Origin of the sequence: Maritalea myrionectae DSM 19524 (assembly GCF_000423365.1) — a bacterium.
GTDB classification, from domain to species: domain Bacteria; phylum Pseudomonadota; class Alphaproteobacteria; order Rhizobiales; family Devosiaceae; genus Maritalea; species Maritalea myrionectae.
This window is the reverse complement of the sequence record NZ_AUHV01000003.1, coordinates 111,246-168,916: the sequence shown is the minus strand read 5'-3', so window position 1 is coordinate 168,916 and position 57,671 is coordinate 111,246. Positions and strand designations below refer to the sequence as shown.

At 52.2% G+C, this 57,671-nt stretch carries 51 protein-coding genes (2 of these 51 cut by a window edge); 26 read left to right on the top strand and 25 right to left on the bottom strand.

Annotated elements, in window-relative coordinates:
• The 3 genes from cls to G549_RS0106755 all read right to left on the bottom strand — a co-directional run.
• Nucleotides 1-445 carry the 5' portion of a cardiolipin synthase gene (gene cls / locus G549_RS0106765; RefSeq protein ID WP_210162406.1) on the bottom strand. It extends 1,001 nt beyond the left edge of the window, so 445 of the gene's 1,446 nt are visible here — the first part of the coding sequence; it begins with the start codon at nucleotides 443-445; its stop codon lies off the left edge, out of view.
• Nucleotides 446-535: 90 nt separating this feature from the next.
• Nucleotides 536-787, bottom strand: a complete 252-nt coding sequence (gene nrtS, locus G549_RS0106760) for a nitrate/nitrite transporter NrtS (RefSeq protein ID WP_051213510.1) — start codon at nucleotides 785-787, stop codon at nucleotides 536-538.
• An 8-nt stretch (nucleotides 788-795) separates the two neighbouring features.
• Nucleotides 796-1,371: a hypothetical protein gene (locus tag G549_RS0106755; protein ID WP_027834390.1), complete on the bottom strand. Its 576-nt coding sequence runs from the start codon at nucleotides 1,369-1,371 to the stop codon at nucleotides 796-798.
• Nucleotides 1,372-1,639: 268 nt separating this feature from the next.
• Here G549_RS0106755 and acs point away from each other — a divergent pair, with 268 nt between their 5' ends.
• The 8 genes from acs (at nucleotide 1,640) to G549_RS0106715 (ending at nucleotide 13,087) form a co-directional block, all read left to right on the top strand.
• On the top strand, nucleotides 1,640-3,580 hold the full coding sequence (gene acs / locus G549_RS0106750) for an acetate--CoA ligase (protein WP_027834389.1): 1,941 nt from the start codon (nucleotides 1,640-1,642) through the stop codon (nucleotides 3,578-3,580).
• Between the two features lie 247 nt (nucleotides 3,581-3,827).
• Nucleotides 3,828-4,652, top strand: a complete 825-nt coding sequence (locus G549_RS0106745; protein ID WP_169449617.1) for a FecR family protein — start codon at nucleotides 3,828-3,830, stop codon at nucleotides 4,650-4,652.
• Between the two features lie 181 nt (nucleotides 4,653-4,833).
• Nucleotides 4,834-5,718: a FecR domain-containing protein gene (locus G549_RS0106740; RefSeq protein ID WP_027834387.1), complete on the top strand. Its 885-nt coding sequence runs from the start codon at nucleotides 4,834-4,836 to the stop codon at nucleotides 5,716-5,718.
• 179 nt (nucleotides 5,719-5,897) lie between these two features.
• Complete coding sequence (locus G549_RS0106735) at nucleotides 5,898-8,690, top strand: EAL domain-containing protein (protein WP_027834386.1); 2,793 nt, start codon at nucleotides 5,898-5,900, stop codon at nucleotides 8,688-8,690.
• A 116-nt stretch (nucleotides 8,691-8,806) separates the two neighbouring features.
• Entirely contained in the window at nucleotides 8,807-9,844 is a 1,038-nt protein-coding gene (locus G549_RS19335) for a glycoside hydrolase family 3 protein (protein WP_169449616.1), read from the top strand.
• Nucleotides 9,845-9,944: 100 nt separating this feature from the next.
• Nucleotides 9,945-10,748: a UDP-2,3-diacylglucosamine diphosphatase gene (locus G549_RS0106725; protein WP_027834385.1), complete on the top strand. Its 804-nt coding sequence runs from the start codon at nucleotides 9,945-9,947 to the stop codon at nucleotides 10,746-10,748.
• Nucleotides 10,745-11,770, top strand: coding sequence for a glycosyltransferase family 4 protein (locus G549_RS0106720; RefSeq protein WP_027834384.1), 1,026 nt, complete (start codon nucleotides 10,745-10,747; stop codon nucleotides 11,768-11,770). Before G549_RS0106725 ends, G549_RS0106720 begins: the two co-directional genes overlap by 4 nt.
• 105 nt (nucleotides 11,771-11,875) lie before the next feature.
• Nucleotides 11,876-13,087 carry an MFS transporter gene (locus G549_RS0106715; protein ID WP_027834383.1) on the top strand — a complete coding sequence of 404 codons (1,212 nt, stop codon included), beginning with the start codon at nucleotides 11,876-11,878 and terminating at the stop codon, nucleotides 13,085-13,087.
• Nucleotides 13,088-13,173: 86 nt separating this feature from the next.
• Here the strand turns inward: G549_RS0106715 and G549_RS0106710 are convergent, their stop codons facing one another.
• The gene (locus tag G549_RS0106710) at nucleotides 13,174-18,036 is read right to left on the bottom strand and encodes an apolipoprotein A-IV repeat region-like domain-containing protein (RefSeq protein WP_027834382.1); all 4,863 of its coding nucleotides are present in this window, start codon (nucleotides 18,034-18,036) and stop codon (nucleotides 13,174-13,176) included.
• A gap of 344 nt (nucleotides 18,037-18,380) precedes the next feature.
• On the opposite strand from G549_RS0106710, the gene G549_RS19330 reads away from it, so the two are divergent.
• From G549_RS19330 to G549_RS0106670, 8 genes are all read left to right on the top strand, one after another.
• Nucleotides 18,381-18,764 carry a hypothetical protein gene (locus G549_RS19330; protein WP_156905505.1) on the top strand — a complete coding sequence of 128 codons (384 nt, stop codon included), beginning with the start codon at nucleotides 18,381-18,383 and terminating at the stop codon, nucleotides 18,762-18,764.
• Nucleotides 18,765-18,848: 84 nt separating this feature from the next.
• Entirely contained in the window at nucleotides 18,849-19,169 is a 321-nt protein-coding gene (locus G549_RS0106700) for a 2Fe-2S iron-sulfur cluster-binding protein (RefSeq protein WP_027834381.1), read from the top strand.
• Nucleotides 19,170-19,388: 219 nt separating this feature from the next.
• Nucleotides 19,389-20,783 (top strand): siroheme synthase CysG, encoded by a 1,395-nt coding sequence (gene cysG / locus G549_RS0106695; RefSeq protein WP_027834380.1) that lies wholly within the window; start codon nucleotides 19,389-19,391, stop codon nucleotides 20,781-20,783.
• An 8-nt stretch (nucleotides 20,784-20,791) separates the two neighbouring features.
• Nucleotides 20,792-21,097: a DUF2849 domain-containing protein gene (locus G549_RS19325; protein ID WP_051213508.1), complete on the top strand. Its 306-nt coding sequence runs from the start codon at nucleotides 20,792-20,794 to the stop codon at nucleotides 21,095-21,097.
• Nucleotides 21,084-22,727: a nitrite/sulfite reductase gene (locus tag G549_RS0106685; protein ID WP_027834379.1), complete on the top strand. Its 1,644-nt coding sequence runs from the start codon at nucleotides 21,084-21,086 to the stop codon at nucleotides 22,725-22,727. The genes G549_RS19325 and G549_RS0106685 overlap by 14 nt, the downstream gene beginning before the upstream one ends.
• Entirely contained in the window at nucleotides 22,720-24,000 is a 1,281-nt protein-coding gene (locus G549_RS21650) for a phosphoadenylyl-sulfate reductase (RefSeq protein ID WP_084634051.1), read from the top strand. The genes G549_RS0106685 and G549_RS21650 overlap by 8 nt, the downstream gene beginning before the upstream one ends.
• Before the next feature lie 77 nt (nucleotides 24,001-24,077).
• Nucleotides 24,078-25,106, top strand: a complete 1,029-nt coding sequence (locus G549_RS0106675) for an NAD(P)/FAD-dependent oxidoreductase (protein ID WP_027834378.1) — start codon at nucleotides 24,078-24,080, stop codon at nucleotides 25,104-25,106.
• Nucleotides 25,106-25,438 (top strand): 2Fe-2S iron-sulfur cluster-binding protein, encoded by a 333-nt coding sequence (locus G549_RS0106670; RefSeq protein WP_027834377.1) that lies wholly within the window; start codon nucleotides 25,106-25,108, stop codon nucleotides 25,436-25,438. The genes G549_RS0106675 and G549_RS0106670 overlap by 1 nt, the downstream gene beginning before the upstream one ends.
• Before the next feature lie 1,668 nt (nucleotides 25,439-27,106).
• Here G549_RS0106670 and G549_RS0106640 read toward each other — a convergent pair.
• Nucleotides 27,107-27,394 (bottom strand): GIY-YIG nuclease family protein, encoded by a 288-nt coding sequence (locus G549_RS0106640; protein ID WP_027834375.1) that lies wholly within the window; start codon nucleotides 27,392-27,394, stop codon nucleotides 27,107-27,109.
• A 314-nt stretch (nucleotides 27,395-27,708) separates the two neighbouring features.
• Between G549_RS0106640 and G549_RS0106635 the strand changes: the two genes are divergently transcribed.
• Nucleotides 27,709-29,292, top strand: coding sequence for an RNA-directed DNA polymerase (locus G549_RS0106635; RefSeq protein WP_156905504.1), 1,584 nt, complete (start codon nucleotides 27,709-27,711; stop codon nucleotides 29,290-29,292).
• Nucleotides 29,293-29,298: 6 nt separating this feature from the next.
• Here G549_RS0106635 and G549_RS0106630 read toward each other — a convergent pair whose 3' ends face one another.
• Entirely contained in the window at nucleotides 29,299-30,504 is a 1,206-nt protein-coding gene (locus tag G549_RS0106630) for an MFS transporter (protein ID WP_027834373.1), read from the bottom strand.
• 118 nt (nucleotides 30,505-30,622) lie between these two features.
• Between G549_RS0106630 and G549_RS0106625 the strand changes: the two genes are divergently transcribed.
• Nucleotides 30,623-31,315 carry a DUF899 domain-containing protein gene (locus G549_RS0106625; protein WP_027834372.1) on the top strand — a complete coding sequence of 231 codons (693 nt, stop codon included), beginning with the start codon at nucleotides 30,623-30,625 and terminating at the stop codon, nucleotides 31,313-31,315.
• On the opposite strand, the gene G549_RS0106620 is transcribed toward G549_RS0106625, so the two are convergent.
• From G549_RS0106620 to G549_RS0106610, 3 genes are all read right to left on the bottom strand, one after another.
• Nucleotides 31,312-32,334 (bottom strand): YcjF family protein, encoded by a 1,023-nt coding sequence (locus tag G549_RS0106620; RefSeq protein WP_036221627.1) that lies wholly within the window; start codon nucleotides 32,332-32,334, stop codon nucleotides 31,312-31,314. The genes G549_RS0106625 and G549_RS0106620 overlap by 4 nt on opposite strands.
• Nucleotides 32,331-33,776: a YcjX family GTP-binding protein gene (locus tag G549_RS0106615; RefSeq protein ID WP_027834370.1), complete on the bottom strand. Its 1,446-nt coding sequence runs from the start codon at nucleotides 33,774-33,776 to the stop codon at nucleotides 32,331-32,333. Before G549_RS0106615 ends, G549_RS0106620 begins: the two co-directional genes overlap by 4 nt.
• Before the next feature lie 91 nt (nucleotides 33,777-33,867).
• Nucleotides 33,868-34,335, bottom strand: coding sequence for a hypothetical protein (locus tag G549_RS0106610; protein ID WP_156905503.1), 468 nt, complete (start codon nucleotides 34,333-34,335; stop codon nucleotides 33,868-33,870).
• Nucleotides 34,336-34,650: 315 nt separating this feature from the next.
• Between G549_RS0106610 and G549_RS0106605 the strand changes: the two genes are divergently transcribed.
• Complete coding sequence (locus tag G549_RS0106605; RefSeq protein WP_027834368.1) at nucleotides 34,651-35,199, top strand: DUF2087 domain-containing protein; 549 nt, start codon at nucleotides 34,651-34,653, stop codon at nucleotides 35,197-35,199.
• Between the two features lie 236 nt (nucleotides 35,200-35,435).
• On the opposite strand, the gene G549_RS0106600 is transcribed toward G549_RS0106605, so the two are convergent.
• From G549_RS0106600 to G549_RS0106580, 4 genes are all read right to left on the bottom strand, one after another.
• On the bottom strand, nucleotides 35,436-35,951 hold the full coding sequence (locus tag G549_RS0106600) for a PadR family transcriptional regulator (RefSeq protein ID WP_027834367.1): 516 nt from the start codon (nucleotides 35,949-35,951) through the stop codon (nucleotides 35,436-35,438).
• A 32-nt stretch (nucleotides 35,952-35,983) separates the two neighbouring features.
• A complete protein-coding gene (locus tag G549_RS0106595) occupies nucleotides 35,984-37,177 on the bottom strand; it encodes an alpha/beta hydrolase (protein WP_027834366.1) in 1,194 nt (397 codons plus the stop codon).
• A gap of 552 nt (nucleotides 37,178-37,729) precedes the next feature.
• A complete protein-coding gene (locus G549_RS0106585) occupies nucleotides 37,730-38,644 on the bottom strand; it encodes a homoserine O-succinyltransferase (protein ID WP_027834364.1) in 915 nt (304 codons plus the stop codon).
• 59 nt (nucleotides 38,645-38,703) lie between these two features.
• Entirely contained in the window at nucleotides 38,704-39,573 is an 870-nt protein-coding gene (locus tag G549_RS0106580) for an ATPase (RefSeq protein ID WP_027834363.1), read from the bottom strand.
• A 259-nt stretch (nucleotides 39,574-39,832) separates the two neighbouring features.
• On the opposite strand from G549_RS0106580, the gene G549_RS0106575 reads away from it, so the two are divergent.
• Genes G549_RS0106575 through G549_RS0106565 form a run of 3 tightly spaced genes read left to right on the top strand, consistent with a single transcriptional unit; the run spans nucleotide 39,833 to nucleotide 44,639 of the window.
• Nucleotides 39,833-41,206 carry a flagellar hook protein FlgE gene (locus G549_RS0106575; protein WP_027834362.1) on the top strand — a complete coding sequence of 458 codons (1,374 nt, stop codon included), beginning with the start codon at nucleotides 39,833-39,835 and terminating at the stop codon, nucleotides 41,204-41,206.
• Nucleotides 41,207-41,263: 57 nt separating this feature from the next.
• A complete protein-coding gene (gene flgK / locus G549_RS0106570) occupies nucleotides 41,264-43,117 on the top strand; it encodes a flagellar hook-associated protein FlgK (protein ID WP_084634047.1) in 1,854 nt (617 codons plus the stop codon).
• A gap of 22 nt (nucleotides 43,118-43,139) precedes the next feature.
• Nucleotides 43,140-44,639 (top strand): flagellin N-terminal helical domain-containing protein, encoded by a 1,500-nt coding sequence (locus tag G549_RS0106565; RefSeq protein WP_027834360.1) that lies wholly within the window; start codon nucleotides 43,140-43,142, stop codon nucleotides 44,637-44,639.
• Between the two features lie 114 nt (nucleotides 44,640-44,753).
• Here the strand turns inward: G549_RS0106565 and flaF are convergent, their stop codons facing one another.
• The 11 genes from flaF to G549_RS0106510 form a co-directional block, all read right to left on the bottom strand.
• The gene (gene flaF / locus G549_RS19315) at nucleotides 44,754-45,146 is read right to left on the bottom strand and encodes a flagellar biosynthesis regulator FlaF (protein WP_210162405.1); all 393 of its coding nucleotides are present in this window, start codon (nucleotides 45,144-45,146) and stop codon (nucleotides 44,754-44,756) included.
• Nucleotides 45,112-45,540: a flagellar biosynthesis repressor FlbT gene (gene flbT, locus G549_RS0106555; protein ID WP_027834359.1), complete on the bottom strand. Its 429-nt coding sequence runs from the start codon at nucleotides 45,538-45,540 to the stop codon at nucleotides 45,112-45,114. The genes flaF and flbT overlap by 35 nt, the downstream gene beginning before the upstream one ends.
• A gap of 41 nt (nucleotides 45,541-45,581) precedes the next feature.
• Entirely contained in the window at nucleotides 45,582-46,691 is a 1,110-nt protein-coding gene (locus G549_RS0106550) for a flagellin N-terminal helical domain-containing protein (protein ID WP_027834358.1), read from the bottom strand.
• Nucleotides 46,692-46,937: 246 nt separating this feature from the next.
• Nucleotides 46,938-48,044, bottom strand: coding sequence for a flagellin N-terminal helical domain-containing protein (locus G549_RS0106545; RefSeq protein WP_036221621.1), 1,107 nt, complete (start codon nucleotides 48,042-48,044; stop codon nucleotides 46,938-46,940).
• Nucleotides 48,045-48,236: 192 nt separating this feature from the next.
• On the bottom strand, nucleotides 48,237-49,397 hold the full coding sequence (locus G549_RS0106540) for a flagellin N-terminal helical domain-containing protein (RefSeq protein ID WP_027834356.1): 1,161 nt from the start codon (nucleotides 49,395-49,397) through the stop codon (nucleotides 48,237-48,239).
• A 176-nt stretch (nucleotides 49,398-49,573) separates the two neighbouring features.
• On the bottom strand, nucleotides 49,574-50,683 hold the full coding sequence (locus tag G549_RS0106535) for a flagellin N-terminal helical domain-containing protein (RefSeq protein ID WP_027834355.1): 1,110 nt from the start codon (nucleotides 50,681-50,683) through the stop codon (nucleotides 49,574-49,576).
• Between the two features lie 145 nt (nucleotides 50,684-50,828).
• Nucleotides 50,829-51,935 (bottom strand): flagellin N-terminal helical domain-containing protein, encoded by a 1,107-nt coding sequence (locus tag G549_RS0106530; RefSeq protein WP_027834354.1) that lies wholly within the window; start codon nucleotides 51,933-51,935, stop codon nucleotides 50,829-50,831.
• A gap of 209 nt (nucleotides 51,936-52,144) precedes the next feature.
• Entirely contained in the window at nucleotides 52,145-52,504 is a 360-nt protein-coding gene (locus G549_RS0106525; protein WP_027834353.1) for a hypothetical protein, read from the bottom strand.
• Nucleotides 52,505-52,610: 106 nt separating this feature from the next.
• Entirely contained in the window at nucleotides 52,611-53,099 is a 489-nt protein-coding gene (locus tag G549_RS0106520) for a hypothetical protein (protein WP_027834352.1), read from the bottom strand.
• Nucleotides 53,096-53,449, bottom strand: coding sequence for a rod-binding protein (locus G549_RS19310; protein ID WP_051213506.1), 354 nt, complete (start codon nucleotides 53,447-53,449; stop codon nucleotides 53,096-53,098). Before G549_RS19310 ends, G549_RS0106520 begins: the two co-directional genes overlap by 4 nt.
• The gene (locus tag G549_RS0106510; RefSeq protein WP_084634045.1) at nucleotides 53,449-54,564 is read right to left on the bottom strand and encodes a flagellar basal body P-ring protein FlgI; all 1,116 of its coding nucleotides are present in this window, start codon (nucleotides 54,562-54,564) and stop codon (nucleotides 53,449-53,451) included. Before G549_RS0106510 ends, G549_RS19310 begins: the two co-directional genes overlap by 1 nt.
• Before the next feature lie 255 nt (nucleotides 54,565-54,819).
• Here G549_RS0106510 and G549_RS0106505 point away from each other — a divergent pair, with 255 nt between their 5' ends.
• The 4 genes from G549_RS0106505 (at nucleotide 54,820) to G549_RS0106490 (ending at nucleotide 57,559) form a co-directional block, all read left to right on the top strand.
• Entirely contained in the window at nucleotides 54,820-55,230 is a 411-nt protein-coding gene (locus G549_RS0106505) for a flagellar assembly protein FliX (protein WP_027834350.1), read from the top strand.
• Between the two features lie 149 nt (nucleotides 55,231-55,379).
• Complete coding sequence (gene dksA / locus G549_RS0106500; RefSeq protein WP_051213505.1) at nucleotides 55,380-55,829, top strand: RNA polymerase-binding protein DksA; 450 nt, start codon at nucleotides 55,380-55,382, stop codon at nucleotides 55,827-55,829.
• A gap of 132 nt (nucleotides 55,830-55,961) precedes the next feature.
• Entirely contained in the window at nucleotides 55,962-56,972 is a 1,011-nt protein-coding gene (locus G549_RS0106495; RefSeq protein ID WP_027834348.1) for a hypothetical protein, read from the top strand.
• 299 nt (nucleotides 56,973-57,271) lie between these two features.
• Entirely contained in the window at nucleotides 57,272-57,559 is a 288-nt protein-coding gene (locus G549_RS0106490) for a sll1863 family stress response protein (RefSeq protein WP_027834347.1), read from the top strand.
• Nucleotides 57,560-57,611: 52 nt separating this feature from the next.
• Here the strand turns inward: G549_RS0106490 and G549_RS0106485 are convergent, their stop codons facing one another.
• Nucleotides 57,612-57,671 carry the 3' end of a VOC family protein gene (locus G549_RS0106485; RefSeq protein WP_027834346.1) on the bottom strand. It continues 387 nt past the right edge of the window, so 60 of the gene's 447 nt are visible here — the last part of the coding sequence; its start codon lies beyond the right edge, outside the window; it ends in the stop codon at nucleotides 57,612-57,614.

Genomic DNA, 57,671 nt, shown 5'->3' with positions numbered 1-57,671 from the left:
AAATATAATAGAGCAGATGCACATGGTCTTTGGCTTGATCAATGTCTTCAATGATCCGTCGCCGCGTTTCGTCGGCGTCGGCCATCAGTTCGGCGCTGTTGCCATCGGAAAGGGGAAAGTCATTGATGGTTTGGGCATATTCGAAGATGGCATGATAGCGTTGGGGCACCTTTTTATAGGGTGCCGGGTCGCCGCATAGCTTTTCATGCTCCAGTTCTTTCATCTGGGTTAGCAAACGGGCTTTGCTGGAGCGTAGCTTTTGCGAGATGTGCACTTCACCCAGCAGGGCGTACAGCACCGTGCCCGCCACCGGGAGTGTGATGACCACAATGAACCAGGCCAGCCGTGCGGAGCTGGAAATATGCTTGCGGGCGAGGATGCGCAAGGTGATGCCCGACACAATTGCAATATAGACCGCTGTCCCAAATGTGATGATGTTCAGCACTTATGCTCGATCCTTTGATGCGCTTTTACAAATTGCGTTGTACGCTAAATGCGCTGCAAATCTGGCATGTTAAAGGAGAGGGGGCAAGAATTACGTCTTATGGACGGGGTTTGATCTCTGTTCACGCTTTTCAAGCACGGCGCTGACCGACGCTGTGGTGCAAACCACAAAGGGCACGCAATAGGTGAGCGCAATTTTGATCAGGTCTGTCATGAGCAATTGCCCGATCATCAAGCGGTCATAATAATTGATCAACATTAGCAGGGTGCCCACAATCAGCGCCGTTTTTAGGCACCGTTTGCGAATGCCCGGCAGCATTGCTGTTTGCAGCCACACTTTCATATTGCCCCCTATTTGCCGAAAATTTTGAGGACTTTGCGTTTGAGACGCTCGAGGCGCCCAGGCACCCGGAAGGGGCGATAGCCGGGCACCGTTTTCTCCATCTGGATCTCAAAAATTTTGTAATCTTCGCCGAAAATATGATTGTTCAGTTGGGCCACCTCGGTCCAGCCATAGCGCGCCAGAATGATGTTGGCTTTTTCGTTGGTTGTGCGGGTAAAGGTCACCAATTTATGCCAATGCCCATTGTCGAACATTTGTAGAAAACTCTTGTTGGCCTTGATCGCGATGGTTGAGGCGCGGTGTTCGGGCAAAATGTAGGACCAGTACAGAAACACGACGCCATTGTCGGGGCCGGAGATCATGATGCCCACTTTTTCATCGCCTTTGCGCAGAACGAACAGATGTTGTGGGTCATATTCCCAAAGCGCGGTGATGAAGTGAATGTTCATGCGTTCACGTTCGGCCTCTTTGAACGCGTCACAATAGAACTCAGATTCGTCGATGGCGCGGTGCACCATGTATAAAACCCAATCGATTTCATCCTCACGTGCAGGTTGAAAATTTGGTGTTTTTGCGTCGGACATGTCCCAATTCCCCATTTGGTGTTGCGCCAGTTTGGGGTAATCTTCTTTAAAAGTGTTGAATATACGTGGTCGGTTGCACAATAATTCAGCGAAAACCGGTCTAAATCGGGGCTGGTGATATTGACCGATGGCCCCGCAACCATTAGCCCTTTTAGCACGGTGTTGTGGGGACAACTCACATATTCAATTTGGATGTGTGTTGACCGTATTCAACTGGAGGTCGGCAACGGTCTCTTTATGATTGGATTGATCGAGGAGGAACCGTCCAATGAGTTCGGACATTTACCAACCACCTAAAGATATTGTCTCACGCACATTGACCACAAAGGATCAGTACGACGCGCTTTATGCGCAGTCGGTCAATGATCCTGAGGGATTTTGGAAAGAGCAGGCCAAGCGCATCGATTGGATGAAAGAGCCGACCAAAATCAAAAACACGACTTTCGAATACCCAGATGTGTCAATCAAATGGTTTGAAGACGGCGAGTTGAACGTTTCAGTCAACTGCATTGACCGTCATTTGAAAGACCGCGCTGACGAAACCGCGATCATTTGGGAAGGCGACGAGCCTGATACAGATGAGCATATCACTTATGCCCAGTTGCACCGTCGCGTGTGTCGCTTTGCCAATGTGTTGAAGGAATTGGGTGTGAAAAAGGGTGACCGCGTCACCATTTATTTGCCCATGATCCCAGAAGCGGCCTACGCAATGTTGGCGTGTACGCGCATCGGCGCCGTTCACTCCGTTGTGTTTGGTGGCTTTTCCCCTGAAGCTTTGGCGGGCCGGATTAACGACTGTGACAGCGCTGTCGTTGTGACCGCTGACGAAGGTCGTCGCGGTGGCAAAACCGTGCCGTTGAAGGCCAATGTGGACGAGGCACTGAAACATGCCCATGGTGTTGAAAAAGTGCTGGTGGTGGAAAACACCGGCAACGACATCAAAATGAAGGGTGGCCGCGACGTTTGGTGGCACGAGGCTGCAACTGGCGTTGACGAGTTTTGTAAGCCAGAGCGGATGAATGCGGAAGATCCACTATTTATCCTTTACACTTCTGGCTCCACAGGCACGCCCAAAGGTGTGCTGCACACAACGGGCGGCTACCTTGTTTATACCTCACTGACCCATGAAGTGACGTTTGATTACAAGCAGGGCGACATTTATTGGTGCACTGCCGATGTGGGTTGGGTAACAGGCCACTCCTATATTCTTTATGGCCCATTGGCGAATGGGGCGACCACGCTGATGTTTGAAGGCGTGCCAAACTACCCGGATGCTTCGCGGTTCTGGCAGGTTTGTGACAAGCACAAAGTCAATATTTTCTACACTGCACCAACTGCCATTCGGGCTTTGATGGGCGCTGGTGATGAATATGTTGACGGGGCGGATCTTTCTTCCCTGCGCATTTTGGGTTCTGTGGGTGAGCCAATCAACCCAGAGGCTTGGGAGTGGTACAATAAGCATGTTGGCCGCGGCAAATGTGCGATTGTGGACACGTGGTGGCAGACCGAGACGGGCGGGTTTATGATCACGCCGTTGCCAGGTGCGACACCAACAAAACCCGGTTCAGCCACAATGCCATTTTACGGCGTACAGCCTGAGATTTTGGACCAAGAAGGCAATGTGCAAACGGACACCAAAGCTGAAGGCGTGTTGTGCATCAAGGACAGTTGGCCAGCCCAAATGCGCACTGTTTATGGCGACCATAAGCGGTTTGTATCGACCTATTTTGAGACCTATAAGGGCTACTATTTCTCGGGTGACGGCTGTCGTCGAGATGAAGATGGCTATTACTGGATCACGGGTCGGGTCGACGATGTGCTGAACGTTTCTGGCCACCGCATGGGCACGGCTGAGATTGAAAGCTCGCTGGTTGCACATGATAAGGTTTCAGAAGCGGCTGTTGTTGGCTATCCGCACGATGTGAAGGGGCAGGGCGTTTATTGCTATGTGACCTTGATGTCAGGCGAAGAACCAAGTGAAGAGCTGAAAAAGGAATTGCGCAATTGGGTACGCAAAGAAATTGGCCCGATCGCGTCGCCAGATTTGATCCAGTTTGCACCAGGATTGCCCAAGACACGTTCCGGCAAAATCATGCGTCGTATTCTACGTAAGGTTGCGGAAAACGATTTTGGCTCGTTGGGTGATACCTCAACTTTGGCCGATCCATCGGTGGTGGACGATTTGATCGAAAACCGGGCAAACCGATAACTCATTGTAGTTGATCGTATTTTAGGCGCTGCGCGGATTTTTTCACGCAGCGTTTTTTTATTCTTTTGGTTAAATAATTTACCTTTATTAACCTCGTTTGGTTTCAAAATTAATTGTTAACGTCCTGTTTGCACTACCATTCTTAGTATGAGGTAGGTTCAAAAACTGAGGCAGGATCATGGGCAGATTTGCCAAAATAATATTGTTTTTCGCAATCATCTTAACAAGCGTTTCGGCGCACGCAGCAATGGCGGAACAGTGGACAGCCAGCAAGTTGCGCGGAGCCGTATTCGTTTATAGTGGTGCGGAGTGGCAACAAATCTTTCGCGGATATGTGGTGGACAGCTCTTCCGCGATTCAAACGGCACCTAATGCACGCGCTGTTTTTACACGTGGCAAGGAGTCAATTGATGTGCGGGGCGATACACGTATTCGTATTAAGGATCGCGTGGGCGCACTTTCCACAATTGTTGAACAGGATTTCGGTGAAATCACCGTGGATGTTGAGCGCAAAAATGTGCAGCATTTCGCCGTGCAGGCACCGTTATTGACTGCGGTTGTGAAGGGCACAAAATTCACCGTTATCGCCAGCAGAGAGGGCGCCGCTGCACAAGTGCTGGTGCGTCGCGGGCGGGTTGAAGTGCAAGACACCGAACTCAAGGTCAAGATTGATGTCAAAGCGGGCCAAAAAGCGCAGCGCAGCGCCGGCATTAACGCAATTGTTGAAGTTAGCGGTCGCGGTAAAGTGGAGCCATTTATCTCCATGGCGAGCAATATACCATTGGCGAGCAGTGGCAGCGAACTGCGAGAGAAATTAGGCATTGAGGCCGGGGCAGGCGCAGCGAATGCGCAAGGTGACAATGCTGGCAGTGCGGCGCAAGTGGCTGGCGCACCCGAAAATGCCGGCAGTGGCGCCAGCAGCGCGAGTGATGCTGGGCAACCTAGCGATGCGGGCAAACCTAGTGACGCGAGTAAGCCAAGTGATGCGAGTAAGCCAAGTGATGCGGGTAAGCCGAGTGACGCGGGTAAGCCGAGTGACGCGGGTAAGCCGAGCGGTGCAGGTTCAAGATAGGACATTTACCAGCGCTAAAACGCATTGAGATCAGTTGGTGCCGCGGCGTTTGCCGCGGCATTTTTTTGATGAGCGGTATGTTTAGTATTGTTTAACTATCTCTCTAATCAACTTGAGCACTTAAGAACTTGTTTTGCCCGGCTGACGTAATGTTTTCAGACGAGATTTGGAGAGGTGAAGCATGATCAGAATTACGAAATTGATCCTTGTTTTCTTTGCGTTTGTGGTGCCGTTGGCGGTGTCCCATGGATTTGCAGAGGAGTGGGTGGCCAACAAGTTGCGTGGTGGCGTTTTTGTATTTGATGATGGTGATTGGCAGCAGATTTTCCGGGGCCATGTCGTGGACAGTTCAGCAGCCATTCAAACAGCACCAAATGCACGTGTTGTCTTCATGCGTGGCAAGGAGTCAATTGATGTGCGGGGCGACACTCGCATTCGTATCAAGGATCGTGTGGGTGCACTTTCAACTGTAGTCGAGCAGGATTTTGGCGAAATCACCGTCGATGTTGAAAAGCAGAATGTTCAGCATTTTGCTGTTCGGGCGCCGCTGCTTACGGCTGTTGTTAAGGGAACAAAATTCACCGTTAAAGCCGATAAGAACGGCAATGCGGCCGAAGTGCAAGTGCGCCGAGGTCGTGTTGAAGTGCAAGATAATGAGCGAAAAGTCAAAGTTGACGTCAAGGCAGGTCAACGCGCGGGACGACAAGGTGGCGCCAATGCAATTGTCGAAGTTAGCGGGCGCGGTTCGATAGAGCCATTCTTTGGCATGGCGTCCAATAAACCCATCGCCAACGATGTTGCGGAACTTAAAGCCAAGTTAGGGCTTGGGAATGCGGCGTTAAACGCCAGCAAGCAGCCAAGCCAGTCCAAAGCCAAAAACGAAAATGCCAACAACCCCAATGTGGGCGGCAATAGCAACGCTGGTGGCAGTGGCAGCAGCAACGGAAATGACAAGGGCGATGCCGGGAGTAACGTGAAAGACGATGCCGGGAGCAACAACAAAGGCAACGCTGGAAGCAACAACAAAGGCAATGCGGGCGACAATGGAAAAGGCAAGGAACGATAGTTCCAGCTCTTGAAGTAAAAGATTGATTACGTGAACGGGCCCTTTGTAAAAGGGGCCCGTTTTATTTTAGCGTAAAGTGAATAGCAACCAATTCATGGTCTTATGGCCTTGAATTGTCGGCGCACTCACCCGGGTTGGAGCCGCCAATCATCGTAATTGGCTTACGAGTTTGGGACGAAATGGCGCTAACGCTTAAAAAGATATTGACTTTGGTTGCGGTGACAGCCTTTGCGCTATTGGTCGAAATGGTTGGCGGCTTGGTGCCTTTTGATCGATATTTCAACGAATATCATTATTCGATGATCAATGAGCCCGTCTCAGAAAAAATCGTGATTGTTGCAATTGATCCCGCCAGTTTGGAAGAGGTGGGACAGTGGCCATGGCCGCGGCGCGTTCACGCGCAAATCATTGATGGGTTGATCGAATATCAAGTCGACGAGATCGCTTTGGATATTGATCTATCTCAGCCCTCGAATGCGCTTGATGATCTGAGGCTTACTGAAGCGCTTGGACGCGCTGGGGGCTTTACCTATCTTGCGAGCTTCAATCAATTGGTGCGCCAGCGTGATGGCACTGTGGCCATCGCAAATTCGCTGCCATTGGCTCAGTTTCGTGCTTATGGCGAGCCGGTTGTTGTTAATGTGCGTCCAGATGATGATGGCAAGATCCGGGAATTGGATAACGGGGCACGCATTGCGGGTGAAAACATTAAGAGTTTGCCTTTTGCCATCAGCCAATATCAGGCGCCTGAGGCGCAACCATCGGTTCTCGTCAATTATGGGTTAGATATCGCTCAGATTGACGTTATCTCCGCCATTGATGTGATCGAGCGTCGGGTTGAGCCCGAGCGTCTGGCCAATAAAACGGTTTTGGTGGGCGCCACCGCTGTTGAGCTTGGGGACATTGTTTTGGTGCCCAAATATGGTCACATACCCGGCGTTGCTTTGCTGGCACTGGCCGCCGAAAGCCGGTTAGAGGGCAATCGACTGACATCGGTCGGCAGCTGGCCAGGTGTGCTGCTGGTGTTTGTCATGTTGTTGGCGCTTGTTCTGCGCGGAAAGCCCTTTTCAATCTGGTCGTTGGTTGCGACTTATGTTGTCGCCTTTGTCCTGGTTGAGTTGCTTGCCTTCTACGCCCTGTCGCAATTTGGCTATTTGATAAACTCGGCGGCGGCGCACACTGTGGCTTTTGGCGTGATCGTGGTGTTTTTCTTCTACGAGCTGACCGTCCGACGTGCCGCCATTGAGCAAATCAGCATCGAAAACGTGCGCATGCAGGCCATTCTCGATCGTGTGGTTGAGGACAATTTTGATGGCGTGATCATTATTGATGGCCAAGAGAGAATTGTATCGGCGAGCCGCCCCGCCGAAGAAATATTGCAGGCGCGCGCTGGGCTTGCGGGCAAGAAAGCGCAGGTTTTGCCGGGGCTGTTCTTCAAAGAGGCGGTGCGCCTATTGCGGCATAAGGTGATGGCGGGGATTCCAAGCAAGGTATCCAGCCTGCATCATTTTGAGCAGGGCATTTATGCCGACAAGGGATATCCGGGGCGGCCGGTCGCGCTCGAATATTCGATTACCGTTTCGCGCATTGATCTTGGCCATGGGGTGAATGAGCAGGTGGCGTGCTTGACGTTTCGTGATGTGACCGAGCGTCTCAATCATGAGCAACGCCTGTCCTATTTGGCCAATTACGATACGTTGACGGGGGCATTTTCGCGACAAAAACTTGTTGTCGAGTTGGAGAATTATTGTCGACCGCGTTCCGCAACACCGCGCGATATGACTCTATTGTTGCTTGATCTGGATCGCTTTAAAAACATCAATGACAGTTTGGGCATCAGCATCGGGGATGAGTTGCTCCGACAAGTGGTGAAACGCTTGGGTAAGCTGGGTCTTTATAGCGTCACCCGGTTGGGCGGGGATCGGTTTGCAGCAGTCTACCCGCATTTGATGGAAGAGCATGAGGTGCCAATCTTGGCCAATAAGGTGCTCAGCGCCATCGTGTCGCCTTATACCATCGGTGCGCACCGGGCGTTGATCGGCGCCAGCTTGGGCATGACGGACACCAATAATTCCGGCTATTTTGCTGAAGATTTGCTCACCCACGTCGATATGGCGCATTCGGAGGCCAAATCGATGCCGGGGAACAGCTTTTTCCCCTATCGTAGTGAGCTCAGCGCACGGGTTAAAGATCGGCAATCTATTGAGGTGGCCTTGTTGGATGCGGTTCAGAATGGGCAATTGTTTTTGCAATATCAGCCGCAGGTGGATTTGGCCACCAATCGCATTATAGGCGCGGAATCATTGGTGAGATGGCAGCACCCGGAACTGGGTTTCGTTCGTCCTGACCGGTTTATATCGGTCGCGGAAGATAGTGGTATGATCATTGAAATTGGCCGATGGGTGCTTTTACAATCTTGCATGGATGCTGCGAAATCCAATCGCGGCGGACGCATTGCGGTGAATGTTTCTGCGGTTCAGTTCGAATATGGCGATGTTCTTGGCGATATCGAATATGCGTTGAAGGAATCTCAGCTTGATCCTTCGCGACTGGATATTGAAATCACTGAAAGCGTGTTTGTGTCCAAACAGGACCGGACCATTGGCATTCTCGACTCTATTATTGAGCGCGGTGTGGGTATTGCCCTCGATGATTTTGGTACGGGCTATTCATCCTTGAGCTATTTGAGCAAGCTGCCGGTGAATAAGATCAAAATTGATCAGGCCTTTGTGCGCAATTTGCCGCAAGACCAGCATTCAATGGCGATCATTGATGCGGTTGTTTCGCTGTCAAAACATATGAACAAAAAAGTGGTGGCTGAGGGCATCGAAACGCAGGAGCAGGCGGATATTTTGCGGCGCGCTGGCTGCCATATCGGGCAGGGCTATCTGTTCGGCAAACCATTGGGCCGCGAAGAATTCTGCAATCTGTTGGAAAGCTATAATGCACCACTGCAAAAAAATGCAGTTTAGCAGCCCAAATTCAGGCATATTCCTCACGCATTGATAGTTTTTTGATTCACAGAGCGGTGCTTATGCGTCTTTTTATCCTCGCGGCGGTTGTTTTCGCCCAACTTTCTCTCCCAACGATGGCGCAATCCCTGCGCGAAAAAGCCGGTCAGATGATCATGATCGGCTTTCAGGGCGATCAAGCGTCCGGCCAATGGCACAATGGCGTCAAAACCTTGGCTAAAGAGGGGAAAATTGGCGGTGTGTTGTATTTGAAATACAATGTCGCCTCGGTGGATATGGTCAAACGCAAAAATGCGGATTGGCAATCCGTGGTGCCATCAGCTTTGCCCTTGCTGATCAGTATTGACCAGGAAGGCGGCAAAGTTGAGCGGCTGACCAACTCGGTTGGGTTCGCTGAAATCGCCAGCGCCGCCGATGTGGCCAATTCTATGAACGCCAGATCGGCACAAACGCTTTATGAGAATCTGGGGCGCCGTTTGGCCGCGTTGGGCTTTAATGTGAATTTCGGGCCGGTGGTAGATGTAAATGTAAACCGCAACAACCCGATTATCGCCAAATATGGCCGGTCGTTTTCAGCAAACCCTGATGTTGTGACTGATTATGGCGCTGCGTTTGTGAAGGGTCACAAGGCGGCAGGTGTTTTGACAGCGCTGAAACATTTCCCGGGCCACGGGTCCAGTCAGGCCGATAGCCATTTGGGCTTTGCTGACATCACGGACAGCTGGCGCGACACGGAATATGTGCCGTTTCAAAAACTCATCAGCCAAAATTTGGCGCAAATGGTGATGGTGGGCCACCTTTATCACAAGAGCTTTGCTGAGGCGGCGAGCAATGATTATCCCGCCAGCCTATCGCCTGTCGCGATTAATGGCGTGTTGCGCCAAGGGCTTGGCTTTAATGGTGTTGTGGTGTCCGACGATTTGGAAATGGGCGCGATCACAAAGCATTATGGCTTTAAAGAAGCGGTGTTGGCGGCGGTGCGCGCGGGCAATGACATCTTGCTTTTTTCAAATACGCGCGAACCAAGCCTTGAATTGCCAGACAAAATACTCAATCTATTGATCAGTGAAGCGGAACGCGACCCGGCTTTTGCTCAGATGATTGAGCGAAGTTATGCACGCATTGTGGGCATGAAAGGTACGTTGGCCCGATAGGTCCTTTGCCCCAGGCAATGCAACAAGGTAAGGTGTCACAAAAATGACGCCTGAATCGGGTTGAGTATTTGGGGCGCAGTAGAAATGCGAGCGTAAAAGAATGATGCAAGAACACGAAACCCGGCATGTAAAAGCCTTGTTTATATCCGATGTCCATTTGGGCATGCGGACCATCCGGGTGGACCAACTGATCGACTTTTTGCAGGTTCATGACGCTGAAACGATCTATTTGGTTGGCGACATCCTTGATGGATGGCGCTTGCAGAAATCCTGGCATTGGCCTTCAAGCTATAATCTCTTGGTGCAACGACTGCTGGAGAAAGCCCGCAAAGGCGCGCGTCTTATTTATTTGCCGGGCAATCATGATGAATTTTTGCGTGACTATATCGGCACCCATTTCGGCGATATCGAAATCATTGATCGCGTGATCCACCATGCTGCCGATGGCAAGCAATATCTGGTGATCCATGGCGACCAGTTTGACGTGGTGGTGCGCCATGCCAAATGGCTGGCACATGTGGGTGACTGGGCTTACAACGCGGCCTTGCGCATCAATATTCTGGTCAACTGGGTGCGGCGCAAATTGGGCCTGAATTATTGGTCTTTGTCCGCTTGGGCCAAACATAAGGTCAAAAATGCGGTGAGCTTTATCGGGCGTTATGAAGAAGCGCTGGCGCATGAAGCGAAAGAAACCGGCGTTGATGGCGTTATTTGCGGCCATATTCATCATGCGGACATGCACGATACTTATGGCACGCGTTATATCAATACGGGTGACTGGGTGGAGAGTTGCACCGCGATTGTCGAAAATCACGATGGTCAGTTTGAGTTGATCCATTGGACCGACATGGCCACCAAACCCCAACAAGAGGCGCGCCGTAAAAAGGCGCGTGAAGTTGCATGACAAGGCTGCTGATTGTCACCGATGCTTGGCACCCACAAGTGAATGGCGTTGTACGCTGTTTGGACAAGGTGGGGCAGGAGCTTCGGGCAATCGGTTATCAGGTGGACTATCTGACACCTGAGCGGTTTTGGACCATGCCGCTGCCTACCTATCCTGAAATCAGACTTTCATTGGCATGGTTGGGCGAAATTGGTCACATCATAGAACAATATGATCCGGACCATATTCATATTGCCACCGAGGGCCCGTTGGGGCTGATGGCTCGTTATATTTGCACCGCTCAGCATTGGGCATTCACCACCAGTTATCACACACGATTTCCAGAATATGTCGCGGCGCGCATCCCTGTACCCTGCGAATGGTCATACGCCTATTTGCGTTGGTTTCATGAGGCGGCAACCCACACGCTGGCGCCGACACGTTCGGTTGTTGAAGACTTGAAAGATAAGGACTTTCAACATGTTGTTGAATGGACCCGAGGTGTTGATTCAACGCGATTTGCGCCGGGTGAAAAAACGCTATTCCAAGATTTGCCGGGGCCGCACCTTCTTTGCGTGGGGCGGGTGTCGGTTGAAAAAAATGTTGAGGCCTTTTTGCGGCTAAATGTACCTGGCACGAAAATCGTGGTGGGTGATGGGCCGCAACGGGCGGAGTTGGAATCCAACTATCCCGACGCAGTTTTTGTAGGGCGCAAACAAGGGGAAGAATTGACGGCGCATTATCAAAGCGCCGATGTTTTTGTTTTCCCATCTAAAACCGACACGTTTGGCAATGTTATGCTTGAAGCGATGGCGTGCGGTGTGCCTGTGGCGGCTTATCCTGTGATGGGGCCGATTGATGTGCTCACAGATCCGCGGGCGGGTGTCATGGATGATGATTTGGCCGTTGCGACCGAAAAAGCGCTTAAGTTGAAGCGGGCTGATGCCCGCAGCTTTGCCTTAAATTACAGCTGGGCGGCCTGTGCAGTGCTTTTCCGGCAATATCTGGTGCCTGTGGCCAGCGGACGCGAACGCGCAGCGTAGAGCGCCGCTGAGATCGTTTTAACACCAAAAACATACCTTCGGGCTTGTCAGCTTTGGCAAATCAGCGCAACCTTATGGTCTTAACTCCATTAGGATAGGCAATTTATGCTGTTTTCAGTGCGCGAAGCGTTCTTGTCCCATCAAGGACGCACCTCAAGTTTCTATGCCTTCAAATTCTTGGCCGTCGGCATTGCCGTACCGTTTTTGCCGCTTTGGCTGAAGTCGGAGGGCCTGAGCGATTCCGATGTGGGCTTTGTCAATTCGGCACCCATCTGGATGATGGTGCTGATCAATATTTTTGTTGGTCGAATTGCTGATAAGGCGAGCGACTGGCGACAGGTGATCATTGCGGCAAGCGTTCTTTCGGGCTTGGCGTCAGTCACCTTGTTTTTTGCCCAAGGCTTTTGGGCCATCCTGTTTTGTTGGACGCTTACTGTTTTGCCCTTCATGGTGGGGGCACCGGTGACCGATGCCGCTGCGGTGCGGATGGCGCGTCGGCGCAATCTGGATTTTGCGATGATCCGTGTTTGGGGCACCGTTGGCTATGTGGCCGCCAATCTCTTTTCGGGGTGGATGCTCAATCTTTCAGGTGTCGGCATATTCCTGCCGCTATTTGTCAGTTTCTGCCTTATCCGCGGTCTTATGTCCTTGCAGCTGCCCAAGTTTCGCAGCAAAGCGCCAGAAGATGAGACAATTGGGCCTGAAGTGGTGGTGGCGCCGCCGCATCGGCTGCAGGCGCAAGAAATCAAACATGTGTTTCGACCTTGGTTTGCGCTGGCCATTTTGGGGTCAGCGTTTATCGTCGCGTCCCATGGTCCGCTCTATGCTTATGGCTCGATCTTGTGGGATCGCTCCGGGTTGCCCTCCACCATTATTGGCCCACTCTGGGCAATCGGTTCGGGTGCGGAAATCCTGACATTCTTTGTGTTTGCCCGTGTGGCAAAACGCTTCTCCGCCCGCCATTTGTTGATATTCGCCGCTGGCGTCACAGCTTTACGCTGGTTCGGCATGAGCTTTGATCTACCGGTGTGGGGGTTCTTCTTGCTGCAAATGCTGCACGCCATCACCTTTGGCATCACCTATTTGGGGACGCTCAATTTCGTGGCAAACTGGACAGCAGAGAGTTTTGCGGCGGAAGCGCAGAGCTTGGTGCAGGTAACAGCGCAGGCGAGTTTGGCCACCTTCATCGTGATTTTTGGCTTTGTGTTCTCGGCATTTGGTGCGCCCACTTTTATGATGTCTGCATTGCTTGCGGCGATTGGCGGCGGTTTGATTTTCACCTCGCTCATATTGGTCAATCCACGCAGCGAAGCCTAGCGATAAGGCGTTACAGATATTTGATCACCGCAATGAAAAACGGCGCCCAAAGGGGCGCCGTTTTGTTTTAGATCGTTATTCTTTGCTTAGTTCAAACGCCCTTGGGCATGAGCCAGCATCGTATAAATCTTGCCGCGGTCTGAGGTGAGCAAGGCTTGTGTGTCGCGCACAGGGTCAGCGCCGCTGGCGGCATCACGGAGCAGTTGCTCGAACTCGCCCATAAAGTCTTTTGCCGTGCCTGCAAACTCTTGATCTTGCTTCAATGCTTTGCGCACATCATCAAAAATGCTTTGTCCGGGCAGGGTATAAAGGCGACGGGAGAACACTCCGCTCTCGCCATTCTGGTAGCGACGCCATGCATCGACCAGCGTTTTGTGGTCAACAGCTTCAACCATCTCAGCGGTCAGGTTTTTCAGGTTGCCGCCGCGACGTGCGCTGCTGGCCTGCTGATTGGCAGACGCGTTGCGCAAAAGGCTACGTACCCAGCTGCCTTGCTCATCATCTTGCGATGCGCTTGGCGCTGGCTGTGCGGCGCGCTTGCGTTCCGCTTCTGCGGCACGTGCATCCTGCTCCTCAATCTGCTTTTCAAGCAAGGCAGCCAATTGCTCAGAGGAAATATCATCCTCATAGCTTTGTTCCGCCTTTGGTGCTTGCGGTTGCGGGGCAAGCGGAGCTCTTGATGCAGGGGCCGCTGGCTGTTCTTCGCGTTTTGGCGCAGCCTGTGCCGCAGGGCGCGGTTGTGAAGGTGCCTCGGCCCGTGGGGCGGGGCGTTGCTCGATTGTTGGCGCAGCTGGTGCCATAGACGCCGTTTGGCGTGGCGCGGCGGGCTGTGCGTTGACAATTTTATTGAGCTCTTCAAGCGCTTCGATTTGCTCGGCCACAACCTGGCGCATCTTGGCCGCGCTGGCTTTGGTTTCTTCTGGCAATTCCATCACGCCACGTTGCAACTCTGAGCGTGTTGAACTCAACTCTTCGCTCAGCTCTTTGGCGGTTACGCGCATGGCTGATGATGTATCGTTGAACCGTTCTACCGCAGCCTGGATAGATTGCTGCATTTCGTCGATCAAAGATTTTTGTGCCTGTTGCAGGGCTGTTGTGGCCCGTTGGCTCTCTACGCCAGCAGTCTCTGTCATATCGCGAAGATTTGTGGAGACAGCTTGGGACGCATTGCTGACCGTTTGCGTAAGCGTGTCTTGCGTTTCTGAAATGCGGTTTTCGGTTTCAGCAACAGTATCTGACAGCGATTTTGCAAAGGTGCGCAAGCGGGCGTCGATCTCTTCAGCGCGTCTGGTGAACCCGGCCACCAGGGCATCCATTGCAGTGCGGCCACCTTCGATGGTGTCCACTGTAACAATAGAGGCGTCTGTAAGCTCTTTGGCTGCAGAGGTGAAGCCAGAGGTTTGCCCTTCAAGCACGTGCTTGATTTCGCCAACTTCTTCGAGCAATCCGTGAATAGTGCTTTGAAGCGCGTTCACATGTTCGCCCATCAAGCGGCCTGCATCGTCTGTGCCGGCCAATGCTTCGCGCACCGCGTCTGAGTAGCGAGCTGTGTGCTTGGCCACGCCATCTTCGAGAGAGGCCAAATTGTTGGTTGATGTTTCCAACACTTGTTGCAGCAGCATGTTTGAATCGTTGAGCTTGGACAGGGCTTGGGTAACATCTTCTTCGATACGTGATGTTGAGTAAGCCATGATTTCTTCGGCGCCGCGGGCATTTTGCTCCAATGCACTGCGCAAAAGGTTTTGCTGGTTGGCCAGGCGCTCTTCGATGTCCGTGGTTTTCTTGTCGATCAGTTTTGACAAGGTATCGGACTGCACGGCCACCACTTGGTTCATGGCGCGGGCCTTGTCGCTGAGTTCTTCTGCGGTGTTCACCGCCCGAACAGACACAAGCTCTTCCATTGTGCTGGATGCGGTACGCAATTGCTCCATAGCGCCACGGATCACCAGATCCATGCGCGATGCGGTGCGTTCCACATCGGACGAAATGTCTGTGGTGAGACCAGAGAGTTTCTCGTCCAGGGCCGCCACAATCTTGTTGGCGCCGGCATCCACATTCTCAAGCGCTTGATCGAAGCTGCTTGTGAACGCGGTGTTCATTTCACTCAAGCGTGTTGCTGTCTCATTTGCCCGCTGTGCGATGGCATCGGGCAGGGTGCCCAATTTGTCATCAATGGTGCGCGACAGATGCTCGGTTGACATGGACATGCGCTCTTCGCTCTCGGCCACACGGGATTCGATTGAGCTTGAAAGGCTTTCGGTCGCGCCAGTGATGCGCTCTTCTGCGCCGCGTGCACGGGCTTCCATGGCATCTGACAGGCTTTGCGTCGCCGCTGTGATGCGCTCTTCCGCTTCCTGGGCACGATCCTGCATGGATGTGGAAATATTGTTGGCTGCAGCGGCCAGGCGTTGCTCTGTCGCGGAGAGGCGGCTGCCGATGGTTTGGTCCAGATCGCTTGTTGCTTTTTCGAACAAGCCAGTAGAGCTGCTGACTGCATTCTCCACACGACCCGCCAGTGTTTCGGTGCTGGCTTCGATGTTGGAAACCGCGTCGGTCACTTTACCCGCGACACCAGTTTCTGCATCAGACAAGCGCGCGATGGCCGCATCAATTTGGTTGCCCAAATTGTCGTTTACACGGGCCACTTGCTCTTCGATCATTTGTGACACGTGGTTGGAACGTGATTCCATTGTGTCATTCACATCGCGCAAGCTCTCGTCGATGCTTTCACGGAACAGTTGACCGGATTTCTCAAAGGTTGAGCCCAACTCTTTGGTGCGGTTTTTCATGGTCGCATCAAGGTCAGCAGCGCTGGTTTGCAGCACAGTGTTGAACTCAGATGTACGCTGATTGATTGTGCTTTCAAGCGATTGCGCGTGCTGTTTGAACCCTTGCTCATTTTCATTGAGCGTGGTGATCAAGCGTTCGCCCTTTTCACTCATGATCTCGTCCATGGAGTGGAGGCGGCTGTCCAGAATAACAGCAACTTCATCCACGCGGCTGGTCAATTGTGAAATGGTGTCCTGACCTGCGTTGGCCAACAATTCGCGGGCATCATTGGCGCGTTCGTCCAATGTGCCACCCAATTGCAGCAGTGCAGACTGAACTGCGCTTTCCAAATTGTTGGTCTGGATTGAGATGCTCTCATCCACGCCGGAACCGAAGTCAGCCAAGGTGCGCTGGGCGTATTCTGCATTTTGCAAAATCTTGGACGCCAGGTTGGAGCCGACATTTTCCATGTTGGTGGCGATTTCTTCGCCGCGCAGATTAAGATCGACCAGCACAGATTCACTTGATGCGCGCAACACGCCTGAAAGCTGGTTGGTGCGTTCTTCAATGATGCTGGAGAACTCTGATGTGCCATCTTCCAATGATTGGGTGAGGCGCGCAATGCGGTCGTCGACATTTTCTGTAAAGCCGCTTGCGCCGCGTGCCAACACGTCGTTGAGGGCGTTGGTGCGATCCTCAATGGTTTGGGCCAAATTGGTGTGACGCTCGCCAAACGCGTCCATCATATAAGTGGTGCGTTCGTTCAGCAGATTGTCCAGCTCGTCGCGCTTGGAATCCAAAGTTTCGCTAAAGTTGGTGGCGCGGGCGCTCAAAACCTGGTTGAGGCGGGCAGTGCGGTCTGCCACTTCGCTTGAGAGCTGCTCGGTGCGTTCCACCAAGGTTTTGTCGAAGCGCTCGTTTTGCTCTGAAAGCGTGGCGCCAAGCTCTTGCGTGCGCATGGACACTTTTTCGGACAATTCGTCCGCGCGCATGGCAAGCGTTTGATCAAAATTGTCACTGTGCGCCGATAGCGTGCTGTCGAGCTGTTCGGTGCGTGCCGCCACCTTGTCGGCCAGTTGATCGGCGCGATTGGCCAATGTCTGGTCAAACTGGGCGCTTTGCTCAGCCAATGCTGACGCCATGGCGGCTGTGCGCTCATCCACGACAATATTCAGCTTTTCGGTGCTGTCATCGAGCGACGTCACCAAATCGGTGCGGCGGTTCTCGATTGTGTTTTCGAAACGGTCGCTTTGTTCCTTAAGCGCATTGGTCAGCTGATCGCCTTGCCCTGCTATGGACTGGGTGATGTCGCCGCCCGTTGTACGCAATTTGTCAACAACGGCGCTGCCAACTTCGTCCAATTGCTGGGAAAAGCCGGAGTGTACGTCTGAAATTGCTTCGCGGACGCGTTCAGAATTGGTCACCACCGCATTGCGCTGATTGGCCAGTTCTTCGATGAGGGAGCGCATGCGCAATTCATTGTCGGCATAGGTGCGTTCAAGTGAGTTCACTTCATTGTGCACCATCACCTCAAGTTCGCCAGCGCGCGACAGAGCGCGTTCCAGCCCGTCGCCAATGGCGTTGACTTCGCGGCGCACGGCTTGGCCCACAGTTGTGATCTGTGCCGTGGCTGTTGATTCAGGCTCGGTGAGGCGCAGGGCCGCTTGGGTCATGGACGATGCGGCCAGGCGCAAATCCTGGGCGCGTCGCACAATCATCGCGATGGCAAAAAACGCGAGAACCGGGATCAACAAAAGTGCGGAAAAACCGGCAAAGTCCGGCGATTGAGCGAGTGTTGCGAATTGGGTGTTGGCCAAATCTGCGCCAAAACGCATATAGCCAAGCGTGCCGATAATCGCGATCCAGCATACTGATGCCAAAGCCGCCAACCAGTATGGCACGGAAGAGGGCTTGGACTGCATGGAATAAAGGATGCCGGCGGCGGACGACCGATCATCATTGGCAACAGAGGCGGCACGACTGGCGATGCGCTCAGCTGAACGCGAACGACTTTCGCTGGTGCGTCTGCCCCGGCTGTTCTTTTCATCTGCCTTGGGTTTATCCAGCTTAGGTGCCTTGCTGGATTTTACATCAGAATCTGATTGGGACTCCAGTGCGCTTTCCACCGCTGAAAAAGCCAGTGTGGCTGGATCATTTGAAGAGTTTTTGTTCTTTGCCATACTCAATACTACCTTTTGCGTCCGCACAATGCCCGGCGAACTTTAGGGTGAGCTGAGGCAAGTTTTGTGCAAAATAACACAGCCGGAGCGTCCTCCGGAACTTGGTAAAGCATTAAAACAATAATGCATTTTGGGCCACAGTACCCAACGCCGCCGAACGTTGGTATCATGCCTTTATACACCAAATGAAGGTGATCGAGACATTTTTATTAAAAATTAGTTAACGCGCAAGAGTGCCAACAATTTAAAATGTTTATGCCAATCGGCAACTTACAGGCTTTAAAGCTTGATTCAACCTTGTTTGATATGTTGTGGATAGTTTAGTTTGCGAGGAGTTAAAGTCCGTGGCTGAGTTAGCATTTGATCATGGCACATTAGTGGACCCAATGGCGAAGTCGCCGCGACGTGCAATCGATCTGGCGTTTTTAGCACGGCAGACCATGGGCAACAAAAACCTCGAGAGCGAAATCTTACAGCTCTATCGGACGCAATTGCGCAAATTCGAGCCAGATTGGGCCAAAGCCCGCCTGTTGCCAAACCTTACGATTGCCTTGCATTCTATGCGGTCTGCCTCGTTGGGTGTTGGTGCCGGGGCAATTGCCGAGTTAAGCGGTGCGGCTGAGATTGATTTGCGCGAAGAGTGGGGGCAAATTGACAAGATTTATGATCAGCTTGCCCAGTCTGTGGCCTACACACTCCAGTTTATCGACGATATCTTAGGCGAATAGCCGCACTTATCTCGCCCCATTGAGGTTGTCATGAACGCGTGAGAGCGCTATATGGCGGCTGATCAGAGATAAGGGATAATGTTCATGGCAAAAATCACATATGTTGAAGCCAATGGCACCAAGCATGAAGTTGAAGCGGAAAATGGCTCGACTGTCATGGAAAACGCCATTCGCAATGCGGTGCCGGGTATTGTTGCGGAATGCGGCGGCGCGTGCACTTGCGCCACCTGCCACGTTTATGTGGACCCTGAGTGGGTGAGCGTAACGGGCGGACCATCCATGATGGAAGAAGACATGTTGGATTTTGCTTTTGACGTGAATGACCGTAGTCGCCTGTCATGTCAGATCAAGGTGAGTGACGAAATGGATGGCCTGGTCGTCCATGTTCCGGAAAACCAAGCATAAGTCTGGTTTGGAATTTCATTCCTAAAATCGTCATTTGGCGCAAAAATTCTATAAATGGGGCGGATTGTGAGTTTTAAATGCTCACCGCCCCTTTCTTTTTGGGTTGTCTTTTCTCCTTTTGCCTGCGAAAGGGGAAATAAAAAAGCTATTTTATTTCAGTAGCTTGGCAATAGATCATGCCTCATTTATTTTAAGGGAAGAAATAAGCGAGGCACGATGATGACCAAACTTGGCATTTTCCCAGTATCGATGAAGGTGCGGGGCAAAAAAATAGTGATTGCCGGTGGTGGCCCCGAAGCGTTGGCAAAGGCCCGCTTGGCGGCGAAAACCGATGCCCACACCATTGTGGTTGCACGCAAAATCTTTGCTGATTTTAGCGGTTTGGACGTCACCGTGCTGGAACAGCCTTTCACGGATGCGATTCTTGACGGTGCGGCGATGGTTTTTTCAGGTGATGAAGGGCCAGACGCGGATTTGGCCAAGGCCGCTGCCAAAGCGCATCGCATTCCACTCAATGTGGTCGATAAACCTGAAGAATGCGATTTTTATACCCCTGCCATAGTGGACCGGGCGCCATTGTCCGTTGCGATTTCATCTGAAGGTGAAGCACCGGTTATGGCGCGGATGGTGCGGGCCAAAATCGAAGCCTTGTTGCCACTGTCTTTGGGGAAAATCGTGAAATTTACAGGTGGGTTGCGCCATAAGGTTGAGCGCACCATTCATTCAGGCGACCAACGACGGAAATTCTATCAGGATCTCTTGGCATCGCCGAAGTTTGAACGTTTGGTCGCTGATGATGAGGACCAAGATGCGCACATGTTTGCGGATTGGCTGATGCAAGCGCGTGCCGAGGGCGATGGCTTTGTTCATTTAGTGGGCGCAGGCCCGGGGGCAGAAGATTTGCTGACCCTTCGTGCTCAGCGTGTGCTGCAAAGCGCGGATGTCATCGTGCATGATCAATTGGTGCCAGACGCCATTGTGGAGATGGGCCGTCGTGATGCGGAGCGCATTGCTGTTGGTAAAGCCAAAGGCCGTCACTCCTTCACCCAAAAGCGCATCAATCAGATGCTGGTCGACTTGGCCAAGCAGGGCAAGCGCGTGGTGCGGTTGAAGTCTGGCGATCCGATGATCTTTGGTCGGGCAGGCGAGGAAATTGCGCATTTGCGGGCCAACAATGTGGATTTCGACATTGTGCCAGGCATTACCTCGGCCCTGGCCGCGGCGGCTGACAGCGAAACCGCTGTTACATTGCGCAATGTTTCTTCAGGCATCGTATTTGCAACAGCCCATGGCGCTGACAGTCAAGTGGTGACTCATTGGGCGAGCCTGGCAAAGTCCGGCATTTCATTGGGCATTTATATGGGCAAGTCGATCTTGGCAGATGTGGCCAATGATTTGATTTCCCACGGTTTGGCAGGCTCAACCCCGGTGGGTGTTGTGGTCAATGCGGGCCGTGAAAACAGCACCCGTCATTTGGGCACTTTGGCGGGCGCGGAACAATTAAAAGAACAATTGGCCGAAGGGCCGGCGATCGTTTTCATCGGTGAAGCGATTGCTAGCGGCAATTGGCAACAATTTGAGGCGCAACTGCCTCAAACATTGCAAGTGGCATAGGTGGGGCAATGAAAGTAATTACAGGCAATGAGCTTTTGTCCGGCGCCGTCGTATATTTTTACGGCAAAGATCGCTGGGGCATGGATTTGCAGCAAGCGCAAATTTTTGAAGATAAAGCGCCGGAAGTTGATGAGCTTTTGGCGGCTGCAGCCAAAAAGGACAAGGTGGTTAGCCTTGAAGCCATTCCGGTTGAAAAGCACGACAATCAATTGGTGCAAACCAACCGTTTGCGCGAACAAATTCGCGCCAATGGCCCAACCGTCGGCACCTATGGCCGCCAGCATTTGAGTGAGGCTGACTATGTATCGCTATGATGAATTTGACGCCGCCTTTGTGCGCGAGCGTACAGAACAGTTTTCGGACCAAGTAAAGCGTCGTGTGGCTGGGGAATTGACAGAAGATCAGTTCCGCCCATTGCGTTTGATGAATGGTCTTTATCTGCAATTGCACGCCTATATGTTGCGGGTTGCAGTGCCTTATGGCACGCTGAACTCGCGCCAGATGCACAAATTGGCGCATATTGCCCGCACCTATGACCGTGGCTATGGCCACTTCACCACGCGGCAGAATATCCAATATAACTGGCCGAAACTGCAGGATGTGCCGAAAATTCTCGAGGAATTGGCAGAAGTCGAAATGCACGCCATTCAAACTTCGGGCAACTGCATTCGTAATGTGACGACTGACCAGTTTGCTGGGGCAGCCCATGACGAGATTATCGATCCGCGCCCTGTGGCTGAGATCATTCGCCAATGGTCGAGCTTGCACCCGGAATTCTCTTTCTTGCCGCGCAAGTTCAAAATCGCCATCACCGGCGCACAGCAAGACCGCGCCGCAGTGAAGTTCCATGATATTGGCTTGATGGCCAATGAGAAGGACGGTCAGGTTGGCTGGCGCGTCTTTGTGGGCGGCGGTTTGGGCCGCACACCGATGGTCGCCAAGGAAATCAATGATTTTGTGCCGCACGAAGATTTGCTGGCCTATCTGGAAGCGATTTTGCGTGTTTACAATCTGCATGGTCGTCGCGACAACAAATATAAAGCGCGGATCAAGATTTTGGTGCACGAAACTGGCATCGAGCAAATCCGCGAAGAAGTTGAAGCCGAGTTTGCGCAACTCAAGGACGGGGTGTTGACCCTGCCGCAGGACGAGCTGGACCGGATTTCAACCTATTTCGCCGCCCCGCCATTCGCCGCTGATGCTGATGATGTGTTGGATGCGGAGCAGCATGCGTTGGAGAATGCGCAATATGCGAAGTTCTTGAAGCGCAACCTGTTTAAGCACCGCCAGCCGGGCTACACTTCCATCACCATTTCTTTGAAATCGGTGGGCGAGGTGCCGGGTGACGCCAGCGACGCGCAAATGGATGCCATTGCCGAATTGGCCCGCGAGTTTAGCTTTGATGAGCTGCGCGTCAGCCATGAGCAGAACTTGGTGCTGCCGCATGTGAAAAAGTCTGACGTGCGCGCCATTTATGAGCGTTTGGTTGAAATCGGCTTGGCTGAGGGCAATGCGGGCTTGATCTCTGACATCATCGCTTGCCCGGGTCTTGATTATTGTGCCTTGGCCAATGCCCGTTCTATTCCGATTGCGCAGGATATTGCCAAGCGTTTCGCGGATCGTGAAAACGAATTTGGTGAGCTGAAAGTCAAAATTTCCGGCTGCATCAACGCTTGTGGTCACCACCATGTGGGCCATATCGGTATTCTTGGCGTGGAGAAAAAAGGCACTGAGCTTTATCAGATCACAGTGGGTGGCGATGCTACCGAGCAGGCCGCTGTTGGCAATATTCTGGGCCGTGGTGTGACCGGTGATGAAGTGCCTGACGCGCTTGAAAAGCTGTTGAACGTATATATGGATCAGCGCGAAAACGCCGACGAGCCCTTCCTCGATGCGTTCCGCCGTTTGGGCGAAGCCCCATTCAAGGAGGCGCTTTATGGCTAATGCCAACGCCGCGCAAGCCTTTGTACCCAAGGAACGCCTGAGCGATCTTCAATTGGTTGCCTTGAATGGCATGTTCGATGAGCGTGACGCGCTGAGCGTGTTGCGCTTTGCGCTGGAAGAATTGACGTCGCACCCCATCGCGATGGTCTCTTCTTTCGGCGCAGATTCTTCTGTGTTGCTGCATATGGTGGCGCAGATCAATCCGCATCAAGAAGTGCTGTTTTTAGAGACGGGAAAGCATTTCCCCGAAACGCTTGAATATGTCGAGACCATGAAGCAGCGCTTGGGCCTGACCAATGTGCGCTTTTTGGAGCCAGATACCAGCGACTTGGCGCGGTTTGATCCCAAGGGCGACCTTTGGCAAACCGATCCTGATAGCTGCTGCCACATTCGCAAAACCGAGCCATTGGATGCGGCATTGAAGGCCTATGGCGGCTGGGTGACTGGGCGCAAACGCTTCCAAACCAATGATCGCGGGGTGCTGCCGCATTTTGAATTGACCAGCGATGAGCGCATCAAGGTCAACCCGTTGGCCTATTGGGATTTTGAGGATGTGAAAGCCTATCGCGCCGAGCATGATTTACCGCCACATCCCTTGTTTAATGTGGGCTATTTGTCTATCGGTTGTGCGCCGTGTACCTCGATGGTGAAGGAGGGGGAGGACCCTCGTTCCGGTCGCTGGCGTGGGCGCGACAAAACCGAATGTGGAATTCATTTTGATGTGAGCGGCAAGATCGCAAAGCCGCAGGCCAAGGGACAGAGCATGAAGACGCTTTTTAAGGACGGTCAATTTGTTGAAGATCAATGGCGTGATCTTGCAGACGATGACGCATTGATTGATCTTGATCATGTCTTTATGCCGTTTTCCTTATATATTGAGCACAAAGATCGTTTGGTGGGCAATAATGGGGCGCTTGGCCTGATTGTGCAGCCCGGCGATGATGTGCATGAAATTGGGGACGATGTGCATCGCTTTGCGGCGATTGCGGTTGAGTTTCCCAAATTCGCTGATGGTCGGGGATATTCCTCTGCCCGCCTGTTGCGCGAGCGATATGGCTTTGACGGCGAACTGCGCGCCCGGGGCGACATATTGACCGACCAGGTGCAGTTTTTGCGCCGGTGCGGCTTTGACAGCCTGGTGGTTGTTGACGGACCAACGCGAAACGCACTAGAAAACGATGCCATTGCAGGTGTTTCGGTGTTTATGCAGCCCACAGGCCGCGACATTGAGGTGCCCGCGGGCACACGCCCTTTCTTGCGGCGGGTGAAATAATCTTTTTGGGGTGGTCCAGCACCCTTTAAACCGCAGGCGGTCCAGCGCCTGGAATAAGACACGAAGTGAGTGAATAAATGAGCGAACAAGAGATCGTCACCGATGTGGTGATTGTCGGTGCGGGTCCTGTTGGACTTTTTGCGGTGTTTGAACTGGGCCTTCTGGACATCAAATGCCATTTGATTGACATTCTGGATAAGCCGGGTGGCCAATGCGCTGAGCTTTATCCTGAAAAGCCGATCTATGACATTCCAGCCTTTCCCGAAATCTCCGGGCAAGAGCTGACTGATAATTTGTTGAAGCAGGCGGAGCCATTCGGCCCGACTTACCATTATAATCGCATGGTCAATGAGATTGAGCGGCAGGATAATGGCGACTTCATCGTGAAAACTGATGCGGGCGAAACCTTCCGTTGTAAGGTTGTGGTGGTCGCTGCTGGCGGCGGTTCGTTCCAGCCGAAGCGCCCGCCTGTGCCGAACATTGAAGCGTTTGAAAACCAATCTGTTTTCTATGCTGTGCGCAAAATGGATGATTTCCGCGATCATGACATTGTGATTGTTGGCGGTGGCGACAGCGCGCTGGATTGGACCTTGAACCTTGCGCCTTTGGCCAAAAGCCTGACCCTTGTGCACCGTCGCGACAGCTTCCGCGCCCATACGGACAGCGTGAACAAAATGCGCGCCCTGGTGGACGAAGGCAAAATCAACTTTGAGCTGGGCCAGATCGCCTCGCTTGAAGGCGAAAATGGCCAGATCAGCGCAGTGAACATCAAAAATGCTGACGGCGAGAAAAGCCTGCCGGCGACCCGTTTGATGCCATTCTTCGGCCTCACCATGAAGCTTGGCCCTGTGGCCAATTGGGGCCTCAATCTGCATGAAAACCTGATCGAGGTGGACACTGAAAAGTTCGCCACGTCGGAAAAGGGCATTTTTGCGATTGGTGACATCAATTATTATCCGGGCAAGTTGAAGCTGATTTTGTCGGGCTTCCATGAAGCGGCGCTGATGGCGCAGGCGGCCAAGAAAATCATCCACCCGGATGAAAAAGTTGTGTTCCAATACACAACCTCATCCACCAAACTGCAGAAAAAGCTTGGGGTGAAATAATGCATATTTACGTCACCGACCATAATGGCAAGGAACATGAGCTGGAAGCGCTGGAAGGCTGGCGCGTCATGGAAGTGATCCGCGATTGGGGCTTGCCCATCAAAGCCGAATGCGGTGGCGCATGTGCCTGTGCAACGTGCCATGTGTTTGTTGATCCCGACTGGCAGGACAAACTCCACGCCGCCTCGGACGAGGAGGAGGACATGCTCGACATGGTGCCGGATGTGAAGGACAATTCTCGTCTTTCCTGCCAAATTCTGATGAGCGAAGAGCTCGATGGATTAAAAGTGTCTCTGGCGCCGAGCGCAAAGCCCGACGCCGAGGTTGCATGATTCTCGCTCACGGTTGAGCGCTGATCGGTGCTTTGCACCGATCAGCTAACCTGCGCGGGCGCGGCGCAAAAGTGCGCCGGGCTGGGCCGCCCAAGCCTTGTTTAGGTGCCCCCGGCGTATGCGCTTATGGGGGCTTTTTTTACGCGCCGCCGTCGCTCACTGCGTTCGCTACCCCGGCATCCCCGGCATTATTACGCGCCGCCACCGGTCACTTCGTTCTCGTCCCCGGCATCCCCGGCATTTTACGTGCCGCCGTCGCTCACTGCGTTCGCTACCTCGGCATCCCCGCCGACTCGTGCCACGCGCCAATGCTTTCCGCGCCACAAGCCACACCCTCCGCCGTCACCCCAAGACTTGATCTTGGGGTCCATTTCACCTGTCGACTTGCTGAAGCTGTGGCATATTTACCTCTGCAACTCCTACAAGCCGACAACTCAAATGGATTGCAAGATCAAGTCTTGCAATGACGTAGTGGGGGCGGATGTGCCTTGCCAGCACGTTGATGGATTTTCATTGCCGCTTCCGCGCACATTCGCGCAGACACACCAAAGCGCCTGACATGCGACATGCATTCAGGGGACAAGGTTTGCGGGGCACGAGACGTTTCGGGGCTCGTGGCTGCGCAGAGAATTGAGACCGTTCACGTCTCGCGCCAGCGGCGTTTTTCGCGTTTTGGTCTGATTATGCGGGGTGCTGACCCAATAGTCCCGGCCGCCCCGATGCGTTGCACCGGATGGCCCGCCCTCGGTGTCGGGCGCAATCAAATCAAAGGCGCGGTGCGTCGCGTCCGACCCACCAACCGCTTCTTCATTCGTCTGTTTATTGCCGCCACCGGTCGCTTCGCTCCCGTCCCCGGCACCCCCGCCATAATGGGAGGGCCGACAGCGGTCGCTACGCTCGCAGTTTACGCGCTCACGCCGCGTGGCTGCCGAGCACCCCCGGCATTATTACGCGCCGCCGTCGTTCGCTACGCTCACTACCCCGGCACCCCCGCCAATTGGAGGGCCGATAGCGGTCGCTACGATCGCATTTTCTGTCCTCTCGCCGGACAGGCTGGCCCGGCAGAAGGGGAATGCGATCGCTTTGTTTGCGTCGGTTCTCGGCATCCTGCCGACTGCGCGACAGGGAAACAGATATACCCCGTTGTCCGTCAACAACCGCGTGGGGCAGAAGATGGCGCCATTTTACCACGGGTTTTGGGGGCGGGGATAAGTTTTTGGGGGAGGTATGGTGGTGCAACGCGTGGCTGGATTTTTGGTGGGTGAAGTTATTTCGGTTTTTCAGTGGGTTGATTGCAATTGGTTGCGGAACTGAATATTTGTGTGTGATATCATGTTTCAACCTAAAGTTGCTTTTATTGCGCATTTTGCGACCACATACCAGTCGTCATGCTCGGGCTTGACCCGAGTATCCATGACGCCGTTCCACTTGCCGCAAGGTGCGCGAGATGCGCTAACGTCCGCTTCGCTTTCAGTTCCGCATCTCTACACAAGCAGTATTCAACAATTTGGGGAACATGCCCATTTCCTGCGTGGCCAGCTCATCATGGACCCTCGGGTCAAGCCCGAGGGTGACGTCGGGGAAGGGGAACGGGCTGCCCGCATCCACCGCCGTCATTCTCGCTCGACCGTCTGGCGCGAGGACAAAATGTCGGGAAACCAGGTGGGACTATTGGCACACCACATCATAAAGGTCAGTCCAATTTGGATTACCCTTTTCAACAAGGTTTAGCTTCCACTTGCGGTTCCACTTTTTCAGCGTCTTTTCGCGCGTGATGGCGCTTTCGAAATTGTCGTGCTGCTCGTAATGGACGAGCATTTTCACATCATGTTGCTTGGTGAAGCCATCCACCTGGCCTTCGCGATGCTCCCACACGCGCCGCACCAGATCATTGGTCACGCCCACATATAATGTGCCGTTCCTCTGGCTGGCCATGATGTAGACAAAAGCGCTCATGCCTTGATTTGCGCTTAACTGGATCCCCGGGTCAAGCCCGAGGATGACGGGAGAGGGAAGGGTTCCCGCAACCACCAACGCTGCCTATTTGGCACAATTGTCGCAACGGCCGCGCGCACTGGTTGCTTTCCCCAGCCCCCGCGCCACCCACTACCGTCATTCCCGCGAAGGCGGGAATCCAGGTGGGACTTTCGGCACACCTCATCATAAAAGTCATTCCAATTCGGGCTTGACTGGCGCTATTGGTGATAGTGTTTTACACTTCGGATTTTAAACAAAAATCTATTGGCATAAAGAAGTTTTGGAGAGTGTTCTTGAGTGCACATTTAAGTAAGCAGGCTGTTGAGTCAGCGATAGATCATCTAGTTAGATTTGGAGATACCGATATCTTTCCGCATCTAATCGAACTACGATTTTTTTCTGATATGCGGGATGAGTTAGTAGAGAAAATACAGCAAATAGATTTAAACTCTTTTTCACCAACGGGCTCAGTTGAAGTATTGGCACCAAAGAGCCGATATGGGTTTCGGGTGGCCCATCAGTTGCCATATCTTGACACAATTTTTTTTACTGCGGCGGTTATTGAAGTCGGTGCTGAACTTGAACAGCTTAAAGTGTCAGATAGTGACTTCGGTCCATTTGCCTACAGATTTAAAGACCAAGGGGATGGATCTATTTTTGAGGTCGGTCATACCTTCAAAGATTGGATTGAATGGCAAATTGATTATGAAGCCGACTCAACATTTGACCAAGTAATCTTCACAGACATAGCGGATTTTTATCAACGAATTTATTTTCATCGAATTGAGAATGTGCTTCGAACCGCCTCTCCCAATCAAAAAGTGATAAATCTAATAGAAAGAGTTATAAAGGCAATTCGAGCCAAGCAAAGTTATGGTATTCCAGTTGGTTGCACCGCATCAAGGCTCATTGCTGAAGCGGTATTAACCGATTTCGATCATCATATATTATCGGAGGAATATCCCTATACGAGATTTGTCGATGATATGAGAATTTACATCGAGGAGGACGAAGACCCTTATTCGGTACTAGCAGTTGTTGCAGAGACTTTGGCATCAGAAGGTTTGACTTTGAATGCGCAGAAAACTCGCGTTCTTGATCGCGAAGAGTACCGAACGTTTCTGGAGGAGGAAGCCACTGATACTTTTGAAAAGGCCGAGCAGGATGCATTCAATATTCTTGTGCGTTCGATCTACTTCGATGAAGATGAGCCAAGTGAAGAGGAGTTGGAACAACTTAGAGCATTGAACTTGGTTGGTATGCTTGAAGAGCAACTTGAAAGGGAGCAATGGGACTTTGGGAAAATTAGGGCAATATTTCGTGCATTAAGACTAACTGAGCGCGCGGATTGCGTTGAATACATTGTAGAAAACTTTGAGCATCTTCTTTCTTTTATACGCGATATTGTCCTGTTGTTTGATGCTCTAAAGGACAAAGTGAACTTTGAAGAGTTTCGATTTGGCGACGAAGTTCTGAAATGTCTTTCCAGCGGCGCAGGACACAGTGTTCCCGCCATCAGGGCATGGCTGATCGAGTTGTACATCCGGAAGATTATACCAACAACACCAAGAAAACTCCGTCATGTCGAACGTCTCACAGAGCTAGATGGTCGGCAAATTATTCTTGCGCAAGCTTCTATTAATAATGTCGCCTATTTTAGGCAAAACAAAACCAAGATTAGTCAGTTTTCAGAATTTGAGCTAAATGCTTTGTTGCTGGGTGCATCTTGTTTGCCGAAAGATGAATTTGAAATCTGGATTAGAGCAGCAAAATCGAGATTGTCTGGTAGTCTCTCGGATATCAAAAAGCTATATTGTGACTGGGTAATATCTAAACATGAAAAGTTTGACGAAGTTGTTGGTAGCTTAAACGATTGACGCTAGCTACTCCCCAACAACAACTGCCTTCTTCCCCAACACCGTCTCGTGCCCTTCCATCGGATGGCGCGGTATTAATCTTGCCAACAACAGCGAGATAAACGCGAAGCCCGCACCCGCTAAGAACACCGCCGCAGGGTTGGTAATCCAGATGAGTCCAAACACCACCGGGATGACCACGGCGGCGATGTGGTTGATGGTGAAGGCGACGGAGGCGGTGGGGGCCATGTCGCGGGGGTCGGCGATTTTTTGGAAATAGGTTTTCAGCGCAATGGCCAGTGCGAAGAAGAAATGGTCGATCACATAAAGGCTGGCGCCGAGGATAGGGTCATTCACGAACGCATAGGCGGTGAACACCAAGATCAGGCCGATATATTCAATGGTGAGGGCGGTGCGTTCGCCAAAGCGGATGATGGCGGCGCCGATTTTGGGCGCGAAATACATGTTGAACGCCACATTGATGAGGAAGAGGATGGAGACCTCGTGCACCTCAAAGCCGAATTTTTCCACCATCATCCAGGCGGCGAACACCACAAAGATTTGGCGGCGGGCGCCGGACATGAAGGTGAGTGCGTAATAAAGCCAATAGCGTTTGCGCAGCACGATCTTTTTGATCTGCGGCACGTCTTCCTTAAATTGCGGGAACCAAAAGACCATAAAGGCCACCAGCGCCAGCGTGAGGCCGCCGAAAATGGCGAACAAGGCTGTATAAGGCAGTTTGGCCCATTGATAGAGCCAGATGATCAAGCCGAACACCATCAATTGCCCGAACGAGCCAACTGCGAGAATAACGCCCAATTGGCGTGGCGCGGTTGCCTTGGGCAGCCATTGCAGCTGCAAAGACTGGTTCATCGTCTCATAATAATGAAAGCCCACGGACATGATGAAGGTGGTGATCAACAGGCCCGTCAGCGTGGGGAAATAGCCGGTGACGGCAACGCCTAGCCCGAGGAGGGCGAGCGAGATCAGGGCAAAGGTTTGCTCGCGCAAAAGGAGCAACACAAACACCGCGGTGAAGGCGAGAAAGCCCGGAATTTCCCGAATAGATTGCAGCAAGCCCATATTGGCGCCGGTGAAGGCGGCCTTATCGTGGGCGAAATTGTTGAGGAAATTTTGCCATGCGGCAAAGCTGAACTGCATGGCGATGGCCATGAGGATCAGCATAAAATAGGGCGAGCGCAAAAAGGCGCGATGCTTGACAAAGATGCTCATTGATTTGGAGTAGGCGGACTGGTCCAACCAGTCAAGCGCAAAAGTCGTCACCTTGTGTCGAAATTGCGATTTGCCAAGCGACCTATAAGGTATGCACACTTAGGTCGGAGGACTTCTTATGGACAAGCGAGTTGTGGAACGCCAGGAATGGTTGAAGGCGCGACAAGAATTATTGGCGCGGGAGAAAGAGTTGATGCGGCTTCAGGATGAGGTGGCGGCAGCACGGCGCAAACTGCCCTTTGTCAAACTGGATAAGGATTATGCGTTTGAAACGGTGCGGGGACCGGAGCGATTGGAGGATTTGTTTGGGCCGCATGATCAGTTGTTGATCTATCATTTTATGTATGGGCCGGACTGGGAAGCCGGTTGCCCGAGTTGTTCCTTTTGGGCCGATAGCTTTGATGGCAATGACGCGCATTTTGCGGCGCGCAATGTGGCGTTCAAAGTGGTGTCGCGCGGGCCGTTGGATCGGTTGCAGGCTTATCGAAAGCGGATGGGATGGCGTTTCGATTGGGTCTCTGCGGCCAGCAGCCCGTTTAACTTTGATTTTGGCGTGTCGTTTGAGGAAGCGCAGCCGGATAAGCAGTATAATTATCGTCCGGCACCTGACCTTGTGGGCGAGCGGCCGGGGATTAGCGCTTTTTACAAAGACGATGAGGGCATCTACCACACCTATTCAACATTTGGCCGTGGCGTTGAGCCCGTGAACAGCGTTTATGCCTATCTCGATATGGCGCCAAAGGGGCGTGACGAAGCCGAGTTGGATTATACGATGGCGTGGGTGCGCCGACGGGATGAATATGGCGCTTAGGACGCGTTTTCGGTTTGATCCTGATCTTTCGCCAGCCTGGTGAGGGCGGGGAGGAAATCGCTGACCGCGGGGCCTTTTTTCAGCATATAGGGCAGCGGGCGGATCACGGCGATGGCGGCGATGCCGACGCGCACGGTCATCAACCCGTTGATCACCCCTTCCCCGAGCTTGGCGGACAGGCGGGCGGCGAGGCCGTGGCCCAGCAATTGCTGCACCACGCTGTCGCCCAGGGCGACGCCGCCCGTGAGCGCCAGATGGGCCATCACCGATTTCGACATTTCAATAAAGCCGAAAAAGGAAGGGCGGGCGCCATAGAGCTGGGCGATGCGGCGGGTGAGGCGCGCGGCTTCATAGAGCACGAACATAATGTCAAAAAAGGCGCGGGGGCTGACGGCGGTGACCAGCGAAATGCGCTGGGCGGAATTGGCGATGATGGCTTTGGCCTTTTGATCGAGCGGGACGAGCAGGGTGCGCTCGGCAAATTCAAGCAATTGGTCGCCATCCAGAATGTCTTTGGCGTGGCGGTCAAACTCGGCCAATTGCCGGGCCATGGCTGGGTTGCCGTCATAAAGGGCGCGGAGTTGCTCCACCGCCTTTTGCGCCTCGGGCAGGTTTTTGCCACTGTGGGCGGCGCTGGCCTCGTGCTTCAGCTTGGCGAGGGTTTTGAGGCGGCGGAGGCCGAGAAATTCGCGGATGATGAGGCCCAACAGGGCGACCACCATCAGCGCGACAAGGCCGAGGCCGACATAGCCGAGGGCCGGATAAGCGCTGAACAGATCGCGCACCAGCCGCTCGAGCGCCAGGCCGATGCCGAGGGTGATCAGCAGGCTGAGGCTTCCCCAGAACAGGCGCGGCCAAAAGGAACGTTTTGGCGCGGTGGCGAGATCTGCCTCCGGCTCAATCTCGGTGCTGACATTGATGGCCTGATCGACCTCAAAGGCCAGCGGGCCAATCTCGTCTGTTTCGGGCTTTTTCTTCTCGTCCTTGGGGGAGAGATCGACGGCGAACGGATCGGTCATTGCAATTTATCTCCCAAGAGGAAATCGAGCGCGCGGTCCAGCCGGATGTGGGGCAGGCCGGATTTTTGCCGGGTGGCATTGTCGAGCACGGGCGGGCGGAAGCGGAGGAATTTGAGCTTGCCCTTATAGCTTTGCTCGTCCTCAAAAATTGATTCCGGGTTTTCCGGTAAGTTGCCGGGGTATAGAGCGATTTCGCTGGTGCCGTCATAGGTTTTGTCACCCAGGCTTTCGCCCTTTTGCGGCGTGCCGATGATGGTTTTGAGCATTTTGCCTTCGTGTTCCACTTCCCCCTCATGGGTGGCGCGGATGGCGGCGAGGGCCATGGATTGGGTTTCGGCCCCCTGATAATGGGCGCGTTGGCGCGCACCTTTGACCAGCAGGCCCAACACTTCGCCCAACCGATCATGATTGGTGTGGGGCATATGGTCTGCCTTGGTGGCGGCAAACAGAATCTTGTCGATATGGGTGGAGAAAAAGCTGGTCCACAGCGGATTGTTGCCGGTTTTAAAACAGATCAAAATTTCGCCGAGGGCTTTTTCCAAATCCGTCACCGCGTCGCTGCCGGCATTGAGCGCGGTGAGGGCGTCGACCAGAATGATCTGACGGTCGAGCCGCGCGAAATGATCGCGGAAGAAGGGGCGCACCACGATGTTTTTGTAAGCCTCGTAGCGGCGCTCCATTTGCGCATAAAGGCTGTCGCTTTTCGGCGTGGCGTCCGGCGCGGGCAGTGGCGCAAAGGTGAGGGCGGGGGAGCCTTCCATATCGCCGGGCATCAGGAAGCGGCCGGGCGGCAGGGCGCTCAAGGCATGTTCATCAGCGCGGCAGGCCTGCAAATAGGCTTTAAAGGCGTTGGAGAGGCGCGTGGCCAGCTCTTCATCCAGCGGGGCAGAGGCATCTGCCTTCAAGGTGAGATTGAGCCAGGATTCAGCGATATTGGCGCGGGCAGGGGCGTGTGCCTTTTGCAACGCATCGTCCGACCATTCGCGATAGTTTTTGTCGAGTAGGGGCAAATCGAGCAGCCACTCGCCGGGATAATCAACAATATCCAGATGCACTTCGCGCGGTCCTGCCCAAGCGGTGGCCCAATGATCGGGCTGGAATTTGAGCGTCAGCCGCACTTGCGAAATCTGCCGTGTGGATTGTGGCCAGTGGCGATCTTCGCCTTTGAGGGCTTTCAAATGCTCCTCATAAGCAAAGCGCGGCATGGCGGCATTGGGGTGCGGACTGAGCTGCGCGCCAATCAGCCGCCCCTCAGCCAGTGGCCCGAACAGGGAGAGATTGTCGCCCTCGATCAGATTTTGAATCATCGAGGTGATGAACACGGTTTTGCCCGCGCGGGACAGGCCCGTAACGCCCAGCCGAATGGTGGGCACAAACAGACCGGTGACGCTGTCGCGCATATTATCCAGGGCGATGCGGGTCTCATCGGTCCAATTGGCCATCAGGCAGGATTCCTCAACTCAAATGCTCCCCTTAAGGTAGGGATTTTATTTTATGGGGCAAGGGGTTGGGCGTAAAGCTTCGTGATTTGATTCACTTGTTTTGGCCTGTGCGGCGAGAGTGTGCAAACTTAGCACCTTGTTTAAAGCTAAAACGTTTCGCGGCCATGCTGATCAGATAGAAAAAAGCTAGGCTAAGTGCCGCGAGTATAATGCCAACAATGGCGTAAATAGGTGAAAAGCCGCTGATTTCGTGCGGACCAGTTAGGATTAGAAACAATAATAACTGTATGGCCATGACAGGAAGGGACGCAAAAATCTCGACTAAAGTCATCTTTTTCGCCTGCGTCCAGCTGTCACTATCTATAGGCGAACTTTTTGAATTAATCCAGCGGTAGCCAGTGTCAAATGCAGCAGCTGCTGCGGCGATTAAGAGAAGGTAGTTTACTGCGGTAATCGTTTTTAGTGCAGAAAATGTCATTAAATATGATGCAAAACAAAGCGCCGAAAACACCAAGAAATAAACCAATAAAAATCGCTTTAGACTAAAATCAAAAGTCATCAAATATCCGGAGTAATTGTTGTAATTATTGCAAGAAATATGTCCTCGTTGAAATTCAGTCAATAAAATGTTGACTGATGGGCGAGCGTCATGCGGCAATTATTAACATTCCAATTTCAATCCTACTGGTTATTGAGTTTTCGTCGGTAATTGAATATGAAGAAATCATGGTTGGCAGAACACCAAGGCGTCGCTGCTCCGGGTTTGGAGTGCTAAATCTGCTTTAATTCACGCAATGCATTTGGGTTTTATATTCAATGCCGCGTCGTTAAGTCAGCGACCAACGACATTCGATGCGGCAGCTAGGAATGTAAAATGACAAAGCAATCTATTCCGCTTTATGCAGCGGATATTTCTCAATTTTCTCGCAGTTTAGCCAAGCAATTGAGCCAGGATGAGGCGGTGCCGAGCCATCTCAGCTTGATGAATATGCTGGCGCGTGCGGCGGGGTTTCGCAACTTCCAACATATGCGGGCGGCGCATAAGTCGGGCCAGAAAATGGCTGATGGCGCGGAGGCTGCGCAGATTGATCATGCGATGGTGTCGCGCTGTTTGCAGCATATTGATGCTGCGGGTGTGATGCACCGTTGGCCCTCGCGACAGCGGGTGCAGGAGAATTGCATCTGGCTGTTTTGGGCGGCCCTGCCCAAAGGGGAACATTTGCATGAGCGTGAGGTGAATGCGCGGCTGGATCAGGTGCACAGCTTTGGCGATGCGGCGTTATTGCGCCGGATGATGGTTGGGCTGGGGATGCTGACCCGCAATCAGGATGGATCGGACTATTTGCGGGTGGAGCAGAAGCCACCTGCGGAGGCGGTGGAGTTGATCCGGCAGGTGAAGGCGCGACGGGTGACGGATGTCTGACGCGGCCATTTCGGTCGTCATTCCCGCGAAGGCGGGAATCCAGATGTGGCCTTCTATTTGCTTTGTGCGCCTTGGGTTGTTCCTGTCTGGATCCCCGGGTCAAGCCCGAGGATGACGGTGTGTGGGGTCGGCGAAGCGGAAAGGCATTTGTTTCGTACCGAGCTTTGTCGTGAAATGGATTGCAAGATCAAGTCTTGCAATGACGGTGGGCGGGGTTGGTCTGACGGCGACAGTTCTCACTTGAAGCCTTGGGCTTTGTAGTCTTTCAGCAATTGCTGGTACCAGCTTTTGCTGAATTTGATGATATCGAGGCCGTAGCGCATGGTGGCGAGTTGGAAGAAGGCCATTTTTTGGAACTCGGCGGGGACTTTTGAGAGGTCTTGGGCGTGGAGCATGGTTTCCAGCGCGGCGATCCATTGATCGGCTTCGTCGATATAGAGCTGGATGTGCGGGGCGACGTCGCCTTCGATGTGGCCGAAATAGAAGAGGCGCAGCATGCTTTCGTCTTTGGTTTTGAAGACGGCCACAGGTTCGCTGATCCAGTCCTGAAAGACCTTTGCGCCTTTTGCCGTGCGCGCATAGATTTTGCGCACGCGCTTGCCGTTGGCCTCCTGCCGCACCGTGACCAGATTTTCCCGCTCCAGCTTTTGCAAGGCCGGGTGGATGGAGCCGAACGATGTGTTGTAAAACATCGTGGTGGACCGCTCCATCGTCTTTTTCAGATCGTATAATGTGGCGTCTTGGAAGGCCAACAGGCCAAGAATGATCTTATCTTGAATTGGATTTAACCCTTCAAATCGTGCTGAACGAATGTGGTGCCTTCAACTTCGGTCATTTCTCCTTCGTTGCGCAAGGTGGAATTGAAGAACTCAACAAGGGATTGATTTAGGCCGTTACGCATCACTTGATGGTCAATTGGACCCAACATGCCGAAGAATTTCAGGAATGAGATTTCATTCAGGTCGCTGAAATTCATGTGGGCTGCGCCATCAAACACTAGTTCGCAGCCCTTGGTGGATTTGGCGATTTGTTGGTTCACCCAAGACATATCTGACTTGATGCCCGCCTGATTGTTGGCATTGCCATAGGCGAAGCAGAACGCGCCGTTGGGGGCGTCTGCGATCGACCAGGTGAAGGCGGGGCCGTCCAAGCTGTAAGAGGCGCTGACGCGGTCGTCTTGCATGTTCATGTGCGTTGCCACAGCGCCACCGAAGGAATGACCGAAATAGCCGATTTTATCGAGATTGAGGGCGCCTGCGACAGTGGTGGGGACGGTGCCGGATTGCAGCGCTGGGAGTTGATCCAGCAATAGAGTGTTGTTGTCGATCCAGTCTTGGAACTGGCCGCTGATTTCACCAAAAGCGTCGGTTTCGAGGGCGGCCATGGCGGCGGTCCATTCGTCCATTGTGGCGGCTTCGCGCAGTTGGTCATAGCCTTCGGCCTGACGGGCCAGCAGGATCTCGGCTTCGCCGGGGGCATAATTGGCAATGTCTTCAGCTTTGAACACCGCTTTGTCGCCTTTGTAGCTGACGAGGCTGTGTCCCGGATGGCTGATGGCGATCACCACATAGCCGTGGCTGGCCAACTCGATCACCTGATGGCTGTTCTGATTGGCGTACATGCCGTGGCCGTGATTGAACATCAGCACCGGGTGTGCGCCTGCGACGGCTTTCGCGCCGATATAGGCGGGCAAAGGGCGATCATCCTGCATGGCCGCTTCTGGCATGCCGAAACTTTTCGCCATTTGGGCGGCAAGGGTTTTTGGCATGGCTTTGGGTTGTTGGTCGGTCTTTTCCGTCGCGGGATAGAAAATTTGCACATCCGCCCAGCGGTCGCCTTGCTGCACATGGGTGCGCTGGTAGCCAACCAAATGTTGGCCGGTTGGGTCTGGCAGGGCGGGTTGCAGCATATTTAGGATTAAAAGGGCACCGCCCACGATCAAAATGAGGGGGATGGCGATAAACCAAAGCCGTTTCATCGAACTTCTCCAAAGGTAAAACTTAGGCCTATATATATCTATTAGATATATTTGCAAGGTGGGAACGGGTTTTGTCTTGATCCTCGGAACTTTATTTTGCGCTCGTGCCGCGCAGGCTGGTTTGAGGATGACCGATGCTGGGGATGGCTGTGAGCGAATGATTTAACTAGGTGCCGTGTGGCTGGTCGCAAATGGATTGCAAGATCAAGTCTTGCAATGACGTGGTGGGTGGGGAGATGTGGGTGCATGCATATCGGGTGCTGCATGGATTACCGGGTCAAGCCCGGTAATGACGTCGGGAGAGAACGGATTGTCCTGACGTCAACTTGGGGTGTCAATGGCGGGGGTGCCGGGGACGGGAGCGATAGCGACCGGTGGCGGCAGGAAAAGTGGCGGGGGTGCCGGGACGGGAGCGGAGCGACCGGTGGCGGCAAGAAAAGTGGCGGGGGTGCCGGGGACGGGAGCGACAGCGACCGGTGGCGGTAAAAAAAGAGCCAAGCAAATGCTTTTAAAACAAATGCTTGGCTCATGTGTTTCGCGAGTTGATTCAGCTTATTTGGTGCCGATTTTGTTCAAATCATATTCGGTGGTTTGATACATCTGGTTGATCCAGTTGCCGAACAGCAAATAGGCGTGGGAACGCCAGCGGTTGAGCGGCTCTTGGGTGATGTCGTCGTTTGGAAACGTATTGACCGGGGGCGGTGTGTCTAAGCCGGCTTCCTTGTCCCGCAAATATTCCTCCACCAGTGATTTGTGATCATATTCCAGATGGTTCAGCATAAAGAGCTGCCGATATTTCGGGTCGTTGAGGAGGCAAAGACCTACCTCTTTCGAATTGATCAGCACTTCGAGATCGTTGGGCACGGAGGCGTGGTCGATATCGTTGATGCGGGAGACCGGAATGGCGAAATCGTCTGAAAAGCCCAAAAGGTATGGCGAGGCGTGGGTGGCAGCTTGGTGCCGATAGATGCCGAATGCCTTTTTGGGGCGACGGAAGCGCTGCACATGGTGGAAATGGTGTAGCGCGGCCTGCGCGCCCCAGCACACAAACATGGTGGTATGCACATTGGTGCGGGTCCAGTTCATAATGTCGACCATTTCGTCCCAATAGCCGACATCTTTAAAATCAAGATGGGCGATGGGCGCACCGGTGACGATAAAGCCGTCAAACTTGCGGTCCTTCACTTCGTCCCACGTTTGGTAAAACGCTTCCAAATGATCTTGCGCCACGTTTTTTGATTGGTGGTTGGAAATGCGGACGAGCGTCAAATCCACTTGCAACGGGGTCGCGCCGATCAGGCGGGCGAACTGGGTTTCTGTGCGCTCTTTATTAGGCATCAGATTGAGCAAGCCAATTTGCAGCGGGCGGATGTCCTGGGTGGCGGCGCGGGTCTCGTCCATCACCATAATGCCCTCATTCTCCAATATTTGACGCGCGGGCAAATGATTAGGAATCTTGATGGGCATTGGAGTACTCCGATTAGAGATTATGAGGTTTTTTGGTTTAGGCGGTTATGAGAGATTGTTCAAGCTTTGTTGCGACGGGTGATGGCCTTTGCCATCATGGCGTCGAAATCAGCTGGGTCTCGCATGGTCGCCAAATCAGCGGCTTCAATGACATAGCCGTGCTGATCAGCAATTTGCTGATAGAGGGGCAGGCGGTGGCGCAGGGCGGAGGCAAAGCCCCAAACCATAAAGGCGTCCGGGTCCACATCCTGATCATGGGCAATGTTATTCTCGCGCTTGAATTGTTCCCATTTCTGGTCGAGCAATTGCGGCGCATAATAGATCGGCTTGGGCGCCTTTTTAAAGCGGGCGATCAGCTTTTCTTCATCCTCTTCCGTGCCGCGAATATAGAGCAGGGCAGATGAGCTGGTGACGGCTTCCAACACGGGGTCTTGCGGATCGTCGAGATCGATCACTTCACAGAATGAGCCTGAGCTATCGGCGATGAAATGCTCATAGCCATAGATGCGTTTGGCGCGGTCGATGAAATAGGGCGTGTCGAGCATGGCGGAAATTTCAGCCACGCGGTGTTGCGCCTGACGGCGTTTATATTCGTCAAACGGGATGCCGCCTAGCTCCGGATTGCCGGGCTTGCCCAGATAGGTGGACAGGGGCGAGAGATTATTGAAAGTGATGTTTGAGCCAATATAGATGCTGTCTGTACGCAACAGATTGGCCAAAAACGGGTCCTTCATGGCGCATTGTTTGAAATTATCAACAATGTGCTCGCCCATATAGCGGGTGCCGATGCGATAGTCGACGGAATAGTGGAACCAGTTCTGATCGCGCAATTTGTTGGCGAAATGGGTTTTGCCCACGCCAGACATGCCAAATGCGGTGATGCATTTGCGGGGCGCGTTCAAAAACTCATCTGGCGAATTGAAAATCATATTGCGGTTCCATTGTTGCTTATCCGGTCTTAGCGGGTTTCGCATGGGTGCTCAAGTCACTGATGGGATTGGTGGTTCGGCAATTTTGGCGCAACTGGGCAAAAATTGCCCCTGAGATGGCAAAAGATTCCCCTTTTTTGCGCCCATTTATGGTTAGCGGATTATTAATGCCAATAAAATCAATGAGTTAAAAACTGGCACCGCTCTTGCATTACTTAGTGTGGATTTCGATGTCCGCATCGACAGTAAGGAGAAACAAATGGGTATCTATGGGGCGCTATCCACTGCAGTCACAGGGCTTCAAGCTCAGTCATTCGCGTTGGAGCATATCTCTGGCAATATCGCCAACTCGCAAACAACGGCCTATAAACGGATTGAAACTGACTTTGTTGATTTGATCCCAGATGCACCGGTTAGCCGCCAGGTTGCTGGGGCGGTGATGGCTCAGTCGCGTGCAACCAATGATTTGCAGGGTGATGTGACCACTGCGGGTCGGAATACATATATGGCGATCAATGGCGATGGTTTTTTTGTTGTGGAACAAAAGATCGGCACCAATGATGGCAATGCAGTGTTCGGCGGAACAGATTTTTATACACGGCGCGGCGATTTTGACGTGGATAAAGAGGGCTATTTGGTCAATGGGTCGAATGCCTTTCTCAAGGGCCTTCCAATTGATAGCGTGACCGGCAACGTGGCTGGTTCTGTGCCCGAAGTGATCCAGCTCGATAACGCCTTTTTGCCTGCGCAGCGGACTGCAGTATTCAATTATCAATTGAACCTGCCGCAATTGCCGAAAAATTCTGGCTATGACCCGGTAAACCCAAACTCTGAGCTATTGGATACGGCAGACTATACGGACGATCCCACCACTGGCGGTGGCGGCTTTGTGACCGCAACCGAAAGCGACAAGTTTTTGACTGACTCGATTGCAGGCGGGGCGATCACGGTTTATGCGGAAAATGGCGCGCCGGCTAACGTACAGTTGCGCTGGGCTAAAACCGACTCCTATGCAAATGGCGGCGCGGACACTTGGAACCTGTTCTATCAAGCGGACGCGGATGCTACAGGCACCGACCCGCAATGGCAGAATGTGGGCACAGATTATGTGTTCGGCACCAATGGCTCTTTGTCACCCACCATCGCCTCGGTGAACTTGACCGGCCTTACAATTGACGGGATCAACATTGGTGACGTGACGTTGCAGCATGGCAGCAACGGGGTCACTCAATTTGCTGATCCGAACGGCACGACCGAAGTGACCAAGCTGTCGCAGAATGGTTATCCGGCTGGTGAATTTGTATCAGTGGAAGTGAACCGGGAAGGCCGGATTGTGGCCAACTATTCCAACGGTAAAAAGGTGGAATTGGCACAAGTGGTGACCGCCAACTTCAACGCGGTCAATGAGCTAAAGCGCTATGATGGCGGGCTTTATTCGGCGACTTCAGAGTCAGGCACTCCGATCTTGGATATTGATGGGAACGTGACTGGCGCGGCGCTGGAACAGTCGAACACCGATATTTCGGAAGAATTCACCAAATTGATTGTGACGCAGCAAGCCTATTCGGCCGGGACACGGATTGTGACCAGCTCGGACGAGATGCTGCAAGAAGCATTGAACATGGTGAGATAATGAGTTGGGGCGGCTTAACCGCCGCCCCTTTTAAATTGATGCGCTAAAGGGTGACCTATGGGCCTTTCTGTAACATTGAGTAATGCTTTATCGGGGATGGATGTAAACCAGCGTAGCCTGGACATCGTTTCGCGAAACGTTGCCAATTCGGGAACGCCTGGCTATCACCGACAAAGCGTTGCGCTGATTGATAATTATCGCGGCACCAGCTCCAGCGTGCGGGTGGCGCAAATTCAGCGCGCTTATGTACAATCGTTGGAATCACAAACGCAGCGCGAAACCAGCCTTATGGGTGCGCTGGATGTGCGCACAGAATTCTTAGGGCGGCTTGAGCTGCTATTGGGTAAGCCCGGCGACATCAATTCGCTGGATACCCAACTTGCGAACTTCAAAGGGGCGTTGCAGCAAATGGCAACGAGCCCCGAAGACTTTGTGGCGCGTGCCGATGTGGTGGATCGTGCTCAGAGCATGGCGGAATCGCTGAACTTTTTGTCTCGGTCGGTGCAAGGCATGCGGCAAGAGACGGAAAGCCAGATCTTCACTCATGTGTCGGATCTGAACCAGAATTTGGAGCTGTTGTCCAAGATCAACCAAGAGTTGATGGACACCACAAAGGTCGATGACACTCGCCTGAGTATTATGGATGATCGTGACCGCCTGCTGGCACAGGTGAGTGAGCTGATCGACATCAATGTGCAATATAACGACAATGGCACCATCAATGTGATGACCAAGACCGGCGTCGGATTGCTCGATGGTGAAAAACACTCCACCTTCAAGTTCGAAAATGCGGGCAGCCTGTCGCCGACATCTCTTTATGATGTGGACCCAGCCACGAGCGGCGTTGGCACATTGAAAGTGGTGACGCCAGCCAATCTCGAAATTGATGTGGTGGCCCATGACCTGCTGACATCAGGGCGGATTTCGTCACTTCTTGATCTGCGTGATAACCGGTTGGTGACCGCTCAAGATCAGTTGGATGAAATTGCCGCTGGGTTGGCGCAAGCCATGTCGACCATTGATACCGAGGGCACAGCCGTGTCGGCGGGTGGGGAAGATGGTTTTGAAGCTGATTTGGGCAATATGCTGCCCGGCAACAGCTTTACGGTAAAATATGAAGTTGGCGGCGCGCAACAAACCGTGCGCGTGGTGCGCGTTGACGATGCGTCCAAACTGCCGATGGACAGCACTGATGAAAATGGGCTGCGCACCATTGGCTTGGATTTTTCCGGCGGCATTGGGGCCGTTGCGACTGACTTGAATGCGGCTTTGGGCGCTGCTGTCACCGTTTCTAATCCTGCGGGTGATGTTTTGCGCATCATGGATGATGGCGTGGCCGATACGTCCGACATTCATTCAATGGTGGTGCAAACAACAGCGACCGGCACACAGGATGGCGGCCTTGGCATGTCGCTGTTTGTTGATACCTCAGGCGCGTTCACAAACTCGTTGGATGGTGTGTCGCAAAAGCGCGGCTTTGCTTTGCGCATGATGGTGAACCAGGAGGTGGTGGCCGACAATAGCCTTTTGGTGCAGCATTCAACCTCACCATTAACGCCAATTGGGGATTCAGATCGACCCAACTATTTGGTCGATCGATTGAATTCGATGACTTTTCGGGCCGAGAGTGCCGCGCAAGGGCAGGGGGCATTTCGCCTCAATGGTAGCGTTGAGGAAATTGTGCGGCAAACGCTCAATTATCAAGGCAATGACATTGCCACCACAAAGCAAGCGCATGAGCATCAAGGCAAGCTGATCCAAACGTTGGAAATGCGAGCGGAAGATGCCTATGGCGTGGACATCGACAAAGAGATGGGCAAATTGCTGCAACTTCAAAACGCCTATGCCGCCAATGCGCGGGTGATGTCGATCGCGCAAGAACTGCTTGATCGCCTTATGCAGGCGTTTTAGGCGTGAGCGAGGGAGACGATAGATGATTGTAAATAACTCACTGTTTCCTGCGAAGTTTAGCTATCGCGCGATCTCGGATATGCGCAATGAGCTGGACAAGCTGAACCAACAATTGGCCACTGGTGAACGGGCGCAAACCCTTTCGGAACTCGGGGCTGATCGAGTGGTTGATATGACCTTGCGCGCCCGCACGAGTGCCTTGGAAACCTATCAACACAATTTGGACAATGTAGATATTCGCTTGAACTATTTGGATGATGTGATCAGCCGCATCGACCAAATTGAGAATGAAACACGCTCGTCGGCCCAACAGGGATCGTTTGAAATCAACGGCGTGAACATGACGGCGGCGCAATATCTTGCGGAAAACCGGATGAAAGAAGTCATCGACTTGTTGAACTCGGATCTGAATGGGCGTCACCTTTTGGCGGGCAACGCAACGGAAGAAGACCCTGTTGCCAGTTTTGACGAATTGATGAATGGCGCCGACGGCAAGGATGGTTTTCGCACCATTGTTTCGCAGCGCAATGAAGCGGACTTGGGCGCGTCGGGGCTGGGCCGATTGACCAATGGCGTGGCCGGCACGACTGTCACGATCGCCGAGGATGGCACCCATCCATTTGGATTTAAGCTAGATAGCCTTTCCTCGGACGGAAGCTCAACGACTTTGACGGGCCCAGCAGGTGCGCCGCCAAGTGCGACCATAGAGTTTACCAGCCAACCCGCCGACAATGAACGCATTATGATCGGCCTGGATTTGCCGGATGGCACCACTTTTACGCTTGAATTGAAAGCTGTGGCCGGTACACCGCAAAGTCCCGATGAATTTCAGATTGGTGGCTCGATTGCGGATACGGCAGCGAACATGCAAGCCTCGCTCAATGAGCGCCTGGGACATTTTGCGCAAACCAAACTGACCGCAGCATCCTCATATGCCGCGGCGGATAGTTTTTTCAATTCCAATGGCGAAGCGTCCATGCGGGTGGATGGTCCTCCCTATGATAGCGCCACCGCATTGGTTGCCGCGACGGATGCCGACACGGTAATTTGGTATAAGGGCGAAAGCTCCACCAACCCTCGCTTAACGTCGCAAGCGCGCGTTGATGAAAGCACGCGGGTGAATTATGGCGTGCAAGCCAATGAGAGTGGTTTTGCCGAGTTGATGCGCTCACTGGCCGTGTTTGCTGCGGACGGTTATTCGCCATCTGACCCCAAAGCGAGTGAACGCTATGAGGCGATGAATGGTGTTGTGCGGGAGCGGTTGGCAGAAACCAATAATGGTGTGGCTGGTTCCATTGAGGTTGTTCAAATGGAATTGGGCCTTGCCAAAACGTCGGCCTCGCGCATTTCTGAACGCCACGGCCAGCAAAAAGCGGCACTTGAGACGATGCTCGCCGATATTGAGGGGATCTCAATGGAAGAGGTCGCCATGCAAATCTTGCAGCTTAAAACGCGAATGGAAGCAAGCTATCAAACAGCTTCAATCGTAAACCGTCTATCGATGGTCAATTATATGAGCTAGCACGCTAATCTGGAAAGTTGCGGCATTGTGACCGCAATATCAATTTGGATTTGGGGCCGCCTATCTGACGATGTGGCGGCGCACAAACCAACAATAATGAATAATCAAGTCTGACTACAGAGCTGGGTGAGCGCCTTTCGGTGCTTCTTCATCCTGATTTTGCTGCGTGCGCAAACCAGCGGCCAGCTCTTTGTTGATGTTGATCAGCACATCCAGGCGGCGTGCCTCAGGATTGGCCAAGGTCGAGATCGTGTGATTCATGACGAAAATGCCCAAATTGGCGACATTTTGCTTGATCAAAGTCGGCAGCGGATTCTCGTCGCTTGTGACAGATGTCATAAACACAGTCCACAATTTGCGATTGTAGGTCAGTGCGCCATCAAGTTCTGGCTTTTTATTGTCCCAATCATCGCGAATGCGCTGCAATTGAGCTGCCGACTTGGAGAGCAATGATGCCTCCAGTTCGCGTGGACTAGCTGTTTTCTTGGCTGTTTGTTGGTACGCCAAAGCCGCCTGTTGTTGCATCGCCGATCAGCTCCCGTTCGTATTCGATCAGTTTTTTGGCTTTCTTCAGAGCTTTATAAAGCGAACCAGTTAATATCTCATTATTAATTTCATCAACAATTGGGGTCGTTGACGGAGCCGCTTTTACTAAGTCATTGACAAGGCTGAAGTATTCTTCCTGCACTTTATCAACATCATCATCGAGATACATTAATTGTACGGCGAAATAGACTCTTTTGGCCGGAGAGGACGCATCCTCAACGCGCATAATGTCCTTTTCCCGCAGAATCGGTGATCTGCCGGAGACATAGAGGCGTGTGCGTTGATCGGAATTGGTGATCACGCAATCACCCACAATGAGCCGTTCCTTTGGCTTTAGTTCAACTTTTAGGGCCATGTCGTCCTCATGAATTTACGCCGAACTCGTCCGAACCGATCTTACTGGAAGAGTCTTAAGACGTTCTGATCTGCTTGTGATGCCATGGAAAGGGCGGTGGATGACAATTGCTGCCGTGTTTGCAAAGCCAAAAGGTTTGCCCCTTCTTCATTGGTATCTGCCAAGGTCAGCATATCCGCCCCATTCGCCAATGTCGAAATCATTTGTTTGGTGAAATTGGTGCGGTTTTCGACCACGGTGAGGTTGGTGCCGAATGTCGAGGCCTGATCGCGCAGCAAATTCAGTGATTCCGTAATGTCATTGAGAACGGCATTCACTGAGGTTTCTGTGTCGAACGACCCGGCGACATAGCCTGTGCCGGTGACGGTGGTCATATCACTTGTGGCGTTGGTGTCGTCCAATGTGAAATTGCCAGCCGCTGTCGTGATCGTCACAGTTGTGCCATCGGAGGAGGCGGAAACATCTGGAATGGCGTCCAGCGCGTTGATGATATCAGCGGCGGTGGTGGTCGCGCCATATTCGATTGTGTAGGTGTCGGAGCCAATCGTAAGCGTCAATTCATCCCCGGCTTCACGGCCTGCGATAAGGTTGGCTTCAGTTACAGTTCCCGTGGACGAAGTGCCTGTGGTGACATCATTGAGGCCCAAAAAGGTAGATGTATCTGTAAGATCAATGGCTTCGATGATAAGCTTTGAAGTGCTGTCTTCATTAAAGACAACGGCCAGATCGTTACCGGTGCCTGCCAACAGGTTCTTGCCATTATAGCCAGCATCGCGTGCCAAATCTTCGATTTGTTTCAACAAGCTATTGTATTCGTTCGCAAAAACGCGGCGATCTTCGATCTTGTTTGTTTGGTTGGCCTGGTTCGCCTTGGCTTTTGCAGCTTCCACCAAGTTCACCACATTGGTGATACCTGTATCGGCCGCCTTAAGCGTTTGCACGCCTTGGCCCATAGAATCGAGCAGGCTTGCCAAATCGTTGGCCCGGCTGTTCAACCCTTGCGATGTAAAGAATGAGTTGGGATTATCAAGCGCCGAGTTGACCTTCAGGCCCGTGGCTAGTCGGTTTTGTGTCCGCGCCATCATGTCTGCTGTGCTCTGCAATGACAAAAGGTTTTGCCGTACAGATTGCGAGAGGGTTACATCTTTCATCGCGAACCATCCTTCCTGGAGTTGTTAATAGAGTATTGCCACGATTCTTCGTGACAATGAATTGTTAACCTTACTGAAAGGTTAACGCATATTAACAGAATGGCTCAAATTGGGTCAGATGGGTTGATTTTCCACATATTAGGCGGAAAAAAGTGCCTAGTGAGTTTAAGCAAAAAAAAGACGCCGAATAGAATCGACGTCTTTCTTGAAGAAATAGCTCTATGAGCCATAGTTTTGTGTTGGGGCTTAACCGAAAAGCCGCAGCACCGCTTGATCCGCCTGCGAGGCGAAAGAGAGTGAGGTGGATGCCAATTGTTGCCGTGTTTGCAACGCCAGCAAGTTCGCACCTTCTTCGTTTGTATCTGCAAGGGTCAGCTTGCCCGCACCTTCTTCCAATGTGTTGATCAAACGCTTTGTGAAGTTCTGACGGTTTTCAACCACGGTGAGGTTGGTACCGAATGTGGATGCTTGTGAGCGCAGGGTGCTCAATGCGCCGTTCAATGTTTCGAGCGAGGCGCTGATTGAAACATCGGTATCGAACGTACCCTCCACATAGCCGGTGCCAGTTTGGGTCGCCAAATCAGCAGTGGTGTCGCTATCGTCGATAACAATATTGCCATTGTCAGAGGTAACGGTGATGTCAGTGCCATCGGTTGATGCGGTAATGCCTTCGATAGCATTCAACGCAGTGATTACGTCTTCTGAAGTCGTGCCGACGCCATAGTCAATTGTCGCTACATTTGAGCCGCCGACGGTTACGGTTAGCGTATCGTTCGATTCGTCACCAGCTTCGAGAGCCGCTTCAGAGATGGTCAGGGTGCCGCTTGTGCCTACTGTCAAGTCTGCTAAACCCAAAGCACCGGAAGTGTCTGTGTAGTCTACAGCATCGATCGTAACGGATGAGGTGCCATCTTCATTAAAGATAACTGACAGGTCGTTGCCCGTACCCGCAAGAAGGTTCTTGCCTTTGTAGCCAGCGTCTTTGGCGAGATCTTCGATCTGGGTCAGCAGATCGTTATATTCCTGCGCAAACCGACGGCGGTCAGCGACCTTGTTGGATTGAAGCGCCTGGTTGGCTTTACCTTTGGCGGCTTCCACGAGCTTGGTGATGGCTTGAATGCCATCGTCGGCCGCTTTCAACGTCTGAACACCTTGACCCATGTCGTCAAGCAGGCTGCTCAAGTCAGAAGCGCGGTTGTTCAGCGCGGACGCTGTAAAGAATGAGTTGGGGTTGTCGAGAGCCGAGTTGACCTTGAGCCCGGTGGCCAAACGATTTTGCGTTTTGGACATCAAGTCGGCTGTGCCTTGCAGTGATAAGAGGTTTTGCCGCACTGCCGCGGACAAATGGATCATTGTCAAAGTTCTATTCCTTCATGGTTTCTAGGCCCGATTCTGGGGCACTTATGATCATGAATGAGGATGGTTAATCGAAGTTTAATGCGCGTTGCAAAATGCGGAATTTGTTGCAAAATGCGAAAATTAATAAAACGCAATAAAAAAGGCGAACCGAAGTTCGCCTTGAAAAAAGTAATATTTTATAATGTGTTAGAAGAGTCGGAGGACGTTTTGATCTGCTTGTGAGGCGAAGGAGAGGGAGGTCGACGAAAGCTGTTGCCGCGTTTGCAACGCCAGCAAGTTCGCACCTTCTTCGTTTGTATCTGCAAGGGTCAGCTTGCCCGCACCTTCTTCTAAGGTGTTGATTAATGACTTTGTGAAGTTCTGGCGATTCTCAACAACTGTCAGGTTTGTGCCGAATGTCGATGCTTGTGAACGCAATGTGTTGAGTGCTGTGTTGAGTTTATCCAGTTCGGCGTTGATGGCCTCATCGGTCTCAAAACCACCAACAACACTCTCAACAAAATTTGATGAAGTCGTCGTAGCGAGATCATTAGTTGAATCGGCGTCATCAATTGAAACGTTGCCTTCAGTATATGTAACTGTCAGCGATCCGGTCAACGGACCGGGGACAAATGTTGCTGACAGACCGGGAACGCCCGCAGCGTTAATTTCATCGGCGATCTGGTTGGAGTAGGTGAGGGTTCCGTCACCAGGATCTCCGGCTGCGATAAGAGTCGTGCCGTCTCCATCTTCGATAATAAATGTATCCCCGGCGTCACCATTAAAGCCGTCATACAAATCCTGATCGCTGATGGTAAATGACCCTGGCGTGCCGGCGATTGTCGTTGCTAGAGAACTCAAACCCAATGAAGCGGAGGTATCAGTGTAGTCTACCGCGCTAACGCCAAGTTTGCTGGTACCATCTTCGTTAAAGATAACGTCAAGGTCATTGCCTGTACCTGCAAGAAGGTTCTTGCCGCTATAGCCTGCGTCCTTGGCTAGTTGCTCAATTTGCCCCAATAACTCATTATATTCTGTGGCAAATTTTGAGCGATCAGCTGTGCTTGACGATTGTAAGGCTTGATTGGCTTTGCCTTTTGCTGCCTCCACCAGTTTAGTGATGGACTTAATGCCTTCATCAGCCGCTTTTAGTGTTTGAATGGATTGTCCCATATCATCCAAAAGCCCGCCAAGATCATTCGATCTATTATTGAGAGCTGATGCTGTGAAGAAAGAACTGGGATTGTCCAGCGCAGAATTCACCTTCAAGCCAGTGGCGAGGCGATTTTGCGTTTTGGACATCATGTCTGCGGTGGATTGAAGTGACAGGAGATTCTGCCGGACCGCGGAGGATAGCTGTATGCTCATAAACTAACTTCTGGTTTAAACTGGTGCCTATCCTAGGCACCTAATCCTTAGCAAGTTAAGGGTTAATCAGATGTTAATGAGTTTGATAAGAATCTGAAAATAATCAAAAAAATGGGCGGTGCATGATCCGCACACCGCCCATTGCGATAAAGTACGCAATACTAAATTCTTTATCCTTAGAACAAACGCAACACGTTCTGATCCGCCTGAGAGGCGAATGAAAGCGAAGTAGAGGAGAGCTGTTGACGTGTTTGCAACGCCAGCAAGTTCGCACCTTCTTCGTTGGTGTCGGCCAAAGTCAATTTGCCTGCACCTTCTTCCAAAGTGTTGATCAAACGAGTTGTAAAGTTTTGACGGTTTTCAACAACTGTCAGGTTTGTACCGAAGGTTGAGGCCTGCGACCGCAATGTGTTCAATGCAGAGTTCAATGAAGTCAGCGAAGTGTTGATATCACTGTCTGCGTCAAACGAACCCGCTACATAGCCAGTACCTGTTTGTGTGGCCAGATCCGCAGTTGTGTCACTATCGTCAATGACAATGTTGCCATTTTCTGAAGTAACGGTGATGTCTGTGCCATCTGTTGATGCAGTTACGCCATCAATTGCGTTCAGCGCTGTTACAACGTCTTCAGCAGTGGTGCCATCATCATAAGCGATAGAGCCAACTGATGAACCGCCTACAGTAACTGTCAATGTATCGCCATCTTCGTCACCAGCTTCAAGAGCTGATTCAGCGATGGTCAATGTGCCGCTTGTACCGACAGTCAGATCTGACAGACCAAGTGTGCCAGAGGTGTCGGTGTAGTCGACGGCTGAAACGCTCAAAGATGAAGTGCCATCTTCGTTGAACAGCACTGACAAGTCGTTGCCGGTACCCGCCAACAGGTTTTTGCCTGAGTAGCCGGCATCTTTTGCCAAATCTTCAATTTGAGACAAGAGTTCATTGTACTCGCCAGCAAACTTACGACGGTCAGCAGTTGAAGAAGACTGAAGCGCTTGGTTTGCTTTGCCTTTGGCAGCTTCAACCAACTTGGTGATCGACTGGATACCTTCGTCAGCGGCTTTCAAAGTTTGAACAGACTGTCCCATATCGTCCAACAGGTTCGTGAGGTCACCCGCACGGTTGTTCAATGAGGAGGCAGTGAAGAAAGAACCGGGATTATCAAGGGCCGAGTTGACCTTGAGGCCAGTGGCCAAGCGGTTCTGCGTTTTTGACATGAGATCAGCTGTGTTTTGCAACGACAGTAGGTTCTGCCGCACGGCTGATGAGAGTTGAATTTGACTCATTTTACTTCCTTTTCTAGGTACTCGAGTTCCTTCCTGGAACAACTAGAAAATGAATGAATATGCCTAATGAAGAATTAATGCCAGAATCAGAATATAAAAAAAGGCGGACCGGAGCCCGCCTTCAAAATAGTCTTGTCGTTTCGGCTTACAGCAAACGCAATACGTTTTGGTCTGCCTGAGAAGCGAATGACAATGAAGTTGATGCCAGTGTCTGACGTGTTTGCAACGCTAGCAAGTTCGCACCTTCTTCGTTGGTATCTGCCAAAGTCAGCTTGCCAGAACCTTCTTGCAATGTGTTGATCATTGACTTGGTAAAATCTTGACGGTTTTCAACAACTGTCAGGTTTGTACCGAAGGTTGAAGCCTGTGACCGCAATGAGCCGAGGGCAGAAGTCAACGAGTCCAAAGTTGCGTTGATTGTTGCATCTGAGTCAAACGAACCTGCCACGTAGCCAGTGCCAGTTTGTGTAGCCAGATCAGCTGTTGTGTCGCTATCGTCAATGACAATGTTGCCATTTTCTGATGTGACAGTGATGTCTGTACCGTCTGTTGATGCGGTTACACCGTCAATTGCGTTTAGCGCTGTTACAACGTCTTCAGCAGTGGTGCCTGAATCATAAGCGATAGAGCCCACTGAAGAACCGCCAACAGTAACTGTCAATGTATCGCCATCTTCGTCACCAGCTTCAAGAGCTGATTCAGCGATGGTCAATGTGCCGCTTGTACCGACAGTCAGATCTGACAGACCAAGTGCGCCAGAAGTGTCTGTGTAGTCAACCGCAGAGATGTCCAACTTAGATGTGCCATCTTCGTTAAATACCACCGACAAATCGTTGCCTGTACCAGCCAACAGGTTTTTACCTGAGTAGCCGCTATCTTTGGCAAGTGTTTCGATTTGGTTGAGAAGTTCGTTATATTCGCCAGCAAACTTACGACGGTCAGCTGTTGAAGAAGACTGCAGTGCTTGGTTTGCTTTCGCCTTAGCCGCTTCTGCGAGCTTGGTGATAGACTGAATACCTTCGTCGGCAGCTTTAAGAGTTTGAACAGCCTGGCCTTGGTCATCCAACAAAGATGAAAGGTCAGAAGCGCGTGAGTTCAATGATTGGGCTGTGAAGAAAGAACCTGGGTTGTCCAACGCAGAGTTCACTTTCAAACCTGTTGAAAGACGGTTCTGTGTTTTGCTGAGAAGATCAGCAGTGCCTTGAAGGGCGGTGAGGTTCTGACGTACGGCAGCTGATAGTTGAATAGCCATGATACTAAATACTCCATTCTGGCTTACAAACGGGCCTTCCTGGCCCGCGTTTTGATAGAAAAGTTTAAGTCAATTCTTTGACCGCCACTTCCCGCGATATCCCCCATAAACCACTGATCAAGTGAACTAAACCTTAATCAGAAGGCACGAGGAATTCTTATGGTAAACCGCCGTTTAACTGGCATGGTTAACAGCGGTTTTACAAATACTTAGCCCTTAATTGTCTCGAGCTGGCGCAACAGGTCTGGAGAGGGAACCCAGCGACGATTGATCATCCTTGGAAAATCAATATGCCCTGGCTCGCCTTCATCCGCATTGGCTGCAAGAGAGGCTTCAAACAATAAACTTGCTGGTGCTGCCGGTCCCACGAGTTTGGGGATGTCTGGCAGCCCGTCGTCGGCAACTGGATTAACGCTTTGAGGATTTGCAGGTGGCGCTGCTTGTGCGCTGCCTACCTGTGCCTTTGAACTGGCCGCATCCTGCGGTTTGTAATCCTGTTGAGGGCGGGCTGTCCCATTAAGGGCGGCGCCGCCTTGGAAACCGGCGGCAGATTCTATTCTGACGGTCACGGCTCTTCTCCATGAATTTAACTGGCATTTCTTGCCTCAGACCATCATGGAGAAGAGAGTTTTCAGATAAGTAATTTGTGGAGGGGTTATTTAATTTAAATTCGAATTAACTTGTCTTGTTGATCGAAACACCTTGCAAACTCTGTGCCTTTGGTCCGGTGGAGCCGTTTATACCATAGGTTTTGGGCTTTTGTGCTTGTCCCAACTGTGCCGCCACGTCGCCTACGATTTCCTCGGAAAGAGATTTGGCGGTGGCCAGCACCCGCATGTTCTCAGCCATTTGGGTGGCCAGGGCTGATTGATGCTTTTGCAGGGCCATCAAAAGATGGGGCGCTGTTTCTTTCAGTGTTTTCGCATTGTGCTGGATCGCACGCGCGAGCCCGACATATTTTTGCGCCAACTCGGCCTTTGGTGCCGCAAGCTCGCTGGCCTCCAACAAACGACCTGCGCGCAGCAGCGTGGTTTCATTGTTCATGACGTTCACGAGTTTGGTGAGCGTTTCAGTTGCCTCTGCGCAAACTTCTTCTGGCTCGCCAGGCAAGGGCACTGGTGGTTTTTTGGCCAGCGTTTGCGCTCTTAATTGATGTGAGTTCATTGTTGATACGCTCCTGATACAAAGGCAGGGTTAGGCTGCGCGGTCGAGCGCGGCGTGTTGATGGATTGTTGTGATAAGATGAGATCGCGCAAAATGTCGTCGGCAAGGCCGAGGCCGCCATTGTTCGCAATGTTCTTGGCATATTCCTCGCCCAACATGCCGCGCCAGGTTTCTTCTGCGTAGCCGCCGCCAAATTCGCTTTCGGTTTCGGTTGACTTGACCATCTCGCTCATCAATGTGTTCAGAAAAACGCCTTCAAGCTCGGTTGCTTTTTCCTTCAATGCCGCAAATTGCGTATTGGTCATGTTGTAGGGTTTTTCGACGGGGTAATAGGTGTTTGCAGTGGCCATTAGATCACCTCAATTTCAGCTTGGAGCGCACCAGCAGCTTTGATGGCTTGGAGGATCGAGATGAGATCGCGTGGTGAAATGCCCAGCGCGTTCAACCCATCAACAAGTTCCTGCAAGGTTACGCTTTCATTCAAGGTCGCCAGTTGGCTGTCGACCTGATCAACCTGAATTTCGGTGCGCGGCACCACAACGGTTTGGCCGTTGGCAAGTGAATTGGGCTGATCGACTTGTGGGTCTTCAGTGATGGTGACGGTTAGATTCGACTGGGCAATCGCGACAGTTGAGACGCGCACTTCGCGCCCCATCACCACAATGCCGGAGTTTTCGTCGATGACAATTTTCGCTGGCAGATCCGGGGTGATGACCAGCTGTTCGATGTCGGTGATCAGGTCCACAATGTTGCCGTTAAAGCCGCGGGGCAGGGTCAGGTTAACGGTTGCATTGTCCAGCGGAACGGCCGTTGGCATGCCAATCAAATTGTTGATGGCCAGCGCAATGCGGCGGGCTGTGGTGAAATCTGGATTGCGCAGGGCCAAGCGCACCGCGCGGCGCGCGCCCAAATCGAAATCGACTTCGCGTTCAATCAGCGCACCATCTGAAATGCGGCCCGTGGTGGGGACGCCAGAAACGATGGTGGCGCCGTCACCTTCTGTTTGAAAGCCGTTAATGGCGATTGGCCCTTGTGCGATGGCGTAGACTTCGCCGTCCGCACCCATCAAGGGGGTAACCAGCAAGGTGCCGCCTTGCAGACTTTTGGAATCGCCGAGGGCCGAAACGGAAACATCAAGGCGAGAGCCTTGGGTTGAGAAGGCAGGCAGGTTTGCTGTGACCATGACAGCGGCAACGTTTGCGGTTCGCATATTGGTGCCGCGCGTATTCACGCCCATGCGCTCCAGCATTGCGACAAGGCTTTGGCGTGTGAACGGGGCGTTGTTCAGGCCATCGCCTGTGCCGTTGAGGCCAACAACCAGGCCGTATCCAACCAATTGGTTTTCGCGTACGCCTTCAATGTTGACGATATCTTTAATGCGAGCAGCCTGCGCCGGCAGGCTCAGCAGCAGAATGGCCACTGCCATCCCGGTCCATTTTATCGCTGTTGCAAAAACTGCTTTCATCATCTTCCCCATTTTGTTTTGTCCGCTCCAATTCCCCAATCGGGTGCGGGACACCATTATAAATGCGAAATCTGTGCCAACTGCGGTGCTTTCCGGCTAAATTAATGATTTAATTGAATAAAATTGGACTGATGCGCGTGGTGCTTTCGTTTTTGACTGGAAAATGATAGCTTTTGTAGGTAAATCATGCCTATTAGATGCAATAAATGCAGCTTAGTGGGTAGAAAGTGCCCAGTTGGATTTTTTGAGGCCTAAATGCGCATAACGGACACCAACAGAACCAACCGAACTGCTCCGAAAAAAGCCGCCAAGGGCAATTCGGACGGGCAGAAATTTTCGGTGGGTGGTGACAATAAGGCTGAGCAGGTTCGACATCGGGCCTCGGTTGAAGATGTGGGCAGCGTTGATGCGCTGTTGGCGCTTCAAAGCGTTGATGACCCTTTGTTGGCCAAAAAGAAGAGCGTTAAGCGCGGTCATCAGCTTCTTGATGGACTTGAGCGCTTGAAAACGGATCTTTTGGTCGGCAGGGTCAGCGAGGATCGGCTGGCCAATATGCTCAAAATGCTCAAGAATGCGCCAGACGCAAAAGATCCTGAACTTCAGGCCGTCATCGAAGATATCGAATTGCGGGTTCAGGTCGAATTGGCCAAACTTGGCCGTCTGTGATCCATTGGGCCGCCAAATTTGTGGATAACTCTCCGTCATTTTACCGTCATTATAATTGACTAGAGCGCTATGCAAATCGCGACTTGCCGCGATGGCCATTGGTGATTATATATGGCCCACATTAGTTGAGGGAGTGAGACTCAATGTCTATGGACTTGGAACGCGAGATCGCTGCACCTGAGTTGGATGCGCAGGAATTTGACAACTATCGTCCGAGTGAGGATGAAGAGTTCATGAATCCAAAGCAGCTGGCCTATTTCCGCCGTAAGCTGCTGGCATGGAAAAATGATATTTTGCGTGAAAGCAAGGAAACATTAGATGCCTTGCAAGAAGAGAGCCAAAATCACCCGGATATTGCAGACCGGGCATCGTCGGAAAGTGACCGCGCCCTTGAGTTGCGTACACGCGACCGTCAGCGCAAACTGATTTCGAAAATTGATGCAGCGTTGAAGCGTGTTGACGATGGGTCTTATGGCTATTGCGAAGAAACTGGCGAACCAATTGGTTTGGCCCGGTTGGACGCACGCCCGATTGCAACCCTTTCCCTGGAAGCGCAAGAAAAGCACGAGCGCCGCGAAAAGGTTTATCGCGACGATTAAGCCTAAAGTTTTTAATCGCTTGATTTGACTTATAGATATAACTTAGGACAAACTATTCTTGTGTCTTAGCGGCAGGCACGAATTGGTGCAGTTGAATTGTACCTTGGCGTGGTTATTCAAGGGTGTAACGCTATGACAGCACAGGCTGGGCGGATAATAGAAAAGGGGCAGGCCAAGATTGTAGGGCAGCCAGCTTCGACGATCTCGCCTGATGACTGGCCAATTTCGCAGCCCTATGATGTGGTGTTTTATCGCTCGCGCGGCCCAAAATCGCGCGTCAATGTTACCTTTCAACACGCCTTTGATTTAGACGCCTTCAAGTCATCCCGCAAGTTTACCCATTGTGCCTTAGTTGGCTCTGAGCTCACAGCTATCGAGGCTTATCCGCGCGCCGTAAAAGGGTATTATACCGACATGCTGCACCCAGGTGGGGTGCGTTTTGTGCCGGTGATTGACCTTTGCTATGACAGCAAAAATCGTTATGCCGATTTTATGGTTTTGCGCAGCCCGGATTTGCGGTCACCGGATACTTTTTTTGGTGCCGAAAGCATGATGAGCGCATGGCGCTATATCGAATCAAAATATAGCTTGCGTCGATTTTTAGGGTTTGGCCGTGGCCCAAAGGACAATCAAAATGCCAAGCAAATCAAAGAATGGTTGTCCTGTTCTGACCTTGTTTTGAAGGTTTTGGCCGATTCCGAACGTTTCGGCATGAAATTTCGTGAGCGGACGACACCGTCGGGTCTGGTGGCGCAGCTTAAAATGCGCGGCTGGCAAGATGTTACAGCCGATTATGCACCTGAACGTTTCGAGATTAAGTCGCGGCAATATATGCAGCGCTTTGGCCTTTCCGGTGCCAATCGGGCTGGTGTTGATATTTTCGCGCTGAAAATGGCGTGGAACTTGGGCACATTTGGCCAATCGATCCAGCGCCAGCAATATATGGTTGAAGAATATATCAACCGTCGTCTTTCCAATATTTGGCACCATGATGATGATGCCAAAAGCTTTTTAGAGCGCTTTACGGCGGATCACGCCATGGGTGTTCTCAAGCAAATTCGCTCTTTGCGTGCGGATGATTTTGGCGACCATATCGACCCGCTTTTGGCGGAGCTTTCGCAAAAGCGTCACTTCCTAAAATAGAGCGGCCACCAGTCGCGCATCATTGTTGCTGGGCGCAGCCCAAAGCAGGATGTGACGATCTGCCTGTTGCTGCCTGAATGCAGCAGACAGATATTCCCAGCATTTTCTGTTCTTAATATCTTGGACAGCCCCGTTGTGCGCCGCTTTGGGTCCCAACCATTGCCCTTCAAGTGATTTAGATCGGAACACATGGCGATGCTCGTGCGTTTTATAGAGTGAAGGATGTGATTGTCCCGGTGGGCCACGTTGTGAGTCCTATCGGGCATTTTGGTTGCATCTCATAACTTTTGGAGGCAGATATGACAGAGAAAGATCAATATATTCAAAAGGCTAAGGCTAGAATTGATCAATGGGACGCTGAAATCAAAAAGATGAAGGCGCAAGTTGAAGAGGCCGAGGCCGACAAAAAGATTGAATATCAAAAAGAGCTTGATGAGATGCGTGCAAAGCGCGATGAAGCTCAAGCTAAACTTGATGAGTTGCGCGATGCCGGCGACGATGCCTGGCAGGATATGAAAGGCGGGTTCGAGCAAGCATGGACCAACATTTCAAGTGCATTTGAGCGCGCGAAATCTCGCTTTAAATAAGCCCAATGAAGAGGCTTCACGTGACCCGAAGGTTTGAAGGGCAAAGCGCCTATTATTTCGGGTCAGGTAAGATCAAAGAACCATCTTCACTCAGTGGCCAGTTTGGGTTCAT

What these genes read in the sequence shown, in the direction of transcription:
- acs (WP_027834389.1), top strand. Translation starts at nt 1,640, where the DNA reads ATGAGTTCGGACATTTACCAACCACCTAAAGATATTGTCTCACGCACA.
- nrtS (WP_051213510.1), bottom strand. Translation starts at nt 787, where the DNA reads ATGAAAGTGTGGCTGCAAACAGCAATGCTGCCGGGCATTCGCAAACGG.
- cysG (WP_027834380.1), top strand. Translation starts at nt 19,389, where the DNA reads ATGACCAAACTTGGCATTTTCCCAGTATCGATGAAGGTGCGGGGCAAA.
- flbT (WP_027834359.1), bottom strand. Translation starts at nt 45,540, where the DNA reads ATGGCCCTAAAAGTTGAACTAAAGCCAAAGGAACGGCTCATTGTGGGT.
- dksA (WP_051213505.1), top strand. Translation starts at nt 55,380, where the DNA reads ATGGACTTGGAACGCGAGATCGCTGCACCTGAGTTGGATGCGCAGGAA.
- G549_RS0106520 (WP_027834352.1), bottom strand. Translation starts at nt 53,099, where the DNA reads ATGAACTCACATCAATTAAGAGCGCAAACGCTGGCCAAAAAACCACCA.
- G549_RS0106630 (WP_027834373.1), bottom strand. Translation starts at nt 30,504, where the DNA reads ATGAGCATCTTTGTCAAGCATCGCGCCTTTTTGCGCTCGCCCTATTTT.
- G549_RS19335 (WP_169449616.1), top strand. Translation starts at nt 8,807, where the DNA reads ATGGCGCAATCCCTGCGCGAAAAAGCCGGTCAGATGATCATGATCGGC.
- G549_RS19325 (WP_051213508.1), top strand. Translation starts at nt 20,792, where the DNA reads ATGAAAGTAATTACAGGCAATGAGCTTTTGTCCGGCGCCGTCGTATAT.
- G549_RS21650 (WP_084634051.1), top strand. Translation starts at nt 22,720, where the DNA reads ATGGCTAATGCCAACGCCGCGCAAGCCTTTGTACCCAAGGAACGCCTG.
- flgK (WP_084634047.1), top strand. Translation starts at nt 41,264, where the DNA reads ATGGGCCTTTCTGTAACATTGAGTAATGCTTTATCGGGGATGGATGTA.
- G549_RS0106725 (WP_027834385.1), top strand. Translation starts at nt 9,945, where the DNA reads ATGATGCAAGAACACGAAACCCGGCATGTAAAAGCCTTGTTTATATCC.
- G549_RS0106710 (WP_027834382.1), bottom strand. Translation starts at nt 18,036, where the DNA reads ATGGCAAAGAACAAAAACTCTTCAAATGATCCAGCCACACTGGCTTTT.
- G549_RS0106575 (WP_027834362.1), top strand. Translation starts at nt 39,833, where the DNA reads ATGGGTATCTATGGGGCGCTATCCACTGCAGTCACAGGGCTTCAAGCT.
- G549_RS0106640 (WP_027834375.1), bottom strand. Translation starts at nt 27,394, where the DNA reads ATGAGCGCTTTTGTCTACATCATGGCCAGCCAGAGGAACGGCACATTA.
- G549_RS0106530 (WP_027834354.1), bottom strand. Translation starts at nt 51,935, where the DNA reads ATGGCTATTCAACTATCAGCTGCCGTACGTCAGAACCTCACCGCCCTT.
- G549_RS0106720 (WP_027834384.1), top strand. Translation starts at nt 10,745, where the DNA reads ATGACAAGGCTGCTGATTGTCACCGATGCTTGGCACCCACAAGTGAAT.
- G549_RS0106605 (WP_027834368.1), top strand. Translation starts at nt 34,651, where the DNA reads ATGACAAAGCAATCTATTCCGCTTTATGCAGCGGATATTTCTCAATTT.
- G549_RS0106675 (WP_027834378.1), top strand. Translation starts at nt 24,078, where the DNA reads ATGAGCGAACAAGAGATCGTCACCGATGTGGTGATTGTCGGTGCGGGT.
- G549_RS0106540 (WP_027834356.1), bottom strand. Translation starts at nt 49,397, where the DNA reads ATGAGCATACAGCTATCCTCCGCGGTCCGGCAGAATCTCCTGTCACTT.
- G549_RS0106740 (WP_027834387.1), top strand. Translation starts at nt 4,834, where the DNA reads ATGATCAGAATTACGAAATTGATCCTTGTTTTCTTTGCGTTTGTGGTG.
- G549_RS0106670 (WP_027834377.1), top strand. Translation starts at nt 25,106, where the DNA reads ATGCATATTTACGTCACCGACCATAATGGCAAGGAACATGAGCTGGAA.
- G549_RS0106595 (WP_027834366.1), bottom strand. Translation starts at nt 37,177, where the DNA reads ATGAAACGGCTTTGGTTTATCGCCATCCCCCTCATTTTGATCGTGGGC.
- G549_RS0106545 (WP_036221621.1), bottom strand. Translation starts at nt 48,044, where the DNA reads ATGATCCATTTGTCCGCGGCAGTGCGGCAAAACCTCTTATCACTGCAA.
- G549_RS0106735 (WP_027834386.1), top strand. Translation starts at nt 5,898, where the DNA reads ATGGCGCTAACGCTTAAAAAGATATTGACTTTGGTTGCGGTGACAGCC.
- G549_RS0106580 (WP_027834363.1), bottom strand. Translation starts at nt 39,573, where the DNA reads ATGATTTTCAATTCGCCAGATGAGTTTTTGAACGCGCCCCGCAAATGC.
- G549_RS0106510 (WP_084634045.1), bottom strand. Translation starts at nt 54,564, where the DNA reads ATGAAAGCAGTTTTTGCAACAGCGATAAAATGGACCGGGATGGCAGTG.
- G549_RS0106685 (WP_027834379.1), top strand. Translation starts at nt 21,084, where the DNA reads ATGTATCGCTATGATGAATTTGACGCCGCCTTTGTGCGCGAGCGTACA.
- G549_RS19310 (WP_051213506.1), bottom strand. Translation starts at nt 53,449, where the DNA reads ATGGCCACTGCAAACACCTATTACCCCGTCGAAAAACCCTACAACATG.
- G549_RS0106565 (WP_027834360.1), top strand. Translation starts at nt 43,140, where the DNA reads ATGATTGTAAATAACTCACTGTTTCCTGCGAAGTTTAGCTATCGCGCG.
- G549_RS0106715 (WP_027834383.1), top strand. Translation starts at nt 11,876, where the DNA reads ATGCTGTTTTCAGTGCGCGAAGCGTTCTTGTCCCATCAAGGACGCACC.
- G549_RS0106495 (WP_027834348.1), top strand. Translation starts at nt 55,962, where the DNA reads ATGACAGCACAGGCTGGGCGGATAATAGAAAAGGGGCAGGCCAAGATT.
- G549_RS0106535 (WP_027834355.1), bottom strand. Translation starts at nt 50,683, where the DNA reads ATGAGTCAAATTCAACTCTCATCAGCCGTGCGGCAGAACCTACTGTCG.
- G549_RS0106625 (WP_027834372.1), top strand. Translation starts at nt 30,623, where the DNA reads ATGGACAAGCGAGTTGTGGAACGCCAGGAATGGTTGAAGGCGCGACAA.
- G549_RS0106490 (WP_027834347.1), top strand. Translation starts at nt 57,272, where the DNA reads ATGACAGAGAAAGATCAATATATTCAAAAGGCTAAGGCTAGAATTGAT.
- G549_RS0106615 (WP_027834370.1), bottom strand. Translation starts at nt 33,776, where the DNA reads ATGGCCAATTGGACCGATGAGACCCGCATCGCCCTGGATAATATGCGC.
- G549_RS0106755 (WP_027834390.1), bottom strand. Translation starts at nt 1,371, where the DNA reads ATGTCCGACGCAAAAACACCAAATTTTCAACCTGCACGTGAGGATGAA.
- G549_RS0106745 (WP_169449617.1), top strand. Translation starts at nt 3,828, where the DNA reads ATGGCGGAACAGTGGACAGCCAGCAAGTTGCGCGGAGCCGTATTCGTT.
- G549_RS0106700 (WP_027834381.1), top strand. Translation starts at nt 18,849, where the DNA reads ATGGCAAAAATCACATATGTTGAAGCCAATGGCACCAAGCATGAAGTT.
- G549_RS0106610 (WP_156905503.1), bottom strand. Translation starts at nt 34,335, where the DNA reads ATGACTTTTGATTTTAGTCTAAAGCGATTTTTATTGGTTTATTTCTTG.
- G549_RS0106550 (WP_027834358.1), bottom strand. Translation starts at nt 46,691, where the DNA reads ATGAAAGATGTAACCCTCTCGCAATCTGTACGGCAAAACCTTTTGTCA.
- G549_RS0106505 (WP_027834350.1), top strand. Translation starts at nt 54,820, where the DNA reads ATGCGCATAACGGACACCAACAGAACCAACCGAACTGCTCCGAAAAAA.
- G549_RS0106585 (WP_027834364.1), bottom strand. Translation starts at nt 38,644, where the DNA reads ATGCCCATCAAGATTCCTAATCATTTGCCCGCGCGTCAAATATTGGAG.
- G549_RS0106620 (WP_036221627.1), bottom strand. Translation starts at nt 32,334, where the DNA reads ATGACCGATCCGTTCGCCGTCGATCTCTCCCCCAAGGACGAGAAGAAA.